The 40,893-nt window shown below is 52.7% G+C and carries 53 protein-coding genes and 1 tRNA gene; 48 read left to right on the forward strand and 6 right to left on the reverse strand.

Annotated elements, in window-relative coordinates; all coding sequences use genetic code 11:
* Positions 1–517 precede the first annotated feature (517 nt).
* The 34 genes from QME66_04575 to QME66_04740 all read left to right on the forward strand — a co-directional run bounded on the left by QME66_04575 (position 518) and on the right by QME66_04740 (position 27,327).
* Positions 518–1,342, forward strand: a complete 825-nt coding sequence (locus tag QME66_04575; protein MDI6808242.1) for a DUF4143 domain-containing protein — start codon at positions 518–520, stop codon at positions 1,340–1,342.
* 347 nt (positions 1,343–1,689) lie between these two features.
* Complete coding sequence (locus QME66_04580) at positions 1,690–2,070, forward strand: hypothetical protein (GenBank protein ID MDI6808243.1); 381 nt, start codon at positions 1,690–1,692, stop codon at positions 2,068–2,070.
* Positions 2,071–2,079: 9 nt separating this feature from the next.
* Complete coding sequence (locus QME66_04585; protein ID MDI6808244.1) at positions 2,080–2,700, forward strand: phage tail protein; 621 nt, start codon at positions 2,080–2,082, stop codon at positions 2,698–2,700.
* 141 nt (positions 2,701–2,841) lie between these two features.
* Positions 2,842–3,387, forward strand: a complete 546-nt coding sequence (locus QME66_04590) for a hypothetical protein (GenBank protein MDI6808245.1) — start codon at positions 2,842–2,844, stop codon at positions 3,385–3,387.
* Positions 3,368–5,200 (forward strand): phage terminase large subunit family protein, encoded by a 1,833-nt coding sequence (locus QME66_04595; GenBank protein ID MDI6808246.1) that lies wholly within the window; start codon positions 3,368–3,370, stop codon positions 5,198–5,200. The genes QME66_04590 and QME66_04595 overlap by 20 nt, the downstream gene beginning before the upstream one ends.
* Positions 5,197–5,397, forward strand: coding sequence for a helix-turn-helix domain-containing protein (locus QME66_04600; GenBank protein MDI6808247.1), 201 nt, complete (start codon positions 5,197–5,199; stop codon positions 5,395–5,397). Before QME66_04595 ends, QME66_04600 begins: the two co-directional genes overlap by 4 nt.
* 132 nt (positions 5,398–5,529) lie before the next feature.
* A complete protein-coding gene (locus QME66_04605; GenBank protein ID MDI6808248.1) occupies positions 5,530–5,727 on the forward strand; it encodes a hypothetical protein in 198 nt (65 codons plus the stop codon).
* A complete protein-coding gene (locus QME66_04610; protein ID MDI6808249.1) occupies positions 5,715–5,963 on the forward strand; it encodes a DUF6148 family protein in 249 nt (82 codons plus the stop codon). The genes QME66_04605 and QME66_04610 overlap by 13 nt, the downstream gene beginning before the upstream one ends.
* Entirely contained in the window at positions 5,960–7,555 is a 1,596-nt protein-coding gene (locus QME66_04615) for a phage portal protein (protein MDI6808250.1), read from the forward strand. The genes QME66_04610 and QME66_04615 overlap by 4 nt, the downstream gene beginning before the upstream one ends.
* The gene (locus QME66_04620; protein MDI6808251.1) at positions 7,555–9,279 is read left to right on the forward strand and encodes a S49 family peptidase; all 1,725 of its coding nucleotides are present in this window, start codon (positions 7,555–7,557) and stop codon (positions 9,277–9,279) included. Before QME66_04615 ends, QME66_04620 begins: the two co-directional genes overlap by 1 nt.
* Positions 9,280–9,338: 59 nt before the next feature.
* Complete coding sequence (locus QME66_04625) at positions 9,339–10,328, forward strand: hypothetical protein (GenBank protein ID MDI6808252.1); 990 nt, start codon at positions 9,339–9,341, stop codon at positions 10,326–10,328.
* A 31-nt stretch (positions 10,329–10,359) separates the two neighbouring features.
* The gene (locus QME66_04630) at positions 10,360–10,686 is read left to right on the forward strand and encodes a hypothetical protein (GenBank protein MDI6808253.1); all 327 of its coding nucleotides are present in this window, start codon (positions 10,360–10,362) and stop codon (positions 10,684–10,686) included.
* Positions 10,687–10,699: 13 nt separating this feature from the next.
* Positions 10,700–11,647: a Mu-like prophage major head subunit gpT family protein gene (locus QME66_04635; GenBank protein MDI6808254.1), complete on the forward strand. Its 948-nt coding sequence runs from the start codon at positions 10,700–10,702 to the stop codon at positions 11,645–11,647.
* Between the two features lie 81 nt (positions 11,648–11,728).
* Positions 11,729–12,052, forward strand: coding sequence for a hypothetical protein (locus tag QME66_04640; GenBank protein MDI6808255.1), 324 nt, complete (start codon positions 11,729–11,731; stop codon positions 12,050–12,052).
* Positions 12,049–12,351, forward strand: coding sequence for a hypothetical protein (locus QME66_04645; protein MDI6808256.1), 303 nt, complete (start codon positions 12,049–12,051; stop codon positions 12,349–12,351). Before QME66_04640 ends, QME66_04645 begins: the two co-directional genes overlap by 4 nt.
* Positions 12,352–12,355: 4 nt before the next feature.
* The gene (locus QME66_04650) at positions 12,356–12,646 is read left to right on the forward strand and encodes a hypothetical protein (GenBank protein MDI6808257.1); all 291 of its coding nucleotides are present in this window, start codon (positions 12,356–12,358) and stop codon (positions 12,644–12,646) included.
* Positions 12,647–12,648: 2 nt separating this feature from the next.
* The gene (locus QME66_04655; GenBank protein ID MDI6808258.1) at positions 12,649–13,089 is read left to right on the forward strand and encodes a lysozyme; all 441 of its coding nucleotides are present in this window, start codon (positions 12,649–12,651) and stop codon (positions 13,087–13,089) included.
* Between the two features lie 110 nt (positions 13,090–13,199).
* Positions 13,200–13,526 carry a hypothetical protein gene (locus QME66_04660; GenBank protein ID MDI6808259.1) on the forward strand — a complete coding sequence of 109 codons (327 nt, stop codon included), beginning with the start codon at positions 13,200–13,202 and terminating at the stop codon, positions 13,524–13,526.
* Between the two features lie 15 nt (positions 13,527–13,541).
* Positions 13,542–14,039: a hypothetical protein gene (locus QME66_04665; protein MDI6808260.1), complete on the forward strand. Its 498-nt coding sequence runs from the start codon at positions 13,542–13,544 to the stop codon at positions 14,037–14,039.
* 12 nt (positions 14,040–14,051) lie between these two features.
* Positions 14,052–14,594, forward strand: a complete 543-nt coding sequence (locus tag QME66_04670; GenBank protein MDI6808261.1) for a hypothetical protein — start codon at positions 14,052–14,054, stop codon at positions 14,592–14,594.
* A gap of 1 nt (position 14,595) precedes the next feature.
* Entirely contained in the window at positions 14,596–15,555 is a 960-nt protein-coding gene (locus QME66_04675) for a BppU family phage baseplate upper protein (protein ID MDI6808262.1), read from the forward strand.
* The gene (locus QME66_04680) at positions 15,552–16,025 is read left to right on the forward strand and encodes a hypothetical protein (protein MDI6808263.1); all 474 of its coding nucleotides are present in this window, start codon (positions 15,552–15,554) and stop codon (positions 16,023–16,025) included. Before QME66_04675 ends, QME66_04680 begins: the two co-directional genes overlap by 4 nt.
* A gap of 9 nt (positions 16,026–16,034) precedes the next feature.
* The gene (locus QME66_04685; GenBank protein MDI6808264.1) at positions 16,035–16,226 is read left to right on the forward strand and encodes a hypothetical protein; all 192 of its coding nucleotides are present in this window, start codon (positions 16,035–16,037) and stop codon (positions 16,224–16,226) included.
* On the forward strand, positions 16,223–17,290 hold the full coding sequence (locus QME66_04690) for a phage tail tube protein (protein MDI6808265.1): 1,068 nt from the start codon (positions 16,223–16,225) through the stop codon (positions 17,288–17,290). The genes QME66_04685 and QME66_04690 overlap by 4 nt, the downstream gene beginning before the upstream one ends.
* A 22-nt stretch (positions 17,291–17,312) precedes the next feature.
* Positions 17,313–17,633 (forward strand): hypothetical protein, encoded by a 321-nt coding sequence (locus tag QME66_04695; GenBank protein ID MDI6808266.1) that lies wholly within the window; start codon positions 17,313–17,315, stop codon positions 17,631–17,633.
* Positions 17,634–17,647: 14 nt separating this feature from the next.
* Positions 17,648–17,953, forward strand: coding sequence for a hypothetical protein (locus QME66_04700; GenBank protein MDI6808267.1), 306 nt, complete (start codon positions 17,648–17,650; stop codon positions 17,951–17,953).
* Positions 17,931–20,474 (forward strand): hypothetical protein, encoded by a 2,544-nt coding sequence (locus QME66_04705; GenBank protein ID MDI6808268.1) that lies wholly within the window; start codon positions 17,931–17,933, stop codon positions 20,472–20,474. The genes QME66_04700 and QME66_04705 overlap by 23 nt, the downstream gene beginning before the upstream one ends.
* Positions 20,474–21,235, forward strand: a complete 762-nt coding sequence (locus tag QME66_04710) for a hypothetical protein (protein MDI6808269.1) — start codon at positions 20,474–20,476, stop codon at positions 21,233–21,235. The genes QME66_04705 and QME66_04710 overlap by 1 nt, the downstream gene beginning before the upstream one ends.
* 1 nt (position 21,236) lies before the next feature.
* On the forward strand, positions 21,237–22,298 hold the full coding sequence (locus QME66_04715; GenBank protein MDI6808270.1) for a hypothetical protein: 1,062 nt from the start codon (positions 21,237–21,239) through the stop codon (positions 22,296–22,298).
* Between the two features lie 14 nt (positions 22,299–22,312).
* Positions 22,313–22,564, forward strand: coding sequence for a hypothetical protein (locus tag QME66_04720; protein ID MDI6808271.1), 252 nt, complete (start codon positions 22,313–22,315; stop codon positions 22,562–22,564).
* Entirely contained in the window at positions 22,543–24,336 is a 1,794-nt protein-coding gene (locus QME66_04725; GenBank protein ID MDI6808272.1) for a hypothetical protein, read from the forward strand. The genes QME66_04720 and QME66_04725 overlap by 22 nt, the downstream gene beginning before the upstream one ends.
* An 8-nt stretch (positions 24,337–24,344) precedes the next feature.
* Positions 24,345–25,370 (forward strand): hypothetical protein, encoded by a 1,026-nt coding sequence (locus QME66_04730; GenBank protein ID MDI6808273.1) that lies wholly within the window; start codon positions 24,345–24,347, stop codon positions 25,368–25,370.
* Entirely contained in the window at positions 25,370–26,341 is a 972-nt protein-coding gene (locus QME66_04735; protein ID MDI6808274.1) for a hypothetical protein, read from the forward strand. The genes QME66_04730 and QME66_04735 overlap by 1 nt, the downstream gene beginning before the upstream one ends.
* Positions 26,338–27,327: a hypothetical protein gene (locus QME66_04740; protein ID MDI6808275.1), complete on the forward strand. Its 990-nt coding sequence runs from the start codon at positions 26,338–26,340 to the stop codon at positions 27,325–27,327. The genes QME66_04735 and QME66_04740 overlap by 4 nt, the downstream gene beginning before the upstream one ends.
* A gap of 43 nt (positions 27,328–27,370) precedes the next feature.
* Here the strand turns inward: QME66_04740 and QME66_04745 are convergent, their stop codons facing one another.
* Positions 27,371–27,856, reverse strand: a complete 486-nt coding sequence (locus QME66_04745; GenBank protein MDI6808276.1) for a PH domain-containing protein — start codon at positions 27,854–27,856, stop codon at positions 27,371–27,373.
* Between the two features lie 54 nt (positions 27,857–27,910).
* The gene (locus QME66_04750) at positions 27,911–28,057 is read right to left on the reverse strand and encodes a hypothetical protein (GenBank protein MDI6808277.1); all 147 of its coding nucleotides are present in this window, start codon (positions 28,055–28,057) and stop codon (positions 27,911–27,913) included.
* A 485-nt stretch (positions 28,058–28,542) separates the two neighbouring features.
* Between QME66_04750 and QME66_04755 the strand changes: the two genes are divergently transcribed.
* Entirely contained in the window at positions 28,543–28,959 is a 417-nt protein-coding gene (locus QME66_04755; GenBank protein MDI6808278.1) for a hypothetical protein, read from the forward strand.
* A complete protein-coding gene (locus QME66_04760; GenBank protein MDI6808279.1) occupies positions 28,953–29,162 on the forward strand; it encodes a hypothetical protein in 210 nt (69 codons plus the stop codon). The genes QME66_04755 and QME66_04760 overlap by 7 nt, the downstream gene beginning before the upstream one ends.
* Positions 29,163–29,322: 160 nt before the next feature.
* Here QME66_04760 and QME66_04765 read toward each other — a convergent pair whose 3' ends face one another.
* On the reverse strand, positions 29,323–29,721 hold the full coding sequence (locus QME66_04765) for a hypothetical protein (protein ID MDI6808280.1): 399 nt from the start codon (positions 29,719–29,721) through the stop codon (positions 29,323–29,325).
* A 104-nt stretch (positions 29,722–29,825) separates the two neighbouring features.
* Between QME66_04765 and QME66_04770 the strand changes: the two genes are divergently transcribed.
* A complete protein-coding gene (locus QME66_04770; GenBank protein MDI6808281.1) occupies positions 29,826–30,284 on the forward strand; it encodes a hypothetical protein in 459 nt (152 codons plus the stop codon).
* Between the two features lie 35 nt (positions 30,285–30,319).
* Here QME66_04770 and QME66_04775 read toward each other — a convergent pair whose 3' ends face one another.
* Positions 30,320–30,475 carry a hypothetical protein gene (locus QME66_04775; GenBank protein MDI6808282.1) on the reverse strand — a complete coding sequence of 52 codons (156 nt, stop codon included), beginning with the start codon at positions 30,473–30,475 and terminating at the stop codon, positions 30,320–30,322.
* Between the two features lie 124 nt (positions 30,476–30,599).
* Between QME66_04775 and QME66_04780 the strand changes: the two genes are divergently transcribed.
* The 9 genes from QME66_04780 to QME66_04820 all read left to right on the forward strand — a co-directional run bounded on the left by QME66_04780 (position 30,600) and on the right by QME66_04820 (position 36,832).
* Positions 30,600–31,151, forward strand: coding sequence for a hypothetical protein (locus QME66_04780; GenBank protein MDI6808283.1), 552 nt, complete (start codon positions 30,600–30,602; stop codon positions 31,149–31,151).
* 63 nt (positions 31,152–31,214) lie between these two features.
* Positions 31,215–31,469 carry a hypothetical protein gene (locus QME66_04785; GenBank protein ID MDI6808284.1) on the forward strand — a complete coding sequence of 85 codons (255 nt, stop codon included), beginning with the start codon at positions 31,215–31,217 and terminating at the stop codon, positions 31,467–31,469.
* A 317-nt stretch (positions 31,470–31,786) separates the two neighbouring features.
* Positions 31,787–32,680: a replication protein gene (locus QME66_04790; protein ID MDI6808285.1), complete on the forward strand. Its 894-nt coding sequence runs from the start codon at positions 31,787–31,789 to the stop codon at positions 32,678–32,680.
* Positions 32,681–32,900: 220 nt separating this feature from the next.
* A complete protein-coding gene (locus QME66_04795) occupies positions 32,901–33,107 on the forward strand; it encodes a hypothetical protein (protein MDI6808286.1) in 207 nt (68 codons plus the stop codon).
* A gap of 451 nt (positions 33,108–33,558) precedes the next feature.
* Positions 33,559–33,894, forward strand: coding sequence for a helix-turn-helix domain-containing protein (locus QME66_04800; GenBank protein ID MDI6808287.1), 336 nt, complete (start codon positions 33,559–33,561; stop codon positions 33,892–33,894).
* A 2-nt stretch (positions 33,895–33,896) separates the two neighbouring features.
* Positions 33,897–35,312, forward strand: a complete 1,416-nt coding sequence (locus QME66_04805; protein MDI6808288.1) for a hypothetical protein — start codon at positions 33,897–33,899, stop codon at positions 35,310–35,312.
* Positions 35,313–35,387: 75 nt separating this feature from the next.
* A complete protein-coding gene (locus tag QME66_04810; GenBank protein MDI6808289.1) occupies positions 35,388–35,654 on the forward strand; it encodes a hypothetical protein in 267 nt (88 codons plus the stop codon).
* A complete protein-coding gene (locus tag QME66_04815) occupies positions 35,651–36,742 on the forward strand; it encodes a site-specific integrase (GenBank protein ID MDI6808290.1) in 1,092 nt (363 codons plus the stop codon). The genes QME66_04810 and QME66_04815 overlap by 4 nt, the downstream gene beginning before the upstream one ends.
* 15 nt (positions 36,743–36,757) lie before the next feature.
* Positions 36,758–36,832, forward strand: a tRNA-Thr gene (locus QME66_04820).
* Positions 36,833–36,903: 71 nt separating this feature from the next.
* Here the strand turns inward: QME66_04820 and QME66_04825 are convergent.
* Positions 36,904–37,728, reverse strand: coding sequence for a hypothetical protein (locus QME66_04825; GenBank protein MDI6808291.1), 825 nt, complete (start codon positions 37,726–37,728; stop codon positions 36,904–36,906).
* 628 nt (positions 37,729–38,356) lie between these two features.
* Between QME66_04825 and QME66_04830 the strand changes: the two genes are divergently transcribed.
* Positions 38,357–39,628 (forward strand): ATP-binding protein, encoded by a 1,272-nt coding sequence (locus tag QME66_04830; GenBank protein MDI6808292.1) that lies wholly within the window; start codon positions 38,357–38,359, stop codon positions 39,626–39,628.
* A gap of 141 nt (positions 39,629–39,769) precedes the next feature.
* Here QME66_04830 and QME66_04835 read toward each other — a convergent pair whose 3' ends face one another.
* A complete protein-coding gene (locus tag QME66_04835) occupies positions 39,770–40,066 on the reverse strand; it encodes a hypothetical protein (protein MDI6808293.1) in 297 nt (98 codons plus the stop codon).
* 174 nt (positions 40,067–40,240) lie between these two features.
* Between QME66_04835 and QME66_04840 the strand changes: the two genes are divergently transcribed.
* Positions 40,241–40,893 (forward strand): transposase (locus QME66_04840; GenBank protein MDI6808294.1); only part of this gene is annotated, 653 nt, incomplete at its 3' end.

The following is a 40,893-nucleotide window of genomic DNA, read 5'->3' on the forward strand; positions in this document are numbered from 1 at the left end:
ACCCGGTCCGATTGCTACACGGCATTCGAGAACTTCAGACGATGCTGTGTGCACTGGCAAGACAACCCGGTTCAGAGCACGGGCAAGTCCCAGCTTCCCAGAGCCTGGACGCGTTCCTTGCGACTCTGCCACGTATGTGGCGAGACGGTGAGTCCCGGCCCACGCATAGAATCAAACCCACCCCACCGCGCACATGGCGGACGCGAGAAGACCCATTCAAAGACGTGTGGCCCGAAGTGCTGGGCTGGCTTCAAGACGAGCCGGACACCGCTGCCAAGGACCTCTTTGAGCAACTACAGCAGGCTCATCCTAGTCGCTTCCAGTCGGGGCAGCTTCGCACACTTCAACGACGGGTCCGCCAGTGGCGGCAAGCGATCGCCAGAGAGCTTATCTATGCAGGAGCGGCAAAGGCAACCACTGACTCAACAATACCGTCGCCAACAGTCACTCTGTCTGGTAACATTCTCTAATGAGGCAACACGCCGGGAATTCTAATTGTCGCTGAACACCTGACCTCTTGCGTCAGGGATCCGAAACCCTTGCTGGCAGGATTGTCTATCACGAACTCGGGGGATTCTCCCTGGCCGAAGCGGGTGCTGAAAATCTCCAGCGGTTGTTTCTGCGGGGAGGGTTCCCTCGCTCATACCTGGCTCAGTCGCATGCGGCAAGCGAAGAATGGCGTCATGGGTTCATCCGCACCTTCCTCGAGCGAGACCTGCCCCAGTTGGGCATCACCATTCGCTCGACGACGCTCAGACGTTTCTGGACCATGCTTGCGCATTATCATGGACAGGTTTGGAATGCTTCGGAATTTGCGCGGTCTTTCGGGGTGGCTGACACGACGGTACGCCACTATCTGGACCTTCTGGCATCGGCGCTTGTTGTCCGCGAGCTGCAACCGTGGCACGAGAACATTTCCAAGCGCCAGGTGAAGTCACCCAAGGTGTACATCAAGGACAGTGGAATACTTCATGCTCTATTGAGACTCAGGACTCTGACGGACTTGGAGAGCCATCCAAAAATCGGGGCGTCCTGGGAAGGTTTCGTAATTGAACAAGTTATCCATCAATTGGACGCCAAGTCCGAGGAATGCTTCTTCTGGGCGACGCATGGAGGCCTCGAGCTCGACCTTCTCGTGGTGAGGGGGCGCGAGCGGCTCGGATTCGAAGTCAAGCGCACCACATCACCGCAAGTCACTCCTTCCATGCGCAACGCTCTATCCGACCTGAGACTCCGGCGTCTGGATGTGATTCATGCGGGCTCAAGAACTTTCCCGTTGAGTAGCAACATTCGGGCAGTCGCCTTGTCGAGACTGCTTGTGGACCTGAAAGGCCTGAGGTAAGCCAGTTATTGACGCAGGGAACTTGGGTTGCGAAGATTGGTTCATGAAGTACAACGGGCTGGCGTAGCTCAACGGTAGAGCTCCTCACTTGTAATGACTCTGGAAGGATCCCCAGACTATATCCTCCGTTCTTAATTCATTACCACTACTTGTCAGACCGCCACTCCGGAATCATCTATTTGGCCATGAATAGCCGTCCTTTTCGCACGGCTACCGCACAAAAACCGCACAATTCATTTCTTGGGACCGACGAGCGGGAGGGGAAATGAGGAAGAAGTTTCGTAAGTGGTTAGTGCATTTTGTCGGACAGTGCAAAGATTGCGACTGGTACTGTGATGATTATCTAATTGGACAAAATAAGGCGAGAGAACACGCGAGAAAAACGGGTCATACCGTGGGTGCAGACCTGGGATATGCAGCAACCTATGGCGAAATGCAGAAGCAGAACCGAAAGAGGGCGCTATGGGAACATGCGGGATCGTGGGCTGACGGAGATAGGGGACCTGCTTTTGAAGGTCATGGAAGAAGACCACAACCAGATTGACAAGTGGGGATACCAAGATCATCCACCTGAAAAATGGCTAGTCATTCTTATTGAGGAAATTGGAGAACTGGCAAGGGCGATCCTTGAATGTGGAACCGCCGAGCAGATACAACGCGAAGCAATACAGGGGGCGACATTATGCTTAAAGATAGCCAATATGTCCGGGGCCGAGATTCATGATTAAGGAACTACCATGATACAGATACAGCTTCAAGGAGTAGAAGAAGCTCTCAAGGTCCTGAACTCATCCAGGGTGAGGAATATTGCAAAGACATCGATACGCCGGGCTGCCAACTCAGGGAAGACCATCATCTCAGCGCAGATTCGCGAACGATTCAATATCCAAAAGAAAGATGTAGACGAGAAACTCAGCGTCGATCTCAGGAATCTGGGAAATCTGCAAGTCATTCTTACGGTACACAATCAGCCAATTTCCCTTACCCATTTCGAACCGCGGTCCGTTCGAGGAAAAACTCAACTCGCAGTGAAGCGGAACAAGATATACGGCTGGGGCATCATGGGAAGGCAACTCTCGAGGGCTTCTGCTCAGGGGGTCTTTGCTAAGGTCGTTCGGGGAAAGGTCACCCAATTGCCCCATGCATTCATCGCTGCCGGAAAAGGCGGAGGCGTCCAGGTCTTCCAACGCAAAGGAAAGGACCGCCTTCCATTGATTGCGAGAAAAGTAATCGGATATGCAAGCATCGTCAAGAAGCCAGAAAACCTGAACGCTGTCACGGCACGAATTCAGGAGCAACTTGCAAAAGAATTCGCATCTCGAGTTAAGTTCTTCGCAGAAGGCGGAGGTGGCGAATGATGGGGGCGAGACATTCTCGAAATCTTTTGGGTCCTTCCAGGAGCTAACCCGATGCGGATAGCAAAGCTGGCAAGGCTTCTCTCACCACAGACCTCTAAACGAGGTTGCGAATTATCACGCAGGCTACAAGGTGAATGATGTTTGAAAACAAAAAAACGAGCTCACATTCGTCATAGGAAAAGGCCGATTCTCCTTACTCTCTCGGCCTATGCAAAAAAGAGAGGCGTATCACATCAGGCTGTGAGCAAGGCCGTAAGAGAGGGGCGAATTACCCTTGTCAGGGGAAAGATCGACCCGAAGCGAGCTGACGCCGAGCTCAGGCTCAATCGGGATCCAGCCCGGGACCCATTCAGAAAGGGTCCTGGGCGTCCAGTAAAAGGGCCAAAAGTAAGCCGAAAGAAAGGCACCTACCTGGATGCCAGGATTCGGAAAGAGCATTACCAGGCTGAAATCGCAAGACTTGAATTCGAGACCCGGACCGGGAAACTCGTGGATACCGAGAAAGTCAAGAAGGCAGCATTCGATTCTGCCCGTCAGGTCAGGGATAACCTGCTCAACATCCCCGGCAGGATTTCCGCAAGCCTCGCGGCCAAGACCGACAGCTTCGAAATCGAAATTATTCTGAAGAACGAGATTCGACTAGCTCTCGAGACACTGGTGAAGGGAAATGGGACTAACGGCAGCTGAGATCTACGGCAATTCGTTTGCTCGAGGTCTGATGCCTGACCCCGCGCTGACTATTAGCGAATGGGCGGATAAATTCCGGGTGGTCCCCAGCGAGTCATCTGCAGAACCTGGCCGATGGCGAACCTCAAGAGTGCCGTACCTTCGGGAGATCATGGATTGTCTCTCGCCGGCATCGCCGATCCAAAGGGTTGTTTTTCAGAAACCCCATCAGATCGCCGGCACGGAAGCCGCAGAGAACCTCGTTGGCTATGTTATGCACCTGGCGCCTGGGCCCATCATGTTTGTGGAGCCCACCGTTGACGTGGCGAAGAAAGTCTCGCGGCAGCGTATTCAGCCAACGATAACTGACACGCCGGTCCTGAGAAATCTTGTCAAAGAATCGTGGCGCCGGGAGTCAGGCAATACAACGCTTCTCAAGGAATTTCAGGGCGGGATGCTGGTCTTAACGGGAGCAAACAGCGCCGCAGGACTGCGATTCATGGCGGTCAGGTTCTTAATCCTGGATGAGATCGATGGCTATCCGCTTGACGTGGAAGGCGAGGGCGATCCAGTCACCCTGGCCATAAACCGGACAACAACGTTTGCCCGATGCAAGATCCTGATGCTCTCGACTCCCAAGATACGGGGGGCATCAAGGATCGAGCGAGCATATGAGAACAGCGATCAACGGGAATATCATGTCCCGTGTCCGCTTTGCTCGCACCTCCAGCCATTGCGATTCAGTCAGCTGAGGGACAAGGACAAGCATGGCATTCATCATCCCGAGAAAACGAAATATGAATGCGAATCGTGTAGCAAGCTTATTCCCGAATTCCACAAGCCCTGGATGCTCGAGAATGGGAGATGGGTCCCGCAGGCGCCGCGCAACAAGATTGCCGGCTTCAAACTGTCTGGACTGTACCGGCCACTGGGATGGGGATCCTGGGCGTCCATAATGGAGAAATACCTGGAAGCCAAAAAGGATCTCGCCCTGATGAAAACATTCACAAACACTGAGCTCGCGGAAACCTGGGAAGAAGAAGCCGAAAAGATAAGCCTGGGTACGCTCACACGAAGACGGGAGAAATATGGAGAGGTAGTTCCGGCCACAGCTGGACTTCTGACTGCGGGAGTTGATGTTCATGCCGATAGACTCGAGGTCTTGGTCGATGCCTGGGGTAGGGGTGAAGAGTCCTGGGACATGGACTGGAAGGCTTTCCAGGGGAATCCCACGCAGGAATCGACATGGCAGCTCTTGTGGGACTACCTGCAGAAAACATGGCAGCATGAATCGGGCGCAGCGCTCAGAATATTCTGCACCTGCATCGACTCGGGCGCATACACCAAACATGTCTACGGATTCGTCAAACCGCGTCAGGGGCAACGAATCTTTGCCACAAAGGGTTTGAGCTCGCCCGGAATGCCCCTGGTCGGCCGGCCTACGACAAGTAATCTCGCCAAGGTGAAACTCTTTCCAATCGGCGTTGATACTGCAAAAGACATTCTTTTCGCGCGATTGAAGATTGAAGAATCCGGTCCGGGATATATGCATTCGCCCGCCAGATTCGATGATGAGTTTTTCAAGCAACTCTCTGCCGAGAAGGCCGTGACCAAATATCGTCGCGGCTTTCCATACCGCGAGTATAGAAAGGTTACTCCGCAGGCACGCAATGAGGCGATTGATCTCAAAGTGCTCAACTTTGCAGCGTTGGCCATCTCGGGTGTGAATGTTGACAAGATCGTTGATGCCCTGAGTTCCGGAAATCTCGACGTGACGGCGCCCGTCCGCCCACGGTGGCGAGTAATAAGCAGGGGCGTAGGAGACAAAGATTGAAACCCCTTCTGTATCGAGTGACGACTGTCGCGCGGATGCTGGATATGAATCGCACCCAAGTTTACAAGCTCGTGAAAAGCGGACTGCTCAAGGCTGTGAACACGCATCCTGGCGGCAGAGGAATGCGGATACTCGCGGCTTCAGTTGAGAACTTTGTGGAACGATCGACAATCTCTCCCGATTTCTGGCAGAAATAGATCTGGCGTTCGTTTTCCGGAATACCCCCAAAGATTTTGTCTCTATGCCTATCTAGATGTCTCTATGCCATCTTGACGACCCCCCCACCCTTTCCGGCAAACTAAGGTAAGGAAGCTTATGGAGCAAAACTCATGGCCCGAATAACTCTACCTGAACCGCAGGAACAACTTGGCGCACATCAGAAATCCGAAATGGACGTAGCAGCGCTCGAACTCGTGGTTTCAATGCTGCTCTCGAGCACGTCAACAGGAAGCTCCCTCGATCAGATACTCGCCGGACCGCGCACGCGCAAAGAAGACAATCCCAGGGGGGATTCATGGCCGCTATAACACTGCCGGATGCTCAGGCACAGCTCGCAGCTTATCTCGCGGCAAGCACGGCGATAGCTGCAGGTCAGAGTTACACGATCGCTACCGGGGCAGGAAACACGAGTTTGACGAGGGCAAATCTCGCCGAAGTGCTGGAAATGATTAAATTCTGGAGGGGAGAGGTAGAACGCATAGAAAGAGAAGCATCGGGGGGCGGCGGGATCCGCGTTCGCGCGGTGACGCCGACTGACGGATGAACCTCAAACTCACAATTGGTGGCAAAGAGATTGAGGCGCGCGAGAACTTGCTCGATAGGGCAATCCGTTTTGTAGATCCCATCCTTGCTAACCAACGGTTACAAGCAAGGTTTTCCGCAGCTGCGGCAGGCAGCTACTTTGGAGGTTCACGTTCTCGGCGAGCGATGAAGACATGGGGTCCGCCCGGAGGCGATGCAGATGCCGATCTTCTGCCTGATCTCTCAGCACTTCGGGAACGCAGCAGGGACCTCGTTCGTAACGCCCCCATAGCGACTGGGGCAATCAACACGACCTGCACAAACGTGATCGGCACCGGTCTCATCATGCATTCGCAAATTGACCCCGGTGTTCTCGGAATGACTGAAGCCGAGGCGGAAGAATGGGAGAAACGGGCGGATCTGGAATGGCAGCTATGGAGCGAATCGCCCGAATGTGATTCAGAGAGAAAGTTGAATTTTGCCGGCATTCAAGAGCTCTGTTTTCGCCAAGTGTTGGAAAATGGAGATGTCCTTGTCAATATCCCTCGTTTCAAACGCGGCATATTTCCTTATTTCACCAAGCTGCAGGTAATTGAGGCCGACAGACTCTGTAATCCGGATGGGAAGACAGATACGGAAACAATAATGGCCGGGGTCGAAAAAGATGAGCATGGCGCGCCCAAGGCCTATCATATTTTGAAACAGCATCCCGGCGCAGCGATTATGCGAAAGCCCAGAGAATGGGATCATGTTGCAGCATTCAGCAATAAATCCGAACTACCGAATATCCTCCATCTTTTCCGGGTCCTGCGCCCTGGCCAGACACGCGGCCTCCCGTTTCTGGCCCCAATCATCGAGCCACTCAAGCAGCTGGATAGATACACAGAAGCTGAAATCATGGCAGCCGTGGTTTCAAGCATGTTCACCGTCTTTGTAAAAACGGAAAGCGGCGAAACAGAATTCGCGGAGATGGTTGGAACGAGTGGGAATGATACTCGAAAAGCGGGCGAGGAAGACTACAAACTTGGCAGTGGCACCATTGTAGGACTTACTCGCGACCAGGATGTCGAGTTTGCAAATCCAGGAAGACCGAATCAGGCGTTCGAACCATTCATAACATCACTGATGAATCAGATGGGGATGTCCCTCGAGATTCCCCGCGAGATCCTCATGAAATGCTTCACGACCAGTTACACCGCAGCTCGAGCGGCATTCATTGAGGCTTGGAAATTCTTCAGCAGCAGACGCCAATGGACGGTTACCAGTCTGTGCGGGCCCATCTATGAGATTTTTCTCTATGAGGCGATCGCCTCTGGGCGCCTCCATGCCCCTGGGTTTTTCGCTGATCCATTGATCCGGAAAGCATATTGCGGTGCGACGTGGACGGGGCCGGCCAAGGGTATGATCCAAGAAGTGGATGAGATCGTCGCTGCCGGAAAAAGAATCGAGATCTCGCTTTCGACCCGGGAAAAAGAGACAGCAGAGCTCACCGGCGGAAGTTGGGAGAAGAATCTTGCTCAGCTCAAAAAGGAGCAGGTACAGCTGATAGACGCCAAGCTGCCAACATTCCAGGAGAAGACCGTCCTGAACCTTCCCGCTCCGACGAGGGATTGATGAGACTACTCGATGTGATAACAAGTCCATGGCTGATTCTGCCCGAGAAGCATCAGGAAATCATAGAGATTTATTGCCGCCATTTGCGCGGTGAGAAGATAGACATGCGGGAGATCCGGTCGCTGATTGGTGGACCTGCAAAGGATGGGCCGGAGTCATATGAAGTTTTGAACGGAACGGCAATTATCCCTGTCGAGGGCGTCATTGCGAAAAAGATGAATATGTTGACCGAGATCAGCGATGGCACGTCTACGGAACTTGTGGCCCGAGATCTCAAAGAAGCTGCCAAGCGAAAGGATATCAAGAGCATCGTGCTCAGGGTCGATAGCCCGGGCGGTACGGTGGATGGGACACAGGAATTGGCGAAGTTGGTATTTTCGCTCCGCGCGGTGAAACCAATCATCGCCTATGCGGACGGAACATGCTGCAGTGCCGCCTACTGGATCGCAGCTGCTGCCGACAAGGTCTTCATATCGAGCAATACTACGATGGTCGGATCAATCGGAGTCGTTGCCACTCATCTCGATGTCTCTAAGGCCCAAGAAATGCGGGGATTGAAGACTACCGAAATTGCGGAGGGAAAGTATAAAGGGGCCGCATCGAGCTACAGACCTCTGTCAGAAGAAGGTGAGGCCGCTATTCGACAAGTCACGAGGCCCACGTATTTAGCGTTTGTAGAGGACATCGCTAAGCTCCGGGATCGCCCCTTGGTGCACGTCATGGAAAATATGGCCGAGGGAAAGATTTTCGTGGGGCGGGATGCGATCGAGGTCGGTCTTGCTGACGGCATCATTGGCTTTGATGACCTTCTTCGGGCGCTCTCTGGGAATGGCGAGTTGAGTGGAAACCATATCGGCGGAACAAGTCGAGAACGAGAAGGCGAGAATTTGTCGCAGGCCAGATGGATTACGCAAGGAGAGGCACTTATGCCTTATGCAGATGAACATTCATGCAGGCTCCATGATCCGGATGAATATCAGGACGGAAAAGAGAAATGGACCCGTGTCCCGCGGAAAAGCGCGAGCGTAGGCAAAATCTACGATGTTATACGCGGCACAAGAAAAGATACGGGCAAGATGGAAGATCAGGCATTTCGATACAAGGAGGACACTTGGTCAGAGGCCGAAGCGCGCGGCCATTGTGGGAGACATAACGGGCAGTTTGAGGCTGCGAAGAAGGATGAATCAAGGGCAGAGGGGGAAACTATGACGAAGGAAGAACTGAAGGAACAGTTTCCGGATGTGTTTGCGGCGATTGATAGCGAGGCTGAACTCCGCGGCCTCAATGTCGGGACCGAAGTCGGCCGGAAGGAAGGCCGTGAGCTTGGGGCAAGAGAAGAACGGGAGAGAATCAAAGGAGTAAGTGAGAAGGTGATGCCCGGGCATGAGGAGCTCATTAAGACGCTTATATACGACGGAAAGACAACGCCGGCGGAAGCGGCCGAGAAGGTTCTCGCCGCAGAACAGGTTGTCATAGGCAAGCGTCTGCAGGACTTCCGGGAGGATGGGCCATCGGTTACTCACGCCGATGCCCCCGAAGAAACGGGCAAGCCCGCTGCCGACGCCAGTGCCTCGGTTGAGGACAAGGCAAAGGCGGCATGGGACAAGGACGAGAACTTGCGCGCAGAGTTCGGTGGTGACTTTGGCGCATACAAGGCCTTCCGGAAGCATGAAGAGGCCGGGGATGTGAAAATTCATCATGGAGGCCAGATTCCCAAGTCCTGAGAATTATTGAGGAAGAACGTTCAACATTCTGGATCACGTGAAAGAGAGAGGAGTGGCAGATGGCTACATTAGCTGCGAATAAACCAAGGACAAAGGAAGTCGGTCCGATCAACGAAAAGCCGGTGATCGCAAACGACATTATCTACGAAGGGGCCTGCGTTGGCGACAATGCCGCGGGTTACATGCGCCCCCTTGTTGCCGGCGACAAATTCTGCGGGATCGCGGAAGACAAAGTCGACAATACGGGCGGCAGTGCGGGAGATAGGAACGTTCGCCTCGATGGGGATGGCTTGGTGATACTCCCCATAAGCGGACTGGCGATCACGGACGAAGGGAAAGATGTATATGCCAGCGATGATGACACCTTCACGCTGGTTTCCGGTAGCAATAGCCGTATCGGCTATGTCTATCGGTATGTCTCAAGCGGCGTTGGCGTCGTGAAGTGCGAGGCAAAGAGAGAGGCCGAGAATCTCGGGGTATTTTCTTCCGTCACGGCGGGCTATGGAATCGCCCTCGGTGCGACCAAAACCGCAGTGAAGAGGATCTATGCCGACGATGGTGGGGTGGCGCTCACGGCGCTGGCGCATAGGGCACAGGTGTCGCGTCTACTCATTACGACCACGATCGGCGCTATCGACTGCTCGGCCTATGGCTTGCAGGGGCAGCTGAAGCTGGGCGCTGTCGCTGTCCAGTCCACGGGTATTCTCGGCGGTGTCTGGGGATATGTGGAGACAGTCAATGGCGCGACCGTTTCCAATGCGGGTGCATTGGTCGGTCATGTTGACTTGCCTACCGGAGCAATCATCAGATCGGGATGCTATCTGGCAGGTCTTCTCATCAAGTCGAATGACTTGAGCGGAACGCATACGGGCAAGGCGGTTGCGATTTACTGCCCGAATCCTGGCGCGGGGGCCTTCGATGCTTTCTTGGCCTTGGATGCGAGTTCAACGTTCATCGCAGACTCGGGTGCTGGTGGTGTAACCTCGAAGTATCTCAAGGTGCTCCTCGGTGGAACGGCATACTCGATTCTCGTGAAGTCTGACGCATAAGACGTAAAGGAGGAACGAAAGGGGTTTGCGGATGATTCTCTCCGTTCTTGATCGGGTTCTCTTGATAGACCTGCTGAGTCCACAGGGGAAGGGCAGCTTCATCGCTATGAAAACCCTGCGCGAGCTGCGGGAGACTCTATCTTTCACTCCCGAGGAAATTGAGGCAATGGGAATGAATGAGGCTGAAGGACGGGTAACGTGGAATCCGGAACAGGCAACGGAGAAAGACATGCGAATCGACAAATTGGGAACGACAATCATCGCGGACCGCCTTCGGGAGGCAGATGCCAAGCAGCTCTTATTGGAACAGCATGTGCCCCTATATGAGAAGTTCGTGAAAACGGATTCGGAAAAATAGAGAGGAGAAGTCTATGGCTGCAAGCGTGTTGTCTTCAAGAGCAGTAATCGGGATGTTTTATGAACGCCTGGAGCAAGGGATAGGCCTCGATTGGGCTGCGGATCTTTCCATGTTCTTCGACAAAAGCACCCAGGCGGAAGAGGAATACAAGTGGATTGGCCCGGCGCCCACCATGCGGGAATGGAAGGGCGGAAGACAGCCTGTTGGTCTCAGCGATGCTGGCCAGAAAATCAAGAACACGTTGTATGAAAGCACCCTGGAGATTGACATCTACGATCTACAGTTCGATCAGACAGGACAGCTGAAGGTCCGAATTGACGAACATGCTGCACAGGCCAATACGCACTGGATAGAACTCTTGTCGGACAAGATTCTGAACGGCGCTGCTGGCGTGTGCTATGACAGCCATTACTTCTTTGATACGGACCACGAAGGGGGCGACTCCGGAGTTCAGAGCAATAAGGTTTCGGTTGACATCTCCGCTCTGCCCTGCAATCAGCATGGTTCCGTGACCGCGCCAAGCCCCGAAGAGATGGAACTCCTGATTCTTTATGCAATCCAGACAACGCTCGGTTTCAAAAACGAAAAGGGCAAACCCGCGAATCGTGGAGCGAAGAGCTTTAGGGTCATGGTGCCGGTGTCCCTGATGATGTCTGCAGCTGCGGCGATCGTAAACCCCGTTCTGACGAGCGGAAAAACCAACACCATCGTGACCTCGGATTTCGAGATCAAGCTCATAACGAATGGGGATCTCACCTGGACGGATAGATTCTCCGTTTTCAGGGCTGACGGGTACACGAAGCCGTTCATCAGACAGCAGCGAGAGGATGTCAAAGTCGCAGCCGTCGCTGAGGGCAGTGAGCTTGAGTTCTACCGTCATAAGCATCACTACGGCATCTCGGCCTACCGTGGAGTGGGTTACGGCCAGTGGCGGCATGCCTGCCAAATCATCTTGATCTAAGCAGTTCGGAAAAGCAGATCCGATATGACCTTATGACCTTGGGGCCGGTCAAAGCGGCCGGCCCCATATCGTGGAGGAATCATGAACCAATTCAAAGTCCTTACAGCTCTAACCCTGCGCACGGGCGTGCTGGGTTTGTCGCCAGAGCAGGCAGATGCCCGAAGTCACTGTCTGAAGTCGGTGGGAAGAGGCCGATTCGAAATTAAGGATCCCGTGCAATTCAAGGCCGGAGAGGAAATCGGTTTTGACGGCGAGATCTCTCATGCTCTGGCCGAATGCCTTGAGCCTCTGGGGAAGGAGAATGACGCGGACTCGGAGAACGCGAGCATTTCCCCGGACATGGAAGCTGCTGCAGGCCTGAGGCAGTCAGCGAAGGACAAGAACAAGGGCAAGGGCAAGAAATGAGTTTCTTCGGTGATCCGCAGGTGACGGAAACGGACCTACTGAACATCCTGAAGGATTTTCATGAGGGTACGTTCAATGGTCAGACGATCAACGTAATCCTCGAGGATACTTTCTTGGCTGCGAATCCGCAAGAAGGTACTGTGGAGTCCACGCAGCCGGAGGCGCTATGCAGGACCGTTGACGTGGCCGGCGCTAAGCATGGGGATGTGATCGTGATCAAGGGAACGATCTATTACATCCGCGGCATCCAGCCTGACGGCGGCCATGGAAGGACGGTTTTGATTCTGAGCAAGGAATGAACTCATGACCGGAGGCGAAATTGCTATTGTTGGTGTGATTGCCGGTACCAGTCTCTTGGGGACACTTTTCACTGCGTTGGGTGTGAACAGTCGGCTGGCTGAGACACGGGAGAATATCAAGGATCTAAGTGAGAAGAAAGTGGACGTGACGGCGTGTGGACCAACCCATAAAGGCGTTGATCGGCGGTTATGCAACATCGAAAAAAATCAGAGAACCAGTTTGAAAATGCTCAACGCATTGATAATCCATGCCAACATCCCGGACCGGTTTGATGAACCGGAAAATGGAGAATAGATATGAGTGTGTTTTATGTCGTCTTTGAACAGCTCCAGCGGCATGAAGGATATCGCCAGAAACCTTACAGAGATTCAGTGGGGAAACTGACTATTGGTTTTGGCAGAAATCTTGATGATGTTGGCATTTCGAAAGATGAAGCAAATTTCCTTCTTAGAAGTGATGTATTTGTCGCAAGGAGGCAGGCTGAAAAATTCGTCTGGTTTGCCTCCTTGGATGAGCCGCGACAATCCGTGATCGTGAACATGATTTTCAACCTGGGTCTTGAGAAGTTCTCGCGATTCAAGAATACAATTAGGTTCATCGAATTCGGGAACTATGCCCTGGCAGCGAAAGAAATGCTCAACTCGAAGTGGGCTTCTCAAGTTGGAAATAGAGCGAAGGAATTAGCTCGGATCATGGAAACTGGCCAAATAACGGATACATCCCAACAGGGGGGATGAGCCGCTGTGCTTCGGTACTCCTGATAGAGGAGTCTCCGCCGTCGCACAATAGATGTAAAGGCGGGCGTCCGGCGGCAGGACAGCCCGCATATCATATAAGGAGATCTGACATGGGAAAGCTAGTGAAGCTGGTAATACAAAATGCAAGGTTTCTACCGAGGGTTATTACCTACTTGCCAAAAATCCTCTTGTTCAAGAATGTGGCACGCGAATTCGAGGTAAAGACGGGTGAGCCCCGCCCTGTCATCGCAACACGCAGGTGGAATGCGATCATCCTAGGGGCTATCAGTTTCGTGGTGCTCGTCAGGACCGGTATGACGTTGAGCCCCGAAATGCTGGATCAAATCCAGGCGCATGTTCAGAGCATCATAGCAGCCGTGACAGGACTCTGGGCGATCGCTCTATTCATCTACGGGGTTTTCAAGAAAAACAAGTAGATCCTGGGGGAACAAATGAAAGAAACTCTCATATTAGTAGCGATCGTCACAATGCTCTCTCTGTGGTGCGCGTCAGCCTGGGCAGCGGCGGGCTACCCTAACACATGGCTGACACAGGTGATTAAGGACACCAACGATCGGGCAATTGTCAAACTGAGCGGGTTTTGGGCCACAAGTGACTCAGAATCAACCGTTGTGCGGATCGATTCTTTGGCCCCGGCTCCTGCGAGTGTCGCAATTGAGCGAATGTACTTTTCTGTGAATGGCCTAGTGCTAACGGGATGGTGGTCGGATAGGGACACTGTTGGGCTAAGAGTCGAACGCATATTTGATATCGGCGGGAGAACATTTGCGGCATCGGCCAGCGGGGCGACTGGTGATTGGGATTTCAGTTCGATAGGCTGGTTGCGCCCGACGTCTTTCGTGACGGCAGGAAGTATAGTCTTGAAAAGCTATGGAGCGAGCAGCGGAAGCTCATTCACTCTAATTCTTGTGCTAAGAAAGTTCTACTGAGGGGAAACACTGATGGCATTTCCTTATAGCGACCCGAAAGACGGATACATTGCCATGCCATCTGAGTTTATTGATACCTTATCAACGGTCATGTTTTCTTACTATTTGAACAATGAAGAGGGAATGATCATGGAAGAAGACAGGGCGTTCTTCTTTTTTGATACTTCCGGAGTGTCGGGAGCGATAGCGTCTGCGCTTTTGAAATTCAAAGTTTCTGAGGTATTTGGAACTATGGTTCATCAAGTCCATATATGTTCCGGGTGTTTTGGGGATTCTCTTGACCTAGCCGATTGGGATATTTCGATGAATCTCATAAGTGAGTTGAACATCAATTCGACGGGATGGAAGGGGGTTCCTGTCGGCGCTTCTGGAATCAACAAGGGGGGGTGGACGGATTTCAGATTGAGAGTAAAAACCCCACTTCCGCCGAATGTAGAACTGGGATGTTCGATTTATTCGGGAAATGCAATTGAAGCAAACCGGGCTCAATTGATCCTCTCAATGGCGGGTGGGGAAACACAACGCATCGAAGGCGTGAGCCTGGGAGAATTCTGACGTGGCCTGGAAATGCAGAAGTCTAAACGCGAATTGGGTTCCCGTGAAACTAGTCAGTTCGGCGGACTTTACGACTCGGCTGACGTATGTGTTGTATTCGCAACTCACAGTCAGATATGCAACTGGTAATAGCTTTCCTGCGGAGATTGGCTCGTGGACGATATTCACACCGACGACGGACGATTGGGTGGAACTAGGAGGCGGCATCTACAAACTCCTCCTCCCCGCATCAGCTTTCCCGGGGACGGAACTCTATCAAGGCGTATACTACGTCCAGCGCACGAGCGGCTCTCCGTTGAGTCTTGGGTTTGATGGATCGTGGGAATGTCACGCGCCGCACGCGGTGAATGCTATCAACTTAATCAAATTGCAGACCGAAAAGCTCCTTTTCGACGGGGACAATTTCGTCAAAAGCGTCCAGCAGGGCGCTGTGGATATCCTGCAGGCAGGCGCGGATAAGGTCTGGCAGACGACCGAAAGGACGCTTACGGGATTCGATACATTGGTTGTATCCATTTGGTCCTATGTTGCCCGCAAGCTCACATCGCGAAATATCGCGGAAGGAGAGGACATCGCAAGGGAACAAACCATTACGGGTAACCTGGCCGCAGGGATCCTGCAGAACCTTGTTACGGTTTCTTCGATAGCAGAGCAGAAAATTAAGCGTGGCGATGTAAAGAGCTTCACCTTCAATCTTGGAACTCAATGGAACCTTACAGACAAGAAGCCTTACTTCTGTGTCAAGGTCAGTCCTACGGACCCCAATGCGTCTGCCAAGGTTAACCGGGTATGTACGATCACAGATCCTGTCAATGGCGTTTGCACGATAACGCTCACGGCTGAGGAAACGGCCGTGATTGGATCCTATTCAGCCGAGATTGAGGTCCGGGACGCTGACGACACCAATCCCAGGACCGCCCTGCAATTCACTCTCACCATTCAGCAGGACGTAAGGCAATGACAGACCAGATCCCGATTGACGAGCTCATCATGCGGGCCATACTCGCCGGCTTTGGCGGGATCCGGGTCGAGAATGGATACAATTCAGACCTCGGAGAACATGTTTTTGAATGGCGGGAAGAGGCCGTCCCGGAAACGTTGCTCCCTTGTATCAATTTTCAGGATACCAAACAAGGGACCTTTATTGCTGCCCAGGAACACGAGCATACGATGACAGTCGAGGGCGAGCTCCTGCTCGGTTCCAAGGAAACGAGTTTGCAGAAGATCGAACCGCCGCAAATGCTGAGGCTGATGTTGGCAGACATAACGAAGTGCCTTGGCGCAAATCTCACATGGGGCGGCTTGGCGGAGGATACTACCGTACCGTCCGAAGATAGCATTGTGATGCTGCATCAAGGCAAGAAGCTTGTTGGTGCGAAATTCAGTTTTCAGGTCACATATCTCACCGAGCCTTTCAATCCCTATCAATAGGGGGAAATCATGAAAGTCATATGCAAAGTTTCGCATGAAGAACCAGATCGCAAGGAACCCGGGAGATTCAAATCATATAAGGCCAGGAAGATTTATGACCGGGATGAATGGTCGGATGCCTACTTTGAGCCCGCGAAGGAGAAGCAAAAAGCCGACGCAGAAAGCGCGGATACCAAGCCGAGGGGAGGGAAAAAGGAATGATAACCAAAAAAGGATGGGCCAGTAAGTTCATGATCAGCGCCTACAAGAAGGAAACGGCCTATGACGCCGGCGTGACCATGAGCGCCGCGAACGCCTACAGCATGAAAGGATTCTCCGCCGAGGTCGACTGGGATGACAAGGTGGTGACCGACAAAGATGACATCACCGGAACTGAGGAAGGCACGGACCAGGAACTCGTCGAGCAGGGACTGAAGATCGCATACAAAGAGACAAATGCGAAACCCAATAGTGTGATAGCCATGGCCGGCCTGGTTGGGGGCAGCATAACAAGCACCCAGGATGGCGCACTGATTGCATACAAGCACAAGGTTGTCCGCGTTGCGCTCGGCACTGCCATACCGAGCATTCAGGCAGAAGCGTTAATCGGCGACCTCCAGTACGCCTTCAAGGGCGTCAAGGGATCCCGGTTCAAGCTCTCAGGCGAAGCCAGTGGAATGGTTTCACTCGAAGCAGATCTCATAGGCTCTGGTACTCGGGCCATATCGACAACCAGTTTTGTAGCCGCGGTCACCGAAAGCTGGCTCAAGATGAGGGATTGCAAGGTCTGGATGGAAAGCGGAAATGCCATTTCTATAAGCCCGGCCCTAGTCCAGGCGGCTGAGGATATCTCGAGCGGCACTCCCAGGGCCCTGGGAGTCCGGCTTAAAAGCTTTTCCTTCGAATTTGACAACGCCGGTGAAAAACAGGTTGGCTCTGGCGGTGGTGGTGTTGGCCAGGACTATGACTATGGCCGGAGGAAGAGTGCTCTTGCCATAAACCTTCTCTATAACGACTCCACCGAGCTAGGAGATTTCATAAACCAGAATCCTCTGGCCGTTGAGTTCGATCTCAAGGGAGCCGGACCCATCGCGCAGGGTGGAACGCTGTACTACGGCGTTCAGCTCATCATCCCGCGCACCAAACTAAAAAAGGCCCCATGGCCTAAGGGCGCTGCTAACGACATATTGACCTGCGACCTCGATATCGAGGTCTTTGAGGACGGGACGAATCCGCCATTTATTCTTGAAGGCTACAACGCGAAGGCGGCATATCTCGTCGCATAGCACAAAGGAAAGGGGACTCCCAGTGGCACAAATACCAAAATCATTAACTATCACGTTGGTGGTCGGCGATGAAGAAGTCACGTTTCAGTTCCGGCCGCCGACAAATCCAGAACTGAATCATTTCTTGGAAAGCCGGTTTGATATCGGGCGGCATGGCAAAGTAAAGGGACGGGCTCTTCAGGCGAGGATTGACTTTTTCGATCTGCTGCTTATCGGGGTGGACAATCTCAACGATGGAGACGATCCCATCACACCAGCACATGTTGATCGCATTCCCATGAACTGGAAAAACGATGTGATCTTCCGGTGCTTTGAAGACAATGAGGTCGACGTAAAAAACTGAAAAAGGATGTCCGCTTGCTTTGCGAGCGGGCGGACATCCCCGATTGTGATGAGTGCCAAGCTTTTCAGGAAAATCCTGCAGAGTTCGCGGAGAAGGAAATATGCCCAGATTGCGCATGGAGCCGGGACCCAGAAGAACCAATAATCTTCAAGCTCCTGGCATATCTTGATCTGCTTGATGCGGGATGTCCGGTGAGCCGCCATGAGTTAACCGATGAGGAATGGCGGCTCGTTGGTATTGTGAAGTCTGAACGAGAACGATTCGCAGTGGATAAGGCAAAGGAAGAGGCAGCGAAAAATGCCGGCGCAAGTCACGGATAAGATGCTCAGATTTGTAATCACGGCCGACGACCAGTCGAAGGCCGTTTTCGCACTTTCAAAACAGCATATGCAGGATCTCAAATCCACATCTGGTTCCATGAGCGCAAGTATGATGGCCGATATCCGGGCTCTAAGTCAGACATGGGTGGGAACAGCAGCTAAGATCTACGGAGCATACTACACAATCAAGAAGGGTTGGGACATGCTGAGCGAGGCCGCAGACTTTGAGGAACAGAAAGACCAATTGAACGCATTGGCCGGCCAGTATGGAATGACGGCCAACAGCATTATCAACGACATGGTCCGCGCCTCAAACGGGATGTTATCTATTTCAGATGCGGCAAAAATAGCCGGTGAGGGACTGCAAAAGCATCTGACGCCGGACCAGCTTATAAAACTCGCCAAGGCCACCGTCACTCTGGCTGATTTCATGAAGACGAATGCGAAGGGTGGCTTTGATGAAGCCGGTGGCGCGGCTAATAACTACGCAGAAGCCCTTGATAGAATATTTCACGCCATCGTCCGGGGTTCGCCAAAGGGATTGAAGCAGGCCATTGGCGCGTTTGATCTGAAGGAAGAAGGCGAATACAACAAGACTCTCACGGCCCGGGAGAAGGTGCAGGGCTTACTGCAGATCGCCCTCAGTCGGACCGCTGAACTCGAGAAGAGTCTTGGGGTCCAGCAGATGAGTACGAAGGATAAGATGGAAATGGTTGAAGCCCAGGCAAAGAATCTGCGGCTTGAGCTTGGAACAAATCTCCTCGCTGCAGCTAAGTCCGCCTGGAGCATTTTGGGCCAAACGCCAACCGTTGTGATCGAGTATCTGCAGACGGTCAGGCAAGAAGTTGAGCAGACGCGAGAAGCGACTATGGATCCCGATCCGTTTATGCAATTCGGGATATTTTGTGGCATATGGGGCCAAAACATCGTCTCGATATTCAAGATGCTTGGCGTTGCAATTTCAGCGCTCTTGACGAACGCATTTCTCTTCCTCTATGCAAGCATAAGGTATTTGTGGGACATGCTCGTCGGCCTGGGGCAATTGATAATTGGAGTCTTCACGCTTGATCTGGAGCGCATACGTTGGGCGAGTCAGAAGATGATAGAAGATGCACCGAAGGCATGGTATACGACCATGAGAGCCAGCGGAGATGCCCTTGTTGAGCATATGAGCAAAAGCTGGAAGAAGATGTGGCATGAGTTCAAGGTAGGTGTGCAGAAAGACACTCCCTCTATGATGACGATGGGCTCTAAGGACACCACACCAGCTCCTGCTTGGACTGACGAACTCAAAGGGCAAGCCATAATGGCGATCAAGGGGAGGTTGAAGCTCGAAGAGGCCGCGGTTGCATACGAGGAGAAGATCAATAAGGCCGCACTTGAGAGGTGTGAGATCGGCGAAGTAGAAGCGATACAAAGACGATTCGCCCAGGAAAAAAAACTTTATGATGCCCATTTTCAAGCGGTGGCTGATCAGATCATGGTTGAAAAGCAGGGGAAGCAGAATCTTGAGAAAATAAAGGAGCTTGAGGGAGAGCTCCTATTCATCGACAAGGAAAGAGGCCGGCTCGCGGAATATGAAGCCCTCGAAATTGAACTCCTGCAGATAGAAAACCTCAAGAAAATGAAAGAACTCGAAGAAGAACGCCTGAAAACGCAGATGGAGAGCTATTCCGCTGCATGGACCGCCATAGAAAAGACGAATGCGCTCATCGAAGGTGATCTCGGAGAATGGATGTCTCGTTTCAATGAGGCCGGAAAGACGCTCGCCGGGATCTGGACGAATACTGACGCTTATGCCGCTGAGGAGAAGGCATTGGCCGACCATTACAATGCCCGCCTTAACCTGGCTTGGCAGACAGGATTTCAGGAACAAGAGTTCTGGCAGATAATGAATGAATGGGAGCTCGCCGAGCACAAGCTAAAACACGAACGCATGGTACAGATTGCGGCTGCCTACGCGCAGGCGGCCATGGCCCTCTATGGTGCTATCGAGGCATACCGGTCGCAGGCGCGTATAAAGGCAATAGCCGAAATGCAAGCCCGGAACAACGCAGCATCCGTGGCCGATCAGAAGCTCGTTCACAAGGGCGAGATGACCCAAAAGCAAGCCGACGAAAGGCAGTATGCCCGCGACGTGGCTCTACATCAAGCCAAGATTGCCCAGGAGAAAGAGGCATTCCAAATACAAAAAGCTTATGCCATGCTGAATGCCGCTATCAACACGGCAGTTGCTATTACAAAGGCGCTGCCAAACATCCCCCTTGCTATCGCCGTTGGGATCATGGGGGCGGCACAGATAGCTGCGATTGCCAGCCAGCAATATGTGGCTCCCGCCCCGCCCACGATGCGGGAAACGGAAGTTGTTGAGCCGCCGATTCCGTCCACGACAGCGATCGGGACGACCACGCGTGAGATAACAGTGAACTATCATATTTACGGAAATGTGATTGACCACGATGCTTTTGCCCGCGAAACTGTGCCGAGTATCCTGAAGGCAATAAAAGATGGAGTCCACTAATGGCAAAGCCTGCGATACTATGGCAGAACGCATACAACATGGGAACGATAACGATTCCAGTCGGCGGAACTGCCCCCGGGTATGACGTGCAGAACATAAAGGATTTCCGGCCGTACACGTGGTGGCAGGCTGACGCGCTTGGGCTACAGATCATAAGAGTCACGTTGGCCGCAGCACTGACCGCGGACACTGTGGCGATAATTGGACACAATCTGTTCAGTGCTGGCGGCACCTATGCAATTCAGACGAATGCGGGTGCCGGGACACATGATATGATAACGGCTCCGACCAGCGACAGGGCTTTCCTGCGGTCGTTTCCGAGCAGGACAGCCACGGAGTTCAGCCTGTATCTTGCCGGAGGGAATACAGTGCCGTATCGCTTGGCAGTCGTGTTCATCGGGAAAAGACTTGAACTTGAACGTTTCTTGCTCAGCCCGTTCGACCCGCAGCCAGAGACGATAGAAGCTAATGATTCGACAAGTAAGACGGGGAACCTGCTGGGCGTGTCGGTGGACTATATTTCGCGCCCGATATCAGCTTCATGGAAAAACCTTACGCCAGCATGGGTAGCAAGTTACTTCAAGCCTGTTTGGGACGCGCACTTGGGTAAGTGCGTGCCGTTCTTTTGGGCTTGGGATATCGGAAACTTTGCTGACGAAGTGTACTATTGCAGAATACCGCCCAAGTTTTCCTTGAAGATGCCTTATGACCCGGTGAGGCGAAGCCTCACGTTATCAATGCAGTCGATAAAGGAGATGTAGCATGGCCATATCCTATACGCCTAACAGGAATCTTGCGTTGCCTGACGATGGAAGCCCCGGGGCTACATGGTCGGAAGCGTACCGCCAGAACTTCACGAAGATTGACAGCATCCTGAAGCCTCTGACGCTTGGCTCTGTGGTGTTTGCCGACCTGAACGGGTATGTCTCGCAGGACAACGCCAAGCTGTTTTGGGACAATACGAACAAGCGTCTTGGAATCGGCCTAAACGTCCCGCTGGCGGAAGAACATATCCTGGGATCGCTCGTGCTTGAACGCAGGTCGAACGTGCAAGCTGAGGCAAGCGTCGTCGACTTCTGCAGGGCGTCGGCAACTGTTGGGCTGGTGTCGCTGAATGACAGGCTTGGAACGATTGTATTCGCGGGACATGATGGGGTGGCGTACCGGGCGGCAGCGGCAATCCGGGCGGAGGTAGATGCCACGCCTGGAGTCGGGGACATGGGCGGGAGACTTGTTTTCCTGACCACGCCAGATGGGCATACCATGCCAGAAGAAGCCATGCGTATCTCGAACAATAAGTGGGTGGGCATTGGAGCCGTTGAGCCAGAGGCCAGCCTTCATGTTTTGACGGCCGCAATGGTCGCCAGAGAAGCATCGGACTACGATGCCACGCCAACCCTGACCTTGAGAAGGAGCAAGCCAAGCGGCGGCTTGCTTTTGGGAAACGACATAGCTGGCCTGATAGAGTTTACAAGCTTATACGGAAGCAACCGCCTTGGGAGTATCCGCGTAGAGGCACAGCTAAACGAAGGGCTTGCGGCGGGCTACGGAAAAATGGTCTTCGCTGTGGCAAGCGGCTCATCTGCGGCAAATGACCTTTTGTATCTCACGACCCATGGATACGCAGGACTTGGGATAGAGCCTCAGTTTTCCAGCCCATACGGAGGATTGCATCTTGTGGGGAATACGCTACGCATTGACAGAAGCAGGACGATAGGGACTGGTGGAGATGTGGGCTATACCGGGGAGATTTGTTATGACGATACAAACGTGTATGTGAAGACATCGACAGTTTGGAAGAAGCTCGCGTTGCAAACGATTTGATGGCAGGAGGGGCTATGGAGCTTGAACGCTATGCAGAACTGAAGAAGAAGAAACTGATAAGCCTGAGGACTACGGAATCGTCTGACAGAATCCTCGTCACTGTGAAGCACTTTGACTCAGCCACGGGAGAGCCCCGGCCTGACCAAAGTGCTGTTTTGTCTGTGGCTGACCTCAGAGCCAAAAAGAAGGTGATTGAAAACGAACTGGCCACAGCCACTGCGTTGTTGAGGGATTGCGAGAAGCTATGCCCTACACGGAAAAACTGAGCGCAATATCGCACATACGCATCACGATTGTGACGCTCGTTATGGACTGGTGCGGACGAACCTTTGGAAGCTCGCCATGCACAGGAACGGGCAGCCCTTGTTACAACACGTTTCCGACTTGTAAATCTCCGTCGGCTTTTGACAGGAAGGAGAAGGCCTACGACTTCTCAAGCGCGAAATCTCCGACAAGCGAGATTCAGACAGTGTTTCGTGATGGGAGCTACGGCGCGTCGCCCTACGGGAAGGCCAGATATGGCGTGGACAGCTGGGAAGATGTGGCTCGAATCGACCTCTCGACCCGGCCTTATGTTACCAGCGTGGAATACTTGCCGATTGAGATAAAGACGAACTTCACAATCCGGGGCAGAGTGAAGGTGGCCTTTTTCGATGAGCCAGATACGGATGTCGGCATAGACCCGTATCTCAGCACGCGTTTCACTGTGGAAGGCACGTTTTGGAAGAAGTGGCTTGCCCGCAATCAAAACTACAAGGGCAGAAAGATAATCGTGTCAGAGGGCTTTTTAGGGCTGCCACAGAACGAGTTTCGTCAGGTATGGCAGGGAACAATAGATGCCATCACAATATCGGGCGGGCAGGTGAAGCTGGAAGCTGCCGACTTTTTGGATGCTCTGGCTGACGTGAAAGTACCGAAGGACATAAACTGCAAGCTGACGGCTGAGCTTGCGATTTATGCCGATCCCGTGAAGAAGACTGACGCGACAGCTCTCTTCGTAGACGATGCTGCCGCGTTGACTGAGCCGACCGGGTACATTCGCGTAGGCGATGAAATCATGAGCTACGCCATCGAAGATGCCCAGTGGGGCAAGCTGGCGGTCGGGAGAGGTCAGTTCGAATCGGTCAGGGCAGAGCATAAGATGGGCGACAGCATTTCGCTTGTGCGCTACTTCGCCCCTGCGAACCCGTTTGACATCCTACAAGAAATGCTGTCCAAGGACGGAGGCTTGCCAGCAAGTGCAATCGACAGCACTGCATTTGCCTACTGGAAGGGGTGGCCGGGAGGCGAGCTTCCGTTCCGGGCAGTTGTTTCCGAACAGCTACCTCTGAGCGACCTGTACTTTGAGCTTGTTGACTTGCTTAACTGCAAGAGCTGGATAACGGAGGGACAGCAGATAACGATACGTCGAAACGTGCCGAATGAACCCGGCAGGGCTTATGTGACGCTGACTGACGCAGTTAATCTAGTGATACGCACGCCCAGCATTGATTTGAATCCTGGCTCCCGGGTAAGCAGAGTGCTTTTGTATTGGGATAAGGACGCTAGGTTGGATCTGTCAATAGACAAAGATGCAGAGTCCAAGCAGGGCTACGGAGAACCCGCAGAGAAGGTGTTTTATTGCCGATGGCTTGCCCCGGAGTGTGGCACGGAAAGCCAGCTAAGGGAGTTCATTGACGCGTTTTCGTTCAGACAGATATGGTACTTCCGAAATCCGCTGCCTCTGTTTACGTTTCGGGTGGAGCTTAAAGACAGGGATATCGCCGTTGGCGACTACGCCCGCTTTGCCACTGACGAGATTCCTACGCCAAGCGGAGCAATCGTTTTGGGCTACATTGGTCAGGTGGTGAAGAAGCAGGACAAGGACAGCCAGCTCGAGCTGACATGTCTCATGTTGCCAGTCCAGAGGGCGGCGTTTTACGCGCCCGACACTTGTGCCGACTACGCAACCGCCACTGACGCAGAGAAGGAGTACGCTTTTTTCTCTGATGACCTCAACATGGTAGCCGATGGAGTGGCCGGGTACTTTTTCTGGTAGGAGAACGCATGAGCTTTCGGACACTAACAGACGCAGAGCTTGCACAAGGAATACCAGTGGCGGGACTGCGCTTCAAAGAGCGTGACGAATACCTCTTGGAGCTGATTTCGAAGGGGCAGACAATCGCGCAGGGCGTTCCGAACGGCGGCTTTGATTATGACGGGGACGAAGACGGACAGCCCGATTGGTGGGCGTTTGTTCCATATCCGGGCGGGTCAGGCACGCTCGTCGATACAGTGGCAGGCTATACGTGGCTTCAGGAAGGCAGCAAAAGCTACCAGATGACCAGCCCGGGAGACAACGCGACGAATGGCGGCGGTGTGCTGACAAGCTCCTACATTGAGCTTTCGCCACTGGTTGACTATCTGCTCAGCGGAATCGTCCACAGCTCAAAGAGTGGGGCTGCCAGAGTGAAAGTGACGCTGGACTATTACGCGAGCGGGAAGACGTATGTCAGCACGGCTACGCTACTTAACTATGTGCCAAACGTACAGACCGCCTTATGGTTTGCCCGGAGTTTCAGACCGCCAGCCACGGCTCGATACATAAGGATAAATCTTTGCGGAGGCGTGCCACACACGGTAAGCGTAGGGGCGGGTGCTACGCAGATAACTTGGGATGTGATTCAGTTGAACGAATCCTTGCGATGGCAGGCTCCGATGGGGCTAGATCAGCGGGCTACAGTGTCGGGAACTTGGTATGAGCGTTATCGCTATCCGTTAGCCTTTCCATATATGGACGGCGAACTTGTCATGGTCGCGATGCCGATTGAGCTTGCTTCGAACGGGTCAGCTACAGCTTATGCCCGCATGAGATTGAGTTGCGGGATTCCCGGCCAGCAGGGTGTCTCGAATGTGTTTGCTACGACCAGCGCGACCTACAAGCGGGGAATCCTGACGGTCATAGGGCGAGCCAGGACGCTATATGGCATTGCTCATTTGTACGTTGATCTGATGAACAGCTCCGGGAGCATAGTGACCATGACCAGGTTGCCCTATCCGACAAACGCCAGCATAAGAATCCTGAGGGGATAATGGGTTTTGACGCAATAACGACAACCGAATTAGCCAGAGGGAAACCGTTTAAGACCGGGCTGGCGAAGAAGTTTCGCAACCGGGACGATGCCCTGCTTGTCCTCGTCGATAGCGGAAATCTCTTAAGCCTAGGAGTGCCGAATCCGTCTTTTGAGATAGACACAGATGCGGATGGGAAGCCCAATTGCTGGACGTTTGCCGCATATCCGGGCGGGTCAGGAGTGCTTGTATCGGATGGGATGCACGGAGCCAAAAGATTTCGCTTCACGCATCCGGGCGGAAGCGGAAACGGAGGAGGCACGCTAGTTAGCAACGTGGTTCCAGCGACAGAACTGACCCGGCAGTACGTCGGCTTTTGTATGTATGCTTCCGTGACCGGGATTGGGGTTGCCGTTCTGGTCAACTGCTATAATGCAAGTCTGAGCTTCATCAGCGCAGCCAGCCTGTACGATACGACTGCCGTGCCTACGACAGCGACCCTGTTCATGCGTTCGTTTGTGCCGCCTGCCGGGACGCGGTTCATGGCGATTGTTTTAGTTGGAGGCAGGAATACGATTGACGTTGCGGGCTATGTGTATTTTGATTTTGTGTCCCTAAATGCCTTGCGGGAGAACGGGAGCGATTGGACGATAGCGGAGGGGACCGGAACGGAAACGGATTGGACTGACAAAACTTCGACGACGCTTTATGTGCCTGACCTGAGCGGAGCCATTGTTCTTTTGACCTTCCCGGCCAGCGTGAAGACAAGCAATTCTGCCGTGACGGGCTACGTTCGTTTCCGGGTCGGGTCGAACTACAGCTCAGAAATCGCCGTCGCAGGATTGCCCTATTCCGAGCAGATTTGTCAGATGGTTTTACCTCTAACCGGGGCTTCGGCCACAATAATGATGCAGATAAAGATTCCAGCAGGCGGGGCGACAGTGTACGGAATCAAGAACATAGCCCGTTCGTCACTGATTATACTGCCATGAGCTACAGCTACATCACGCCAGAGGAGATACTTTCAGGCAAAGGAGTCCGTTCGAGCCTGTGGCTTCGATATCGTGCCAATGACGAGTGGCTAAAGGCACAATCGGAAGCCGGGGAGCCGAGTGGGAATCTACTTTGGAATGGCTCTTTTGAACTTGACGCTGATGGCGAAACTGCGCCTCTTGGCTGGGCGTTCTCGGCATACGAAGGTGGCAGCGGTCAGGTCAAGATTTGCGCTGATGCCAGCCACGGAGCCAAGTGCTTCAAGATTGTACAGGTGGCCGGGGCAGGGAAGGGGGGCGGCATCCTCGTCAGCTCCCTCGTTCCAGTGACGCAGTTGCGGACGTATCTGTTGCAGTTTCATGTCCACTGTACCACAGGCGGGACGACTGGCCGGGTAAAGGCAAGCGTATGGCACTTTGATGGGGCGGGGAAGCCCATGGCACAGTATAGCCCCTATGTGTTGTGGGACGGCTTCGCCCCGGTTACGCCCACGCGGTATGCGAGAAGTTTCACGCCAAAGCCCGGCGCACGTTTCGTAGCCATCGTGTTCAGTGTGGCAGAGCCAATGTATCAGGGAAACGACAGCATCTTTTTGGACGCTATCGACATCAGGGATACAGTTGTCGAAGATGCCCCGGGAGCTATTACCGAAGGAAGTACGGCGGCAACCTCTTGGACAAACTGCGGGAGTGCTCTTCTTGCTCTTCCGAACCTTGGAGCAGGCTATGCTTTGCTTTTAATTGAGGCCAGCGTAAAGACTTCCGTGGCAACGAGTACGACCGCTTTTATTCGCTTCCGTGTCGGGAACGACTACTCGAACGAAGTCAGCGTGACGGCTAACATCTACGCCAGCTTTGGCTTCTTGCTACGAACAGAGTTAGGGGATTTCGCCACGCTTTCGCTTGTGATGGAGCTCAAAGCAGTAACCGGGACGGCTTCCGGAAAAAAGGATGTGGAGAAAACAGGACTCGTAATTATGCCATAACCTGCAGCTAGGGTGTTACCCTTCAGGTGATATTCTCGGAGATTTAGCTCTCCCCTCCAATATGGCTTTCAATTAGTTTCTTGACCTGATGGGCTGTCTTAATATAATTCCAACGAAGTTCGACGGCTCGCCCGCTCCCCGATGTGTCGATTAATAGTTGTCCACAACGAAACATTTTGCCCAGTATGTTTTCCTTTATCTCAATCGATGTTACATGTTTGAAGGGTACCGTTTTGACGCTAGTGGTGATGATTCCCGTTCTTGTCAACAATCCTCTATTTGATATGGCATAGCGCGTTGACAACTTGTTCAAGATGAAAAGAACGGCGGGCAATGCCAGAATAAAATATATGAGGGACATGAACACCATGCCGTTCTTCGCTATCATACCTGCGATGAATACGGATATACCAGTAATTATCATTAAACCGGCCCAGCCATAGGCGAAAACGCAACTTAGCATGCTCGGTCGGTCCACATATTCTATCGTCTCATCTTTCTGCAAATACTTTGGATCTATGTCCCACATGGCGAGATTCCCTCCTTCGGACTATTACAGATACTGCGAGTTGATAGCCTTCTATCATCTCCAAATGACGAGACTATCTTCATGCAGAACGATCGGCACAACATGCCTGGGCTGGCCTGGGCGGCTGCCATCATTGTAGGCGATCGTTATTACCTTGCCCATGCCGGCAACAGCGCGAAGGAATTCTGCTATCGGATTCATTGATGAACCCTTTTCTCCCAAAGAGAAGAATACCCGGTCGGTCTGGAATCAGTCAAGTTTTTTCTAACGATGTCCCAGTTCCCGGGATGTGAACCGCGGTTTACGGCGGCCCCCGCAGGCTGCAAACTCCGGTTGACGCAAGATACCGAAATCCGTATAATGGTACTGGGAGAAAAGAGCAGACCCACTAAGGCGTCCGCCCGTAACATCTTTATGCCCAAGAGAACAAGAACGTCCCTTGTCCTTGATCGAGTTCAGTATAAAGAATTCAAGAAACTATGCATTGATCTCGATGTCTCGATGTCGGTTGCATTTGATTTTCTTCTGAAAGATGCTCTAAATCCTGCGCAATTTTCCAACCTAAAGAACCGCTTAATGCATTATCTGCAAACGACTTCAAAAAAAGATTAAAACCGCTGCGCTTTTTTCTTGACAAAAGTTACTACTTTACGATAATCGGTATAGTAATAACTTTGGAGGCGTCCATGACTGAAAGAAAACATTTTCAAGTAGGTAGGAACCCGTTGGTTTTTGTTGGGGACGCTTCCACGGACCGGCGGGTTCTCCTACTTGCCGAAGAAAGTCAGGTCGATACGATCGGCGGCGGTAGGTCCACAGCCGTAAGATCGAAAGCTATCCGCTCCCCACTTCCTACGGAGCTCTTTTCTCCCAAGAATATCCTCCGCCAAACAAGTGGGGGGCGTGTTGCTATTTCCGGATTTTTGGAGAGGCAGGTCAATTGCACATCTGTGCATGCGGGAAATGGGGCGCCCCTGAAGAATTCGGAGAGGGTAAGGCCAAGAGAGATACCCAAAATCGACCTAGGGCCTGCCAGGGGCATTAGAAAGGAAAATGTTGGCTCCGCGATGGTGCTTTTCTCGGAGGAGGAGATCGAATGGTGACCCCCGAGGGTCTGCCGGTCATCGACGCTTTATGTCGGGTGCTTGAGGATGGCGGAATGGGGACCTATCGGGCGCTGCAAACGATGCTCGCAGGGCGCCCCGGGACCCGCGCGATAAGCCGTTCGGTAAAACCTGGCACAAAGCAAGAGAAGCCAAAGAATCAGATCGAGCCGGAGGAGATACCTCTGGCGCTGGCGTTCTAATGCTGAGGGAAGAATATCATGATGATCCTTGGAGTCTTGTTCGCTGTTCTTCTCCTTGCTCTCTTGGCCATCCGGGTATTGGGGGCCTTCGCGGAAATCTGCAAAGCACTCAGCCAGGAGGAAGCCAGTGAGTAGGCGGGGCAAGGCTAGAGGATACGCATCATTGCGGGAGGGATTTCAAAATGGCCGGTAGATCTTTTAGGGAAAAATCCAATTGGATGCTGCATTTATGACAGATATAGGGAAAGTCACCCCCCAAAGAACTCAGGGGGCTTCTGCATCCCGGACAGAATACCGCCTCGTGATAACCGCCCGAAGGCTTCCGCTTGAAGAGAGCCCCTCTCTCTTCGACAAAATTATCTTTAGTCGCCCGAAGGGTCGCAAGTTCTTCTTGAAGTTTGCCTACTTCTTTAGACATCTCGGCATTTTTATTCTTCAGATCTATGTTTTCCTTCTCCAGCTGGGTTATCGATCGTTCAGTTATCGTCAATTTCTCTCGGAGAATATCGGACAAGGGAATTTCTTTAAGGATGGCCCTGATATCGGAGAGGATGCTCATGCCGACTCCTTTTCCGTTAACGCAGATTCCTCAGAACAAGACGTGATCGATTGCAAGGGTAGCCGGATCGTAGTCGATTTGAATCCCTATGGCAAAGGAAGACCATGAACGATCGTGAGACTTTCCAAGAGTCCCTGGAAATCGATCGGGAACAATGCAAGCGGCGAGGCCTCCGGAAGGACAAGTTGAGGGCTGATGTTCTCGAGCTTCTCAGGACTCGGGGGCGGACCTTTGATGGATTTGTCCGGCAGTTTGGATATCGCCGGGCCCTCCCGGGGGTTGTAAAGGAGCTAATTGAGGCTGGCATTGTGAGTTACGAACCTCTCTACCGGAAGGTGGGGGGCTGGTCGGGCATGTTCCGTCTAACTGAAGCCGGGAAGAATGCTGTTGCTGAGATCATCCCCACGACAGCGGGGGATGCGGAGCCGCCGGCGGAGCGGGAGGAAACGACGTGCGGCGAGACACCTGCTCCGCCGGCCGGCTTCATTGAAGAATCAGAAACAGAGAGCGCGCCGGGTAGCCCGCTCGAGGAGCGGCCTGATGCCCCCGAGGATCCGCGATGAGGCACGGGGGACAGTACATCGGGCCGCTCTCATCTCTAAGAAACTACATTTAGAGATCGTCCTTGAGTCCGGTAAGACCACAAGGCAATCTTCCTCGCCTCGTCGTCGGTCACGGGGAAATAAGTGATGACTCTGAACTTGATGTTATTGATCAAAACGAGCCTGGGGTGGACGATCTTCGGCACTTCCATCTTATCGCTCCCGGGTGAGGGAATTGGTGACAACCCTGGTTCACAACGAGCTCGCCGGAATAGTAAACCCCGGTTGTCACTCGAGCAAGGACGTTTCCAGTCGGGGAATGGGAAAGGATAAGCCATGAGAATCAAGAAAGTGAAGGTAACCGGCGAGGACCGGGTTCACATCGCATATGAGACCATGAACAACGGGCAATGGGATGAGTTCTCCCTTACCTGCGCGCAGAAAGCAGCACCGGGCTTCTACGAGGCGCTGAAGGACCTGGTCCCGCACGTTGTCGAGATCTGCGAGCTTCCTAAGGAGTACTCGAGCCGGATCGCCGTCCAGGGAGTCTCGGCCTCTTATGCCGGGGAGAAGGAAGTCATGGGCGCCACCATTCTCGCGGCGCTTCTTCTTGATCATTCGAACTGCAATCTCAATCTCAATACGCCCTACAAGATCTCTGAATCGTATTCCGACGGTCCCGGGGATGAGAAGCAGCTCATGACTGATGAATGCTGCAAGGCTCTCGAGGAGCTCTACGAGGAATGCGAGAAATACATTCGGGGATTGAGGGTGCAGATTGAGCTTTTCGCCGGAGACCCCCGCAAATCGCAAAAGGCGGCGGCATCAACCGGCAAGAAGAAATCCAAGAGGCTCTGTCACCCTACACCTCTGCGGCGATTGTGCTGAGCGGCGTGAGGACGAAGCACTTGCCCGGCAGCAGAATATGGATCTGCAGCATGAAAGGACACCATGAAGGCCAAGGAATACGCGGAGGAATACAAGAAGGATCCATCGCCGGATCGGCTGAAGAAGATTCTCGGTGAGTTTCTGGTGGAAGTTAAGACCATCGCGCAGCAGCGCCAGGTCAAGCGGACCGGTGCATTTGTTTCTGTTCTCAATGAGGTCAGTGACAAGTACCGGGCATTTGCCGTCTCCGCCGGAGATGGGATACGTCCGGATGGATTTGAGAGAGCTCTCGTTGTTTCCATATCGCCCAAGTGGTGACGCTAAGAAACGACACGGAAGCCAGGGCTATGGAATAAAGACGGCCATAAGTATCTGCTCGCCTGGAACATTCAGAAGTATAAAGAGCCTTGAACTTCACATTGGCCAGATTATTCCAAACGCGGGTCCTCATACAGGATAACGATATGGACGAAAGCGGACTGACAGTGTTGGTGCTCTGCTGCTGTGTTTTTGTCGCATGCTTCTTTCTCTTGGGTTTTCACATTGACATAGCAGAATGGTGGTCCAATCGCAAGCAGAAAGATTAAATCACGGTGGAGCTGACCTTGAACCATAGGCTCGGGGAACAAGATTAGATGGCTAGTCCGCAAAAAGAAAATGGTCACGTCCAGGTAGCTAATGAACTCTTCGATGCCCTGGCCAGGATGAGGATCCCGGGAGAGCAGAGGCAGGTCCTCGACGTCATCATCAGACTCACCTACGGCTGGAATAAGAAAGACTCAAAGATTAGCTACGCCGAGTTCGTCGTCCGCACAGGTCTGCAGCAGGGACATGTTTTCCGCGCTCTGAAGGCTCTCGAGGAACATAACCTTGTCAAAAAATCTCTCACCGGTTACCGCATCCAAAAGGACTACGGGAAATGGCTTAGCTACTCCAAAAGTGGAGTATCCAAAGCTGGAGTAGCGCCTACTCCAAAAGTGGAGTATTCACCTACTCCAAAAGTGGAGTATCAGACCACCCCTAATTCCGCCTCTGACAATACATTGCAGCAGCCTAAAGACAGTATTAAAGACATATATGTCTCTCATACTAGTACCCTAGATAAGGTAGCACCGCAAGCTTCATGCCCACCGGATCTGAGAGAGAAATTCGCTGCGCTCCTGAAAACAAGATTCAAGGCCGTGAATTTTATTCCTGAAATTATTCCCAAGGCCGTTCCCACCGAGAAGCTCGACTACTTCCTCTGGCTTCTAGAAACCGGCCGGGTGAGGGTGGAGAGCGTCCGGGATCCGGCCGCTTATCTCCGGGGGCTCACAATCACCCAGGTGTTCCCGTGCTACCGGGAGAGGCTAGAGATGCAGGCGGCCAGAGAGGCTCAAAGGCAGAAGAGGATGAAAGAAGAACTGGAAGCCCGGAAGGATGCGATGCCGCAGGAGGAAGTCGCCCGGCGGTGTCGAGCATTCATTTCGACGTTGTTACATGTCGGGAGGCCCAAAATCGATGCGTCACCGCAGACGGAATCTGTTTGACCCAGATTGTGAGATTGATCTTGACGAAATCCCGTTCTTTCACGTCCAGGTAAGTACCATCGGATTGTGGCTGTCGGTCTCTGCAATTCTCTGTTTTGGCGCGCACCTGGTGATCTTTTGGTTGAGATAAGAGTGGCAGGCCGGGAGGCCCCGGTTATCCCAAAACACCAATCCGGCGGCGCGGCACCCGGGGACCTCCGGCGGGGATCGGAGATTAACAATGTCGGTACAAGATAAGATCGCTGAATTGCTGAAGGTAGTTGAGGGGATCGAAGAGGAAGCCCCCAAGATTCGAGAGGCGCAAAAGACCTTACGTGAGCGAGTGGATAGTGGACTCCAGCTGCTACCTCAAATTGAACATGACCTCCGGGCAGCAGCAGCTGTCGCCGGAATGGAACACGTCCGGTATCGGGAGGCCAAAGAGTGAGGCATGCTGCCAGGCTCGAGTTGTCTGGCAGACATTCAAGATTTTCTCTGCAGTCTTACCAAGTTGAAACGGAGTACTGTTCTGGCAGGGAGAGGTAAAGGATGAGCTTCGAGATCCGCGTCGACCTAGATAAACGATGCACCCAATGCAGGAGGAAGGGTGCAACGCAGAATGGCCTATGTATCAGTTGCATAATCAAGAATCTCAGCGCGGGCAAGTATGACCACATCCTTCATCCGAAAAGGGCAAAGCCTATGGACCCCGGCGGAAATATCTTACCAGCCGTTGGGTCAATAATCTCGCCTGTTCGCCACTGCCGGATATGTGGATGCACCGATACCGATTGCTCCGGCTACATTGAACGGACCGGCGTCCCATGCCACTGGGTAGCCGAGGACCTATGCAGTGCTTGCGCGGGTGATGGTATCCAATCGGAGGATATCAGGAGAATATGAAAGCTGAGCTACATATAACGGACACCGACGACCTAGTCCGGGCAATCGCGGCCCAGGTGGTCAGTGAGATCAAGCCCTTTATGGCCAAGCTTGGTATGCCGGATGAGGATCCCATTTTCTCTGTGAAAGAAGTTGCCAAGTATCTGGGAGTGTCATCTCAATGGGTCTATCAACGAACATGCCAGAAGGAGATCCCCTTTATCAAAGTCGGGAAATTTCCCAGGTTCAAGAAATCTGAAATCGACCACTGGCTGAATACTCTCAAAGTTCCCGCAATTCATCGGCTGTCCAGTGGATCCGGAATCATCGGGCGCATACGGACTCGGAGGTAGTCATGAACATTGCATTGGCTAAGAATCTTTCTATTGAAACGATTGAGTATGCCTCGCAAGGGAATGCAATTCTTGGGATCCGGGACAGTGGGAAAAGCTATACCGCGACATACATTGCCGAGCAGCTGCTGCAGGCGAAAATACCCTTCATCGCTTTTGACCCGATCGGAGTATGGAAATATCTGAAACTGGGGAAGAACGGCAACGGCTGCCAGGTTGTGGTCGCCGGGAGCGAGGGAGATCTCCCACTAACTCCGGAGTCTGCGCCGAACATTGTTCGCGCAGCAATGCAGGAGAATATCCCCCTGGTGCTGGATCTCTATTCAATCGAACTGACAAAAGCCGACTGGAAACGGATCGTGGAACAATCCATCCGGCTTCTGCTCTACGAGAACAAACAATGCGGCTTGAGGCACGTGTTTATTGAAGAGGCGGCTGAATTCGTGCCGCAGCGAGTCGGGCCAGATCAGGGGAAAGTCTACGCTGAAATTGAAAAACTTGCCCGGATGGGCGGAAATGCCTCTCTCGGCTACACGCTGATTAACCAACGTGCCGAGGAAGTGAATAAGGCGGTGCTCGAACTCTGCGATTGCCTTATTCTTCACCGGCAGAAGGGCCGGCACTCACTCAATGCCCTGGGCAAATGGCTCGACGTGGCAGATGTGTCAACATCTAGGGAAATAATCAAGAGTCTGCCATCATTGGGGCAAGGAGAATGTTGGATTTGGAGACAAGGATCTCACGCTCCGACTAGGGTGAAGGTAAATGAGAAGAAAACCATTCATCCGGACCGGAGAAACCCGCTGAAGATCACCGGCCTGATTGCAGCAGACGTTTCCACTTTCATCCATCGGATGAAGACTTCGCTTGAGAAACAGATTCGGGGCAGAAGGCCGCAAACTGACCAGAAGGTAAGCGCAGAATTTGACGCCGTAATCGGCCGCGGCTTAAAATCTAGGGCCGCACTTGAATCAGAGGAGTCCCGTGGTGAAACTGATGGCATTCGGAATCTGACTGAGAAGCTTGGATTGGCACTTTGTGACATCGAGGGCCTGAAGAACTCCCTGGGAATAGAAAAAGCAAAACGTATTTCCCTCGAGAAGAAGCTTGCCAGCGTTCGAACCATGCTCGAGCCGCAATTCAAGCAGATGCAGAGTCTGTTCAGCGAAATCGGTGAGGCTGCTGCCGGCCCGGACGCCGAAGATGAAATGTGGGCAATCTGGCTCAATAAATTGAATGGAAAGAACCGGGAAATGCTGCGCATCTTGATTGAAAGAAAACGAGTGACCCGGCAACAGCTCGGGCTCCTGGTGGGAATGAGTCCATCGAGCGGGAGCTTTAATACTTATATCTCCAAGCTGAAGTCCCTCGGATTGATGAAGAGAGAAGGAGAAGAATTTGTATTACAAGAGCCATGATTGTATTATTCTTGATACAAGCTCGGCGGAAAGACACTGTGTCATAATTCTATGAAGCGAGACGAACAGGAGTTTTTGATCCAAGTCTACACTCAATGTAAAGGCTTTTTTAGCACGGGTCGGAAGCTGCCGAGAGATCTGATAAACGAATCAACATTTCCGATTCACCATAAACGCGCATACTATCTGCTGGAGAAATGGATCGGTCGAGGATTCTACGAATATGGCGTTAGTCTCGATCTCGGATGGCTTACCCGAGAGGGAAAAGTAGAAGCGATCAGACTTATGGGGCAGATGGGGCCTTCATCGACGGAATTGGATAACCGGGGCGATAAGACATGAGCAAGCATAAGGGCATATACAAGAGAGGCAATATTTGGTGGATAAACTATGCCGGTCCAGATCACCGGGAGCGGAGGGAAAGCAGCCGATCGACTCGATTCAAGGACGCCGAGGAATTGCGCGTCCGCCGGAAACAGGAAGTTCTCGAGGGGATCGATCCCATTGCTGCCAGGAGGATGACGGATCATTGCTTCTTCGAGCTGGCCGGGCATTACCTTGAGTGGGCCCAAAAACAAAAAGCATTCGAGAGCAAGCGGGGATTCGTCAAACAATTCGCGGACGTTTTCGATAACTTTCCCCTGAGATATTTCACGACCAGGGCAATTGAGGAATGGCAAACGAGCAAACTACTGACGAGCAAGCCGGCTACAGTAAACCGTATGCTTGCGACATTGAAACACATGTTCACCAAGGCCTCAGAGTGGGAAATGATCAACGATGAAATCCTGAGAAGGGTAAGAAGGGTGAAACTATTGCCCGTGAGCAATAGAAGGCTCAGATACCTGTCGAGTGAAGAATGCTCGGCTCTTATCCAGGCCTCGAGCCCTCACTTAAAGCCAATCATCATCGCGGCGCTGAACACCGGGATGCGGAAGGGCGAGATTCTCTCACTGCAATGGGACAAGCATGTCGACCTGAGGCATGGGTTCATCCTTCTGGACATAACCAAGAGCGGTGAGAGACGAGAGATCCCAATTAACGAGACGATGAGGGAAACACTGAGCGGGCTGATCAGGCATCTCAGCAGTCAATATGTCTTCACAGACATTGATGGAAATAGGTTCAAGGATGTGAAGACCGCTTTCAACGCTGCTTGCAGGAGGGCTGGGATAAAGGATCTGCGCTTCCATGACCTCCGACATACGTTTGCAAGTCATCTGATAATGGCTGGCGTGGATCTAACGACAGTCAAGGAGCTCTTGGGTCACAAGACGATCTCAATGACTCTCCGGTATGCTCATCTTGCTCCGAGCCACAAGGTCAAAGCCATGGAGACCCTGGATAACATTCTGGGTGGAAAAGGAACCGCACAAAAACCGCACAAAAATGGCAGACGGGGAATGAACGGCGCAAACATAACTGATTGAAAGGTAACGAAATGGGCTGGCGTAGCTCAACGGTAGAGCTCCTCACTTGTAATGAGGAGGTTGGGGGTTCGATTCCCTTCGCCAGCTCCAAGTCTTTCTCCTGACGTAGCAGGGAGTCGAAGCCGACCCAGGCGCCCCCTGAGGAGGGCGAAGCGGGCAGCTCACGGCTCGTCGGAGAAATCGATGAAGTGATGGAACAAGGCGGTCGTGCGAATGGCATCCTTGTCGCCGCAACCGGGCCACTCGCCGGGGTGCCGTTTTTCGATGAGACCGAACTCTATCAGCGGGTTGAGAACGTAGCCGGCCAGAATCCAGGCGTCGGTGTCGTGAGGATAGGTTTGCACGGTGCGGAGTTCGGCGTACACAGACGGAATCAACACCTGTTCGGCCAGACCCTGCACGGGAGTCCACTTCCGCGCGACGCTGCCCAGGCGCCAGAGGATGACCGCCATGGTTTCCTGGATGCCGGGCACATCGCGGAAGGGGAACCGATAACCGAGGTTGAAGCGGCGGATGTACGCGACAAACAGATGCCGGTAAAGCGCGCCAGCTTGCTCATCGGGGAGCAACGTCCGACCGCGGCGGGTGACGACGAATCGGCGGTGGCGCCTGGCCAGCAGCCGACCACATTCGCAAACGACGCGGGCGAAATGCAGCGCGGGCAGGTCTTGTTCGTTGAACGCCTTGCAGCGACCGTAGATGCTTCTGCGAAGGAGCTGTGGCATGATGACAAGATCAAACATGCTGCGGACGAAGCTGCGATTGAGGTTGCCGGCCACGGTGGCAGGGGTGCCGCCAGCGGCCTCGAGTGTTTTCAGGAGACACCGGGCGTCGTGGAAGAACGAGGCGTGGCCGAGTTCGGACAGCGGGAGGCGGTCGTTGAGCCGCATCACCCCGGCCGGGTCATTCCAATCTGCCACAAGCAGTTGCCCTACGAAACGCTGAACTGCGTTGTGGCGGTTGGATGGTGGAACGAACATGATCATGGATTTCTGCGATTGATGTGATCTACAAGTTTCTCATTACGGTTGTCGATGATGTCATGCACAAGCATATAGGGCGGTTCCCCGGATTCTCAGAACTTCCTGGACTCTTCCATACTTCAGGAGATATCCCATGCACGACGCCTGGTTATGCCGGTGGTCGCACGCATGTCGCTCGCCGTCGTCTGCAACTCAACCAGAATACGAATCTTTTCGTCAAAGGACAGTTTCGCCAGTGCTCGTCGTCTCGCTTGTTTTGCGCGAAATATGTCCTTAACCTTTTTTTGCACCCGACGCTTGTTCTCCACAGAATCGCCCCTTGTTGAACGTTGCGAGCTGCAGCATAACCCAGCACGCGTAACAGTACAAATAGAGATGAACTTGAGTCAACACTTTCAATCGGGCGAAATTTGAAGATCTGGGTTAATCTTTCAGGGCAATTCGGACTGAAGGAGAGCGACTACGGAGGTTCAAACGCAACTTGTTGGAGGCGATTTCTCCGTTTTCAACATAACGCTTGAACCCGGGGAGGGAAGATGGGATTCCTCCTTTAGAAAACTTGCGCTTGCCCGAATGATTCAATGACGATGCAATGTCATTGGATTACAAAACCAATTACATTGGAGTGACAATGGAACTGCAAGATTTTAACCCCTGGTGGCGTGACGGAAAGGTCCCTCCCGGCCTGCTTGGAAGGAAAAGGAAGATATTCGGCGAGATCATGAAGTATCTGGACAAGCGGCAGATTGTACTGCTTACGGGATTAAGAAGAGTCGGCAAAACGACTCTTATGTACCAGATTATTAATAACCTTCTTAGAAAAGGGGTAAGTCCGTACAACATTTTGTATTTCTCATTCGACGAGATGAGGTATGACATTGAGAGCATCGTTAAGCAATTCGAGGCAGACATACTCCGTGATGACATCTTGAAAAACAAGGTCTTCATATTCTTTGATGAGATACAGAAGTTGGATGACTGGCCTTCAAAGGTGAAACTCCTTTACGATGCAAACCCGAAAGCGAAGATATTCCTAACGGGCTCAGCCCAGATAAGCATGTGGAGAGGAACAAGAGAGAGTCTGGCAGGGAGATTTTTCGATCTTGTGCTCAAACCTCTGGACTTCGAGGAGTATCTTGATTTCAAAGGGATAGAGATAGATAGAGACAGGGAGAAGGTGTTCGAGAAAGATTTGAAGCGCCATATGAATGGATTTCTGAAAACAGGAGGTTTCATTGAAGCCCTGGACCTGGATGAACATATGCTCAGAAAATATCTCAAGGAAAGTCTGCTTGAGCGTGTCATCTTTGTTGACATACCCCAGACCTTCAAGCTTGATTTGCCGGAACTGCTTATGAAATTGTTTGCCATCACCGCATCTAGACCGGGGTTCTATCTTGATTACAGAAACCTCAGCGATGACCTGAAAGTGGACCAGAGAACGATTGCAAGCTATGTGTCATACCTTGAATACGCGCTGTTCCTGCAGAAACTCTACAACTATTCCCCAAACCTCCTTACCAGCGAGAAGAAAGTAAAGAAACTCTACCCCTCTAACACAGCCTTCACTTTGGCATTGAACCCGCAGACTGACCTGGCATCTATTCTGGAGCAGTTCTTTGTGAACAATCTTGAAGCAAGATTCTTCTTGAAGACTCCGCAGAAAGAGGAGATCGACATAATCCATGTCCACGACAAGCATGTTCTGCCGGTTGAGATAGAGATAAAAGAGAAGATAGGCCGTGGGGACACCAAGGTCCTCTTCAGATTTCTGGAGAAAAATGGCCTCCAAAGAGCATTGCTTATCACACGTGACACTGAAACGAAATTTCAAGACGCGAAACTGGTGGTTGAAGCGATCCCTTATTGGAAGTATTGGAGCATCAGGAAAAGAATTGGCTGAAAAGGGGTATCATTTCCATTTGCTGATGTGGAGGTGAAGATGTTTGAACATAGAGGTGAACCCTTGCTCCCGAGGCACCTTCCATAAAGGGACTGGGTAGCAGCGCCACCCAGTCCCTTTTCACTCGAGAATCAAGCTTCGCTAGCGATACAGGCTCTTGATCCTTCCCCAAGAATTTGTCTTGACGGCCGTAGCATCATCCCGATCGCAAAGCGTCAAACCTGTTATGCCGTAGAATCCCGACGGACCGACCAAAGTGGCTTGGCCGGTGTTCGGATCGATCCGGTAGATGTTCCCTCCGTTCTGCTGGTTCCCGCCTCCATAGAGATTCCCGTCGGGACCGAATTCAAGACCTCCCAGAGCGCCCATAATGCCGGTGGGGCCCACGGGGATGGCTTGCCCTGTCATTAAGTTGATGATGACAAGGTGGGATGGCATTCCCTGCACACATCCAGTCGTCCCGTACATGATCTCGTTGTTCGGATCCCATGCAAGACCCGAAATCGCCGGTGATGTCCTAGACTTCCTGTAAAAGAGGAGATGGTGTAACCTCCGAAAAAGGAGTTCGTTAATCGGGGTCGTAAGTGGCCCCGAGGAAAGGAGGCTACACCGATGAGGAGATTAGCACCGAGTGAGAGGCTGGAGCAAGAGTTGTTTGGCGTGATGGCTACGAGCGGGGATCCTCTTGGTGAGGCGGCGCGTCGGGGAGCTCAGTTGATTTTGCAGAAGGTGCTGGAGATGGAGGTGGATGATTTTCTTGGCCGGGAGCGCTATGAGCGGGTTGCTGAGGGTGCGGTGACTGGTTACCGGAACGGTTATGAGGCGAAGAGAGTGCATACGGCTGAGGGGACGGTGAGGCTTCAGGTGCCGCAGGTTCGGGAGAATCTCGAGCCGTTTGAGTCGATGTGGCTTCAAACGATCGGGAAGCGGTCGAAGAGGCTCATGGAGCTTGTGCCGATGCTGTACGTCAAGGGGATGAGTCAGCGAGACATCGAGGATGCATTGATCGAGGCGCTGGGAGTCGAAGGCACCGGTCGCAGCGTTATCACGGAGGTATGCAAGAGTCTGCGGGTTGATTTTGAGAGGTGGCAGAGCAGGGATCTGAGCGGGCACAGGGTGTTGTACATGTTTCTGGATGGGATTTATCTCAAGCTTCGTCCGGAGGACAAGCGAGCGATCGCGGTTTTGTGTGCCTATGGGATACAGTGGGATGGCGGGAAGGTACTGTTGCACCTGGCGATTGGAGACAAGGAGAGTGGAGCTTG

This window comes from Candidatus Eisenbacteria bacterium (assembly GCA_030017955.1).
Lineage (GTDB): Bacteria > Eisenbacteria > RBG-16-71-46 > JASEGR01 > JASEGR01 > JASEGR01.

Coding starts and splice junctions, on each gene's coding strand:
- QME66_04615 (MDI6808250.1), top strand. CDS start 5,960: ATGAACCTCAAACTCACAATTGGTGGCAAAGAGATTGAGGCGCGCGAG.
- QME66_04585 (MDI6808244.1), top strand. CDS start 2,080: ATGATACAGATACAGCTTCAAGGAGTAGAAGAAGCTCTCAAGGTCCTG.
- QME66_04640 (MDI6808255.1), top strand. CDS start 11,729: ATGAACCAATTCAAAGTCCTTACAGCTCTAACCCTGCGCACGGGCGTG.
- QME66_04835 (MDI6808293.1), bottom strand. CDS start 40,066: ATGCCATCCCACCTTGTCATCATCAACTTAATGACAGGGCAAGCCATC.
- QME66_04670 (MDI6808261.1), top strand. CDS start 14,052: ATGGCATTTCCTTATAGCGACCCGAAAGACGGATACATTGCCATGCCA.
- QME66_04610 (MDI6808249.1), top strand. CDS start 5,715: ATGGCCGCTATAACACTGCCGGATGCTCAGGCACAGCTCGCAGCTTAT.
- QME66_04730 (MDI6808273.1), top strand. CDS start 24,345: ATGAGCTTTCGGACACTAACAGACGCAGAGCTTGCACAAGGAATACCA.
- QME66_04825 (MDI6808291.1), bottom strand. CDS start 37,728: ATGATCATGTTCGTTCCACCATCCAACCGCCACAACGCAGTTCAGCGT.
- QME66_04725 (MDI6808272.1), top strand. CDS start 22,543: ATGCCCTACACGGAAAAACTGAGCGCAATATCGCACATACGCATCACG.
- QME66_04765 (MDI6808280.1), bottom strand. CDS start 29,721: ATGAGCATCCTCTCCGATATCAGGGCCATCCTTAAAGAAATTCCCTTG.
- QME66_04740 (MDI6808275.1), top strand. CDS start 26,338: ATGAGCTACAGCTACATCACGCCAGAGGAGATACTTTCAGGCAAAGGA.
- QME66_04660 (MDI6808259.1), top strand. CDS start 13,200: ATGGGAAAGCTAGTGAAGCTGGTAATACAAAATGCAAGGTTTCTACCG.
- QME66_04790 (MDI6808285.1), top strand. CDS start 31,787: ATGGCTAGTCCGCAAAAAGAAAATGGTCACGTCCAGGTAGCTAATGAA.
- QME66_04830 (MDI6808292.1), top strand. CDS start 38,357: ATGGAACTGCAAGATTTTAACCCCTGGTGGCGTGACGGAAAGGTCCCT.
- QME66_04760 (MDI6808279.1), top strand. CDS start 28,953: ATGGTGACCCCCGAGGGTCTGCCGGTCATCGACGCTTTATGTCGGGTG.
- QME66_04775 (MDI6808282.1), bottom strand. CDS start 30,475: ATGGAAGTGCCGAAGATCGTCCACCCCAGGCTCGTTTTGATCAATAAC.
- QME66_04710 (MDI6808269.1), top strand. CDS start 20,474: ATGGCAAAGCCTGCGATACTATGGCAGAACGCATACAACATGGGAACG.
- QME66_04795 (MDI6808286.1), top strand. CDS start 32,901: ATGTCGGTACAAGATAAGATCGCTGAATTGCTGAAGGTAGTTGAGGGG.
- QME66_04680 (MDI6808263.1), top strand. CDS start 15,552: ATGACAGACCAGATCCCGATTGACGAGCTCATCATGCGGGCCATACTC.
- QME66_04605 (MDI6808248.1), top strand. CDS start 5,530: ATGGCCCGAATAACTCTACCTGAACCGCAGGAACAACTTGGCGCACAT.
- QME66_04745 (MDI6808276.1), bottom strand. CDS start 27,856: ATGTGGGACATAGATCCAAAGTATTTGCAGAAAGATGAGACGATAGAA.
- QME66_04620 (MDI6808251.1), top strand. CDS start 7,555: ATGAGACTACTCGATGTGATAACAAGTCCATGGCTGATTCTGCCCGAG.
- QME66_04735 (MDI6808274.1), top strand. CDS start 25,370: ATGGGTTTTGACGCAATAACGACAACCGAATTAGCCAGAGGGAAACCG.
- QME66_04720 (MDI6808271.1), top strand. CDS start 22,313: ATGGAGCTTGAACGCTATGCAGAACTGAAGAAGAAGAAACTGATAAGC.
- QME66_04655 (MDI6808258.1), top strand. CDS start 12,649: ATGAGTGTGTTTTATGTCGTCTTTGAACAGCTCCAGCGGCATGAAGGA.
- QME66_04770 (MDI6808281.1), top strand. CDS start 29,826: ATGAACGATCGTGAGACTTTCCAAGAGTCCCTGGAAATCGATCGGGAA.
- QME66_04815 (MDI6808290.1), top strand. CDS start 35,651: ATGAGCAAGCATAAGGGCATATACAAGAGAGGCAATATTTGGTGGATA.
- QME66_04780 (MDI6808283.1), top strand. CDS start 30,600: ATGAGAATCAAGAAAGTGAAGGTAACCGGCGAGGACCGGGTTCACATC.
- QME66_04650 (MDI6808257.1), top strand. CDS start 12,356: ATGACCGGAGGCGAAATTGCTATTGTTGGTGTGATTGCCGGTACCAGT.
- QME66_04630 (MDI6808253.1), top strand. CDS start 10,360: ATGATTCTCTCCGTTCTTGATCGGGTTCTCTTGATAGACCTGCTGAGT.
- QME66_04715 (MDI6808270.1), top strand. CDS start 21,237: ATGGCCATATCCTATACGCCTAACAGGAATCTTGCGTTGCCTGACGAT.
- QME66_04805 (MDI6808288.1), top strand. CDS start 33,897: ATGAACATTGCATTGGCTAAGAATCTTTCTATTGAAACGATTGAGTAT.
- QME66_04705 (MDI6808268.1), top strand. CDS start 17,931: ATGCCGGCGCAAGTCACGGATAAGATGCTCAGATTTGTAATCACGGCC.
- QME66_04625 (MDI6808252.1), top strand. CDS start 9,339: ATGGCTACATTAGCTGCGAATAAACCAAGGACAAAGGAAGTCGGTCCG.
- QME66_04690 (MDI6808265.1), top strand. CDS start 16,223: ATGATAACCAAAAAAGGATGGGCCAGTAAGTTCATGATCAGCGCCTAC.
- QME66_04755 (MDI6808278.1), top strand. CDS start 28,543: ATGACTGAAAGAAAACATTTTCAAGTAGGTAGGAACCCGTTGGTTTTT.
- QME66_04800 (MDI6808287.1), top strand. CDS start 33,559: ATGAAAGCTGAGCTACATATAACGGACACCGACGACCTAGTCCGGGCA.
- QME66_04750 (MDI6808277.1), bottom strand. CDS start 28,057: ATGAATCCGATAGCAGAATTCCTTCGCGCTGTTGCCGGCATGGGCAAG.
- QME66_04665 (MDI6808260.1), top strand. CDS start 13,542: ATGAAAGAAACTCTCATATTAGTAGCGATCGTCACAATGCTCTCTCTG.
- QME66_04785 (MDI6808284.1), top strand. CDS start 31,215: ATGAAGGCCAAGGAATACGCGGAGGAATACAAGAAGGATCCATCGCCG.
- QME66_04685 (MDI6808264.1), top strand. CDS start 16,035: ATGAAAGTCATATGCAAAGTTTCGCATGAAGAACCAGATCGCAAGGAA.
- QME66_04635 (MDI6808254.1), top strand. CDS start 10,700: ATGGCTGCAAGCGTGTTGTCTTCAAGAGCAGTAATCGGGATGTTTTAT.
- QME66_04645 (MDI6808256.1), top strand. CDS start 12,049: ATGAGTTTCTTCGGTGATCCGCAGGTGACGGAAACGGACCTACTGAAC.
- QME66_04595 (MDI6808246.1), top strand. CDS start 3,368: ATGGGACTAACGGCAGCTGAGATCTACGGCAATTCGTTTGCTCGAGGT.